Genomic DNA, 57,503 nt, shown 5'->3' on the forward strand with positions numbered 1-57,503 from the left:
GCGGCGCGATCCGGGATCGCCCCGCTCCTCCTCCGTGTCCTTCTCGGCATCGGCGCCGGACAGGCCGGCGCCGGACGATGCCGACTACGGATGCCTACAGGTACTGACCGGTGTTGGCGACCGTGTCGATCGAACGGCCGGCCTCGGTGCCCTGCTTGCCCTGCACGAGCGTGCGGATGTAGACGATCCGCTCGCCCTTCTTGCCGGAGATGCGGGCCCAGTCGTCGGGGTTGGTGGTGTTGGGCAGGTCCTCGTTCTCGGAGAACTCGTCCACGCAGGCGGCCAGCAGGTGGGAGATCCGCAGGCCCTTCTGCCCGGTGTCGAGGAACTCCTTGATGGCCATCTTCTTGCCCCGGTCGACGATGTTCTGGATCATCGCGCCGGAGTTGAAGTCCTTGAAGTAGAGGACTTCCTTGTCGCCGTTGGCGTAGGTCACCTCGAGGAAGCGGTTCTCCTCGCTCTCGGCGTACATCCGCTCGACGGTCCGCTGGATCATCCCGGCGATCGTGCCCTCACGGCTGTCGCCGTGCTCGCTCAGATCCTCCGGGTGCAGCGGCAGCTCGCTGACCAGGTACTTCGAGAAGATGTCCTTGGCCGCCTCGGCGTCCGGCCGCTCGATCTTGATCTTGACGTCCAGGCGGCCGGGCCGCAGGATCGCCGGGTCGATCATGTCCTCGCGGTTGGAGGCGCCGATGACGATGACGTTCTCCAGGCCCTCGACACCGTCGATCTCCGACAGGAGCTGGGGGACGATGGTGTTCTCGACGTCGGAGGAGACGCCGGAGCCGCGGGTCCGGAAGATCGAGTCCATCTCGTCGAAGAACACGATCACCGGGGTGCCCTCGGAGGCCTTCTCCCTGGCCCGCTGGAACACCAGGCGGATGTGCCGCTCGGTCTCACCGACGTACTTGTTGAGGAGCTCGGGGCCCTTGATGTTGAGGAAGAAGCTCTTGCCGGACTGACCGGTCTTCTCCGCGACCTGCTTGGCCAGGGAGTTGGCCACGGCCTTGGCGATCAGCGTCTTGCCGCAGCCGGGCGGGCCGTACAGGAGCACGCCCTTCGGCGGGCGCAGCTGGTGCTCGCGGAACAGGTCGGCGTGCAGGTAGGGCAGCTCGATGGCGTCCCTGATCTGCTCGATCTGCCGGCTGAGGCCGCCGATCTCCTCGTAGGAGATGTCGGGGACCTCCTCCAGGACGAGCTCCTCCACCTCCGACTTGGGGATGCGCTCGTAGACGTAGTTGGATCGGGGTTCGAGAAGCAGGGAGTCGCCGGCGCGCAGCGGCTGGTCCAGCAGCGAGTGGGCGAGCTTGACGACCCGCTCCTCGTCCGCGTGGGAGATGACCAGCGCACGGTCGCCGCTCTCCAGCAACTCCTTGAGCATGACGATCTCGCCGACGTCCTCGTAGCCGAGGGCCTCGACGACGTTGAGCGCCTCGTTCAGCATGACCTCCTGGCCACGCTTGAGCGAGTCGGCGTCGACGGCCGGGCTGACGTTCACCCGGAGCTTGCGCCCGCCGGTGAACACCTCGATCGTGCCGTCGTCCCTGGCCTCCAGGAACACGCCGAAACCGGACGGCGGCTGCGCCAGCCGGTCGACCTCCTCCTTCAGGGCGACGATCTGGTCCCTGGCCTCCTTGAGGGTGGCGACCAGACGCTCGTTCTGGCTCGTCAGAGCGGCCACCTGTGCCTGCGCCTCATGGAGGCGCTCCTCGATGACCCTGGCCTGCCGGGGAGACTCGGCCAGCTTCCGGCGCAACGCGGTGATCTCCTCCTGCAGGAAGGAGACCTGTGTTGTGAGATCGGCGACCTCCCGTTCGCGCTGCGCGGCTCGAGCCTCAGCGTCGTCGCGAGCTGCCACGCCCCGTCACCTCCTTCCCCGTCGAGAACGACTACTCAAGACCCTACCTATCTTGGCGCTGTACGTAACCTGGCCGGGCAGTGTTCGTGTAGTTACGTTGGGTGTTCGGCGTTTGATGCCTTATGGGTGGAATATTCGGATCAGCATTAGCAACGCACCCGAATGCTCCCGTGTCACGGGGCTTTGCCGGGATGTGGCCGAATCGTCACACTTGTTCGGTCCCCTCTCCGTACGCCCCCTTGGCGGGGCGCCTGCGCCGCGGCGGGGGCGTGACGCCGTCCGCCATGCGACGGGCCGTGACGAGGAAACCCGTGTGGCCGACCATCCGATGGTCCGGCCGGACCGCGAGACCCTCGACATGCCAGTCGCGAACCAGGGTCTCCCACGCGTGGGGCTCGGTGAAACTCCCGTGCTCACGCAGAGCCTCCACCGTTCTGGACAACTGGGTCGTTGTCGCAACATAGCAGCAGATAACTCCTCCTGGGGTGAGGGATTTCGCCGCCGCGTCCACGCACTCCCAGGGAGCCAGCATGTCGAGGACGACGCGGTCCACGTCGGCCTCGTCGAGCGCGTCGACGAAGTCGCCGACCACCAGGCGCCACTGCCCCTGCGGGCCCCCGAAGAACTTCTCCACGTTCTTGGTGGCCACCTCGGCGAAGTCCGCGCGCCGCTCGTAGGAGGTGACCTTCCCCTCCGGCCCGGCCGCCCGCAGCAGGAAGCAGGTGAGCGCGCCCGACCCCACACCGGCCTCGACGACCCGCGCGCCGGGGAAGATGTCGGCCATAGCGACGATCTGCGCCGCGTCCTTCGGATAGACCACCGCCGCGCCGCGCGGCATCGAGACCGCGTAGTCGGCCAGCAGGTGCCGGAACGCCAGGTAGGACGTGCCGCCGGAGGACCGCACCACGGACCCCTCGGGCTGCCCGATCAGGTCGTCGTGCGGGATCGACCCCTTGTGCGTGTGGAAGACGCCGCCCTCTTTCAGCGTCACCGTGTGCCGCTTGTTCTTGGGGTCGGTGAGCTGGACCTGATCTCCAGCCCGGAACGGACCGTGCCTGCGAAAACCCATGCGGAAAAGGCTAGTGCCGCGACCGCCGAGGTTTGCCCGTCAGGAGCGGTGTCCAGAGTGGTGCATCGCAAGGCGGAGGAGGAGGCCATAGCGGAGCTATGGGCGACATCCTCGGGCCCCGCGGAAAGTCCGAGCTTGCGAGGAGTTTTCGTGGGTGGGGCGACAACGCGGCGAGGTGCCGCTCTGGGCGACGCGACGGGGCAAAAATCGGCGGGAGGGGCACAAGGTGCCGCGACCGCCGAGGTTTGCCCGTCCCAAGCCGTGGCCGCGAGTGTCCCCGGCCGCCGGAAAACGCCTGGCCGTGGCGGGGAGACCGCTGGTAACAATGGGACATGTTGCCCCAAGAGGCCATCCCCGCCGGTCCGGCCGTTCTGCGCCTGCCGGTCGAGGGGGACGCCGACCAGATCGCCCGCGCCTGCTCCGACCCCGGCATCTCGCGGTACGTCCCGTTCATGCCCTCGCCGTACACGCGGGACGACGCGCTGACGTGGATCACCAAGACCGTGCCCGAGAAGTGGGGGGACGGCGGCGCGTACTTCGTCGTCGCCGATCCCGCGACGGACGAGGTCCTCGGCGCCGCGGGGCTGCAACCGCGCGACCGCTTCGGCGCGTCCGACGTGGGCTACTGGCTCGCGCCGTGGGCGCGGGGGCGCGGCGTCGCCACCGCGGCCGTGCGGGTGCTCGCGGAGCGGGCCTTCGCCCTGAGCGTCACCCGGATCTCACTGCTGGCCGACGTGGACAACATCCCGAGCCAGCGGGTCGCCTTCCGGTCCGGGTTCGCCCACGAAGGCGTGCTGCGCGGGGCGGGCGTCCCCCGGGGCGACACCTCCTCCGACGTCGCCGTGTTCGGGCGGCTGAGCACCGACCCCGGCGATCCGATCACGCCCTTCCTGCCGTTCTTCCCCGGCGGCTCGCTCACCGACGGCGTGGTGCGGCTCACGCCGCTGACCGCCGCCGACGCCGCCGATCACTTCGCCCTGGCGTCCGTGCCCGACGTGACGGAGTCGCATGTGCCGCCCAGGCCACCGGTGTACGCCGCCAACGAGCTCGTCTGCCGGTACGCGCGCCATCGATGGCTGACCGGGCAGCGGATAGACGCCGCGATCAGGGACGAGCGCACCGGGGAGTTCGCCGGGGACATCCAGCTCACCGGCGTCGTCCCGGACCTCGGCCAGGCCATGCTCGGCTACAGCCTGCTCCCCGCCTTCCGCGGGCGCGGCCTGGTGACCCGGGCCGTGACGCTCCTGGTCGACTGGGCGTTCGGGCAGACGCCGCTGCGCAGGATCGTGGCCGGCACCACGACCGGCAACACGGCGTCGCACCGGGTGCTGGAGCGCGCCGGTTTCACCCGTGAGCATCTCGTACGGGGACTGCTGCCGGGCCCCGGCGGCACCCGCGTCGACGACCTCCAATGGGCCCGTACGCGCGACTGAGCCCTTCCCCGGACCTCGTGGAGGATCGCGGAACGGACAACCCGCCCGCGCTCGGGCGCCGCCCGGAACCCGGCACCCGAGCGCGGGCCGTCCGCGGCCCGCCACGCCCGCTGGGGCGTCCCGGCCACACCGATGCCGGCCGGCCCCTCAGTCGGCGCCGTACGCGGCCCGCAGCTTGGCGAAGGCGGCATCCGTCCCCTGGAGCGCCCGGTCGATCTCCTCGTCGGTGTGGGCGGCCGACAGGAACCAGTTGTGCCAGGGGTGCAGGTAGACGCCCTCCTCAAGGCAGGCCCCGGCCCAGTGGATGCCCTTCTCCAGCGTGTCGTCGCCCTCGAAGGACAGCCACGGCACCTGCACCGGGCCGGTCTGCCGCACCACGAAGCCGTGGGCGGCGGCCTGGGCGGCGAGCCCCTCGCGCAGCCGGGTCCCCGCCCGGTGCATGAGCGCGGGCCCGTCGCTCTCCCGCAGGATCTCGATCGTCGCCTTGGCGGCGGCCATCGCGGTCGCGGAGAACCAGAACGAGCCGGTCGAGTACAGCGACTGGGCCGCCCCCCGGAGCGCGTCGGCGCCGGTGAGCGCGGCGATGGGGAATCCGTTGGCCATCGCCTTGCTCCAGGCCGTGAGGTCGGGGCGCACGCCGAGCGGCTCCCACGAGCCGCGCAGGTCCAGCCGCCACCCGGCCCGCACGTCGTCGATCACCAGCGCCGCGCCGAGGCGGTCGGCCAGCGCCCGCACCCCCCGGGCGAACCCGGCGTCCGCGGGCTCCTGGTCCTCGAACGAGTCGTGCTTGAAGGGGGTGACGAGGATCGCGGCGACGTCGCCGTCCGCCTCGGCCGCCGCCGCCTCGGCGCTCGCGAGATCGTTGTAGGTGAACTCGATCGTGTCCGCCCGCTGGTTGGGGGTGACCCCCGAGAGGCCGGGCGTGCACCAGGGGTCGGCGCCGTGGTAGGCGCCGTGGGCGACGAGGACCTTGGTCCGGCCCGTGGCCGCCCTGGCCACCATCAGGGCCTGCGTGGTGGCGTCGGTGCCGTTCTTGGAGAACATCGCCCAGTCCGCCGACGGGATCAGGTCGACCAGCAGCTCGGCGAGCTCGACCATGACCGGCCCCGGGCCGTTGAGACAGTCGCCGGACGCCTGCTGCGCCGCGGCGGCGGCCTCGACCCGGGGCTCGCGGTGGCCGACGATCATCGGTCCCCAGCTGCACATCAGGTCGACGTACTCGCGGCCGTCCGCGTCCCACTGACGGGCGCCCTCGGCCCGGACGAAGAACTGGGGATAGCGGTCTCCGTGCAGGACCGCGTTGAGGTGGCCGTACATGCCACCGGGGATGACCTTCGCGGCACGGGCCCGCAGGGACGCGTCGACGGACATGGGCGGACTCCCGGGGTTTCGGAGGAGGGGGAACCGGAGCGGCGGGGACCGGGACCGGAGGGAGATCAGTCGTCGACGGGGCCGTCCAGGCCGGCGTCGGAGCCGAGCCCGCCGGCGACCCGCGCGGCGACGGCCGTGCCGAGGCGGGCGGCGCCGAGCACGTCCCGGCCGCGCAGCAGGCCGGCGGCGAACCCGGCGCAGTACGCGTCGCCGCAACCGGTGGTGTCGACGACCGGCACGTCCAGGGCGGGCACACGGGTGAACCCCCCGGCGGTGGCCACGAGGCTGCCGGCGGCCCCGAGGGTGACGATCACGCCCTTCGGGCCCTCGCCGAGCAGCGCGGCGGCGGCCTCCTCCGGGGTCGCGGCGCCGGTGAGCATGAGGGCCTGCTCCTCGTTGGGCAGCAGGTAGTCGACGTGCGGCAGGAACGCCCGTACGGCGGGCATCAGGTCCGGCAGGTTGGACAGCAGGTCCAGCGTGACGATCGTGCCACCCTCGCGGGCCTTGCCGAGCAGCGCGTAGAACTCGGGGTCGTGCAGGCCCCAGGTGACGTCCATGCCGCCGAGGTGCACCACCTTCGCGGCGGTCAGGCGGCCGGCGTCGAGGTCGGCGGTCGCCAGGCCCAGGTTGGCCCCGGGCACGTGGAACGAGGGCCGTCCCCCGTCCGGCCGGATCGGCAGGATGGAGGCGGCGGTCTGCTCCCCCGGACGGCGCACGACGCCGCTCACGTCGACGCCGTGCCGCGCCATGATCATCAGGAGGAAGTCGCCCAGCTCGTCGCCGCCGACGGCGCCCATGGTGGCCACCGGCACACCGATCTTCGCGAGGGCCACGGCCGTGCCGGCGGCCGCCCCCGCGGCGGTGATGCGGATCTGCTCCAGCAGGTGGGTGTCCTGGCCGGACGGGATGGACTCGACCGGGCGGGCCAGGACGTCGACGATATGTACGCCGACTGTCACAACCGTCATGTGCGGATAATAGACGGGCGCCCGACTACGATGTCAACCGAGGTGATGGAGCGTGCCGAAGAGCGTCAACCATGAGGAACGCCGGGGGGAGGTCGTCGCGGCGGCCCGCCGGATCATCCTGCGCGACGGCATCGAGGCGGCGACGACCCGGGCCATCGCGAAGGAGGCCGGCTACTCCAACGGCGTGCTCACGCACTATTTCGCGGACAAGGACGAGATCCTGCTGTCGGCGCTGGAGGCCTCGCACCGGCGCATCGCCGACCGGCTGCGGGAGAAGCTGTCCGGCCGCACCGGGCTGGCGGCGCTGCGGGAGCTGCTGCTCGACAACGTCCCCCTCGACGGCGAGCGCGCCGGGGAGACCGGGCTCGAGGTCGGCTTCTGGGGGCGCTGCCTGACCAGTCCCGCGCTGCTGGAGGTGCAGCGGCGGGAGGCCGCCGAGCTTCGCTACGTGGTGACCAGCCTGCTGAGGTCCGCCGCCGAGGCCGGTGAGATCCGTACGGACGAGGACCCGGAGGACGTGGCCGAACGGCTGCTCGCGCTGGTGGACGGCCTCAGCGTGCACCGGCTGCTGTATCCCGCGAACGTCACCGCCGAGCGGCTGGAGCGGCTCCTGCTGCGCGAGATCGACCGACTGCGCGGCGGCTGACCGGCCGCCGGGAGCCCGTATCCGGGTCCCCGGCGGTCCGGCCGCCGTCTCAGGCGGGCGTCAGGCGGGGCGGTGCGCCTCGTAGCGCATGGTGCGGGAGACCCCGATGCGCACGGTCGTGCCGGGCAGGATCGGCACCGGCTCGTTCGGCGGGATGTCGTAGAAGTTGGGGTCGCCCGGCGGCTGGATCTGCGTGCCGTTCACCGACCCCAGGTCGAGCAGGTTGACGTCCCAGTTCTCCAGGAACACCCGCAGGTGCCGGCGGGACACCGAGCCGTCCGGGCTGGTGACCCTGGCCGGCCTGGCCTCGCCCGACTGCACCTCGGGGGCCCGCTCCGGGTCGCGGCCCAGCAGGTAGTCGGCCTCCAGCGGCAGCGCCATGCCGTCGTCGAGCAGCAGCGCGCCGAGCGGCGGGCGCGGGCCCTTGTACGGCACCACCGCCCGCTGGTCGATGGGGACGCCGCAGACCGCGCAGTACGGCGCACGTGGGTCGTTGAAGTGGTCGTTCTTGCAGTCGACGCCGTACACCATGGGCCGCGGCTCCGGGTCGGGCGCCACGTCGAGCTGGGTCGCCTCCCCCGGCTCGTCGTCGGCGGCCTGCGACGCCCCCTCGAAGGGCCCGTCGAAGGGTCCGTCGAACGGGCCGCCCAGCGGTCCGCTTCCCGGCCCGTCCGGGGAGCCGCCCCGGTCCTGTGCTCCCCGGTCCTGGGCGGGCCCGTCCTGGGCGTCCTGGGGCCCGCCGCGGTCGTCGGACGGCTCGGGCAGCCCCGGGGACTGCTGCGGCCCGGAATGGGACGGGGTGTAGGGCGGGGCTGGCTGGGGGCCGGAGTGCTGCGCGGGCGCCGGGTCCGACAGTCCGGACGGCAACGGCGGCAGCGGCTGGGAGACGTGCGGCGGCTGGGCGGGCGGGGGGACCGGCTGGGACGACGGACCGGACGACTGGGGCGCCGCGTGCTCGGCCGACGGCCCAGGGCCGGACAACGGCCCGCCGCCGAACGGCGAGACGGGCGGCGAGAGGGGCGGCTGGGCGGGCGGGGAGACGGGCGGGGGCGGCACCACGGGCCCCCGCGGCCCGATCGGCTCCGGCACCCCCACCGGCGGGGGCTGCGCGCCCGTGTGCTGCCCCTGATGCTGCGGCTGGTGCTGCGGCGGGCGCGGGGGCAGCGGCGGGAAGGCGAGGTCGCCGTGCCGGGTGAGGTCGCACTCCAGCCCGGCTCCCGTGACGACGCCGCCGTCCAGCCGGGCGTACGGGCTCGACGGGCCGGCTCCCGGCAGGCGCAGCAGCACCGTGGACACCGGGCCGTTGACGAGGCGGTCGGTCCAGGTCAGCGCGTCGTGCCCGGCGAGGCGCACCTCGCCCTCCGGGCCGGACACGCTCGCGTACGCGGCCCCGCTGACCAGCACGGCCACGCCTCCCCCGGCGGGACCGGCGACCGCGCAGGCCACCGGCTCCCCGATCGAGCGGTCCATGGCGCGCGCGAGCACCTGGGCCACGCGCCGGGCCAGCGCCCGGCCGTCCCCGCCCGTCGTGGCGGTCTCGTGCAACGCGCTCAGCAGGTCCTCGACCGGCTGGTCGCCGCCGGTGGCGCACACGAGCAGCAAGCCGTTCAGATGGGCGACCACGCCCTCTCCCGGCAGCGGGCGGACCACCCCCACGCCCTGTTCCGTCACAGAAGTTCTCCCTCCGGAAACGCCACCGGATGTCCGGCATCATCGCCGGCACGCCGTGTGCCGGATCGATCACCCCAGAAAGTAGCAAAAAGTATGGTGAACCGGCCTGCCGGAGCGCGCGTACGGGCGACCGAGCGTGCTCGGGCCCCGGTCTCGCTCAGCACCCTAGTCCCCGGCCGTCCCGATGACGAGTGCGCGGGCCCCGCCCCGGGCGCACCGGCCCGCCCGGCCCGGAAGGCCCGGGTGACGCTCAGACCCCGCTGAACATGCGGTTGACGTCGGCGGTGGCGAGCACGCCGTAGATCTCTCCGCCGCGCTCGACGAGCAGGTATTCGGGCGCCGGAGAGCCCCGCATGGCGTCGAGCAGCGACTCCCCCTCCAGGTCGGCGCCGAGCACCAGCGCGGGCTCCAGGGTGCGCGACAGGGCCCCGACGTTCACCCACGGCCTGCGCTGCTCGGGAGTGGCGTTGACCGCCGCCTCGTTCACGATGCCCACAGGGTGCCCGTCGTGGTCCACCACCACCATCGCCCCGGCTCCGGACTCGCGCGCCCGGCGCAGGCCCTCGGAGAGCGGCACCTCGGCGGTGACCGGGATCGCCCTGCGCGCCAGCACCCGGGCCCGCAACTGCGGCAGCCGGGCCCGTACGCGGGCGACCCGCAGCGACTGGGAGGCCCCGAGCCAGATGAACGACGCCAGCACCACCGTCCAGAGCATGCTGCCGATGGCCGGCTCCTGCCCGGCCATCAGGTTCATCAGGAGCGGCACCACGACCACCGCGACCGCCACGCCGCGCCCGACCCACGCGGCGGCCATCGTGCCCGTGCCCGAGTCGCGCTTGACCTTCCACACGGCCGCCCGCAGCATCCGCCCGCCGTCGAGCGGCAGGCCGGGCAGCAGGTTGAACACGCCGACGATCAGGTTGGACAGCCAGAGCTGCCACATCAGCACCTGGGCCAGGCCGCCCGGCGGCACCACGAACGCCTCCACGAGGGCCCCGATCCCGGCCAGCCCCAGCGACAGCAGCGGCCCGGCGAAGGCCACGTTGAACTCCCGGCCCGCCGTCTCGGGCTCGCGCTCGATCTCCGAGACGCCGCCCAGCATGTAGAGGGTGATCCGGCGCACCGGCAGGCCGTAGTGCTTGGCCACCACGCAGTGCGCCAGCTCGTGCAGCAGGACGGAGACATACAGCAGCACGGCGAAGGCCAGCGCGACCAGGTAGGTGGCGGACTCGCCGTAGCCGGGCAGCATGTCGGCGAACCGCGGCTGGAAGCTGACCGTGATGAACGCCGCCACGATGAGCCACGTCGGCGAGACGTAGACGGGAATGCCGAACGGCCGCCCCATCCGCAGTCCGGTGGACTCCTTGGCAGGTGTGCTCATTTGGCCGCCTTCCCTCCCGCGCCCCTCGATGCTACGCGGCGCGACGTGAGATCAGCCTAAGAGCTGCCCGCCCGCCGCGGAGCACGCGATCGTCGCGGCGGTACGGGAGACTGCGGCGGGGAGACGGCGGCGAGGGGACCGCCGGCGCGGACGCGTTCTGTCGGCTCGATGTCCTACAGTTCCGGCATGACCCTCGCCGAAGAGCGCGCCGTTATCGGGGCGCTGTCCCCCTCCCGGGCCGGTGACTTCATGACCTGCCCCCTGCTCTACCGGTTCAGGGTGATCGACCAGCTGCCCGAGCGTCCCTCGGCGGCCGCGGTCCGCGGCACCCTCGTCCACGCCGTGCTGGAGCGGCTGTACGACCTGCCGGCCGAGGCGCGGACGGTCGCCGCGGCGCAGGAGCTGCTGGAGCCGCAGTGGCGGCGGCTGCTGACCGAGGAGCCCGACTACGCGGGGCTGTTCGAGACCGACGAGGAGCGCGACGCCTGGCTGACCCAGGCCCGCGGCATGGTCGAGCGTTACTTCACGCTGGAGGACCCGCAGCGGCTGGAGCCCGCCGAGCGCGAGATGTACGTCGAGGCCGTGCTCGACAGCGGCCTGCTGCTGCGCGGCTACATCGACCGGCTCGACGTGGCCCCGACCGGCGAGACGCGGATCGTGGACTACAAGACGGGCACGGCGCCGGGGCGCGAGTGGGAGGCCAAGGCGCTGTTCCAGATGAAGTTCTACGCGCTGGCGCTGTGGCGGCTGAAGGGGCAGGTCCCCCGGATGCTCCAGCTCATGTACCTCGGCAACGGCGAGATCCTCCGCTACGTCCCCGACGAGGCGGACCTGCGGGCCACCGAGCGCAAGGTCGAGGCGCTGTGGGCGGCGATCGAGCGCGCGGTGCGCACCCGGGAGTGGCGGGCCCGCCGCTCGCGGCTGTGCGACTGGTGCGACCACCAGGCCCTGTGCCCGGAGTTCGGCGGCACGCCGCCGCCCGTGCCGGACCGCGAGCCCGGCCTGTCGGCCCGCGTGAACAGGCGGTCCGCCGCCGACGAGATCTAGCGGCCCCGCCCCCCGGCGCCGTCTCGGCACCGCTCCGCCCGGGCACATCGCCGGGGCCGGTGTGCCGGGGCGTGTCCCACGCTCGCCGGGCCAGTGCGCGCATCCTCCGTACGGAGGATGCGGGATTTCCCTCCCGGGCAGGGTGGACACGCGCGGGGACGGCCTAAGTTTGGTACGTGCGCACCACCCCCGGCAGTACGCGATCCTGGCTTCGGGCTCATCCCCTGGTCTTCGACGCGATCCTCGCGGTGGTGCTGACGACCGCGTCCCTGTGGTGGATCGCCTCGGCCGGCCCCGAGGAGGGGGCCGGCTGGCTGCGGTCCGCGACGCCCCGTCCGGCGGACGCGTTGAACCTGGTCCTGGCGGCGGCCTGCACGCTGCCCGTGGCGCTGCGGCGTAGCCGGCCCCTCGTCCTGCTCGTGGCCACCTGCGTCCCGCAGGCGGCGCTCGACACACTCCACTACGACCCCGGTCTCAGCGAGTTCGGCGGGCTCGTGCTGCTCTACTCCGTGGCCGCCTACCGGGGACTGGCGCTGAGCCTGGCCGCCCTCGTCGTCTCCTTCTCCTCCTACGTCGCCAGCGCCGTCAGCGGGGTCATCACCCCGTCCTGGACCGACCACGTCGTCGTGACCGCCGTCCTGCTGCTGTGCTGGGTGTGCGGCCGGGCGTTGCGGTTGCGCCGCGCCTACCTCGACGAACTGGTCCAGCGGGCGCACCGGCTGGAGCGGGCGCGGGACGCCGACACGCGGGCCGCCCGGGCCGAGGAACGCTCCCGGATCGCCCGCGAGCTGCACGACGTGGTGGCCCACCACGTGAGCGTGATGACCGTGCAGGCCGCCGCGGCGCGCCGGATGCTCGACACCAAGCCGGACGTCGCCCGCGACGCCCTCACCGCCATCGAGGAGATGGGCCGTACGGCGATGGCGGAGATGCGCAACATCGTCGGCGTGCTGCGCACCGACGGCCCGGCCGAGCGCGGGCCGCAGCCGGGCATGCAGGACCTGCCGGCGCTGGTCGAGCAGATGCGCGAGGCGGGCCTGCGCACGCAGTTGCGCATCGAGGGCGACCGGCCCGGCCTGCCGCCCGGGGTCGACCTCGCGGCCTACCGCCTCGTGCAGGAGGCGCTCACCAACAGCCTGCGGCACGCCGGGCCCGCGGCCCGCGCGTGGGTCACCGTACGGCACGAGGGGAACGAGCTGACCCTCCAGGTCGAGGACGACGGGCGGGGTGCGGCCGAGGAATCGGTGCGTATCGGTGGCAAAGGTCACGGGCTCGTCGGCATCCGCGAGCGTGTGGCCCTCTATGGTGGAGTCCTGCGGATCGGACCCCGCGTCGGGGGCGGGTTCGAGGTCCGCGCCCGCTTCCCGTTGAAGGACAGCCCCCTGAAGGACAGGCCCGTCAGGGTCGGCTCCGGCAGGGACGGCTCCGGCAAGGGCGGTCCGGGCAGGGAGCTTCCCCTCAGGCACGTCGCCCCCGGCGACGACACGACCGAGCACGCCCCCGAACACGGCACGACCGGGCACGACGCCCACGAACACGGCACGACCGGGCACGAACGCGCCACGAACCATCCCCTCAAGCACGGCCCCCTCAAGGACACGACATGACGATCAGGGTGTTCTCCCCCGCGCGGCGGCGGGTCGCCGCGACGCCCAGGACGGACGGATCATGACGATCCGGGTGTTGCTGGTCGACGACCAGCCTCTGTTGCGCACCGGATTCCGGTTCATCCTCGAAGCGGAGGCCGACGTCACCGTCGTGGGCGAGGCCGGCGACGGCGCGACGGCGATGGAGCAGTCCCGCGCCCTGCTGCCCGACGTGGTGCTCATGGACGTCCGCATGCCCGGCACCGACGGCATCGAGGCCACCCGCCGCATCGTGCGCGAGGCCGCGCCAACCGCCCACGTGCCGAAGGTGCTCGTGCTGACCACGTTCGACCTGGACGAGTACATCGTCGAGGCGCTGCGCGCGGGCGCGAGCGGGTTCCTGCTCAAGGACGTGCCCCCGGACGACCTGGTGCAGGCGATCCGGGTGGTGGCGGCCGGCGACGCCATCGTGGCGCCGAGCGTCACCCGGCGGCTGCTGGACCGGTTCGCCGCCCGGCTGCCCTCCGCGCACCAGCAGGCCACCCCCGCGCGGCTCGACCGGCTCACCGAACGCGAGCTGGAGGTCCTGCGCCTCATCGCCAAGGGCATGTCGAACGCGGAGATCGCCGCCACGCTGGTGGTCAGCGAGACGACCGTCAAGACCCACGTGGGGAACGTGCTGACCAAGCTCGGCCTGCGTGACCGGGTGCAGGCGGTCGTGCTCGCCTACGAGACCGGGCTGATCATCCCCGGCGCCTTCTCCTGAGCCTCACCGCGGGCGGGCGCACGCTCCTCCTCGGGGAGTAGCGAAGCCCGCCGGATCCTCCTGTGGGCGCAGGCGCGGGCCGTACGCGCGGCCGATGCCCGGCCGGGCCCGCCCCGGGTACCGTCGGAGACAGGGCGTGGCCGTGGGGGCGCGGAACACGCCCCGCCGGTACGGCTCCCGGGGACCGTCTGGGGGGAAGGACGGAGGGAGCCGTACCGGCGGAGGACGCCGCGCGCCGGTCACTCAGGCGAGGGCGCCGCCCTCGGGGGCGGGGGCGGCCTCGGCCGGGACCGCGCCCGTGGAGACCGTGCCTCCCAGGACGCCCTCCGAGACGCCTCCCGGGGACCCGGCGACGTTCTCGGGGAAGTGGCAGGCCACCTGGTGGCCGGGGGCGAGCGTCTCCAGCGGCGGCTCGACCGTCCGGCAGACCTCCTGCGCCTTCCAGCAGCGGGTGTGGAACCGGCAGGCGGGCGGCGGGTTCAGCGGCGAGGGCACGTCGCCCTGCAGCCGGATCCGCTCCCGGCCCGCGCGCCGCTTCGGGTCCGGGATCGGGACCGCCGACAGCAGCGCGTTGGTGTACGGATGCATGGGCGATTCGTACAGGCCCTTGCGGTCGGCGATCTCGACGATCTTGCCGAGGTACATCACCGCGACGCGGTCGCTGATGTGCCGCACCACCGACAGGTCGTGCGCGATCACGACGTAGGTCAGGTCGAGCTCCCCCTGCAGGTCTTCCAGCAGGTTGACGACCTGGGCCTGGATCGACACGTCGAGCGCGGAGACCGGCTCGTCCGCGATGATCAGCTTGGGCTTCAGCGCGAGCGTCCTGGCGATCCCGATGCGCTGCCGCTGACCGCCGGAGAACTCGTGCGGATAGCGGTTGTAGTGCTCGGGGTTCAGGCCGACGAGCTCCAGGATCTCCTGGACCGCCTTCTTCGTGCCCTGCTCGGTCTTGATCCCCTGGATCCGGAACGGCGCGCCGACGATGGCGCCGACCGTGTGGCGGGGGTTGAGCGAGCTGTAGGGGTCCTGGAAGATCATCTGCACGTCCCGGCGGAGCGGGCGCAGCCGCCCCTGGGACATGTGCGTGACGTCGTGCCCCTCGAAGACGATCTTCCCGCCGGTGGGCTCGATCAGCCTCGTGATGAGGCGTCCGGTGGTGGTCTTGCCGCATCCCGACTCGCCGACCAGGCCGAGGGTCTCCCCCTTCCTGACGTCGAAGCTGATGCCGTCGACGGCCCTGACCGCGCCGACCTGCCGCTGGAGCAGGCCCTTGGTGACCGGGAAGTGCTTCTCCAGCCCCTGTACGGACAGCAAGGGCTCCTCGTTCACGAAGCCTCCAGGTTGGGCTTGACTTCTTTCTGCCAGATGGCGCGCCTGCGCTCGGCCGGCAGGTGGCAGCGCACCAGGTGGCCGCCCTCGCTCTCCAGCAGCTCGGGGACCTCCACCTTGGCCAGGCCGCCCGTACGCTCCTCGAACACGCAGCGCGGGTGGAACGCGCAACCGGACGGCACGTTGATCAGCGACGGCGGCGAGCCCTTGATCGGCAGCAGCCGCTCGGTCGGCTCGCGGTCCAGCCGCGGCATCGAGCCGAGCAGGCCCCACGTGTAGGGGTGCTCGGGCCGCTCGAAGATGTCCTCGGAGGTGCCGTACTCCACGCACTTGCCGCCGTACATCACGAGGATGTCGTCGGACAGCTCGGCGACCACGCCGAGGTCGTGGGTGATGATGATCAGCGCGGCGTCGAAGTCGCGCTGCAGGTCGCGCATGAGGTCGAGGATCTGCGCCTGCACGGTCACGTCGAGCGCGGTCGTCGGCTCGTCGGCGATCAGCAGCTCGGGGTCGCAGCTGAGCGCCATCGCGATCATCGCGCGCTGCCGCATCCCGCCGGAGAACTCGTGGGGGTAGCTGTCCACCCGCCGGTCCGGCTGCGGGATGCCGACCCGGCCCAGCATGTCGACCGCGTGCTTGCGCGCGACCTTCTTGCTGACGTCGTTGTGGATGCGGTAGGCCTCGATGATCTGGCTACCGACCGTGTAGAACGGGTGCATCGCCGACAGCGGGTCCTGGAAGATCATCGCCATCTTCTTGCCGCGGAGCCTCCGCACGTGCTCCTGGCTCGCGCCGACGAGCTCCTCGCCGTCCAGCCAGATCTCGCCCGAGATGCGGGCCCGGCCGCCCTTGTGCAGGCCGAGGATGCCGAGGCTGGTGACGCTCTTGCCCGACCCGGACTCTCCGACGATGCCGAGGGTCCTGCCCCGCTCCAGCGAGAACGACAGCCCGTCGACCGACTTGACCAGGCCGTCGTCGGTCGGGAAGTGGATCCGCAGGTCCTTCAGTTCCAGGAAGCTCATCCCAGCCTCACCCTCGGGTCCACGACGGCGTACAGGAGGTCGACGATCAGGTTGGCGAGCACCACGAACAGGGTGACCAGCAGCACGACGCCCATGATCTTGGGCAGGTCGTTGGACTGGATCGCCTGGACGGCGTACTTGCCGAGCCCGGGGAGGGAGAACGTGCTCTCGGTCAGCACCGCGCCGCCGAGCAGCAGCCCGAGGTCCAGGCCGAAGATCGTCAGGATGGGGGTGAGCGCGCCGCGCAGGCCGTGCTTCACGATGACCTTCGACTCCGGCAGGCCCTTCGCGCGGGCCGTCCGGATGTAGTCCTCCCCCATCGTCTCCAGCATGCCCGCCCGGGTCAGCCGGGCGTAGCTCGCCGCGTAGAGGAAGGCCAGCGTGATCCACGGCAGGATGAGGTCGTACGCCCACTCACCGGGGTTCTCGGTGATGGCCGTGTAGCTGCCGCCCGGCGCCGTGATGCCGAACCGGTAGCTGAAGAACACCAGGCAGATGATGCCGGTGAAGAAGATCGGCAGGGAGACCCCGGCCAGGGCCACGCCCATCGCGGCCCGGTCGAAGAAGCTGCCCCTGCGCAGCGCGGACACCACGCCCGTGGCGACGCCCGCGATCAGCCAGATGATCGACGCTCCGATGGCGAGCGACACGGTGACGGGCAGCCGGTCCAGCAGTTCGGGCCACACGGGCGTCTTGGTGATGAACGAGTAGCCGAGGCAGGGAGCCGGGCAGTGCTCGACGCTCGCCCCGGTGTCGTATTCGGCGCCCAGGACGATTCCCTTGACCCATCTGCCGTACTGCACCACCAGCGGATCGTTGAAACCGAGCTTGTCCGCGATGGCCGCCACCGTCTCCGCCGAGGCGCCCTTGCTGCCGACGTAGCGGCTCGCGAAGTCGATCGTCGTGACGCCCGCCAGACGCGGGATCACGAAGAAGATGGAGAAGGTGACGATGCTCACCACGACGAGCATCAGCACCGCGGCGATGAGCCGCCGGATGATATATGAGACCACTGTTCCCCCGGCTCCGGGAGGCCGGCCGGTCGCCCGGCCGGACCCCCTTGCGCCTTGCCTCGTCGCCTAACGGTTACTCGACACCCATGTTGAGGTAGTCGTACATGTCCCAGGCGCCCGAGACGAACACGTTCGTCAGGCCCTTGCCCCGCAGAAGCAGGCCCTTCGACCACACCTCCGGCAGGACGTAGGCGCCCTCCATGACCTTCTGGTCGATCTGGCCCCAGATCGCGTCGCTCTTGGTCTTGTCCTGCTCGCTGTTGGCCTGGTCGATGAGGCCGTCGATCTCGTCGCTGCGCACGCTCAGGTTGTAGTTGCCCGCCGCGCGGACGACCCGGCTGTCGACGATCTGCGACATGAAGCCGAAGCCCGTGTTCCAGTCGGCCGACCAGCCGTTGGTGGCGAGGCCGATGTTGTTGGCCTTGGTGTAGGCCGGCTTGCCGGCGTAGCTGGAGAAGTACTCGCTGGTGGGGAAGCCCTTCAGGGTCAGCTTGATGCCGACCTTGGCGAGCGCCTGCTGCAGCGACTCGGCCGCCGCCTGCTCCTTCGGACGGTCCGAGCGGAACGTCATCACGGTCTCGAAGCCGTCGGGCTTGCCGCAGGCCTGCAGCGCCGCCTTGGCCTTCTCGACGTCGCCCGTGGCGGTCGGGTACAGGTCGAGCTTCTTCCAGCCGCCGATCGACGGCGGCATCAGGCCGGTCGCGATCTCGCCGGCGAGCTGGCCGCCGTAGGCGTTCTGCAGGCCGACCCGGTCGGCGCCGTAGATGATCGCCTTGCGGCAGTCGACGTTGTCCAGCGGCGGGTTGTCGCCGAGGATCGAGATGTACCAGGTCCGGGAGCCGGTCGGGTTGTCGGTCCGGTTCTTGAGCTGCGGGTCGGCCTGGATCGTGCCGACCGCCGCGGCCTGGACGCCGGTGCCGGCCAGGTCGACGTGCAGGTCGCCGGCGACGATCCGGTTGTCCAGGTCGTTCGCCTCGACGCCGAGCGAGACCTCGTAGCGATCCGGCAGCGCCTTGCGGATCGGGTCGGTGGCCTGGTCCCAGTTCGGGTTGCGGACGAGGGTGTACTGCTTGCCCTCCTCGACCTTCTCGAACATGTACGGACCCGACGCGACCGGGTGCTGGCGGTACTTGATGCCGGTGTCCTTGTCCTTGGGCACCGGCACGGTGGCGGGCAGCGCGGCGAAGTTGTCGAAGCCGGAGAAGGCCTTCTTGAGGTGGAAGACGATCGTCTGGTCGTCCGGCGTCTCGATGGCGGAGTCGGTGTTGACGTCCGGCGTCTTGTAGACGCTCTTGAAGTCCTTCGGCAGGTCCAGCCAGTCGTTGAAGTACGTCGGGCCGTTGACGAAGGTGTCCTTGTCGAGCTGGCGCAGCACGGCGTACTTCACGTCCTTGGACGTGATGGGGGTGCCGTCCTCGAACTTGACGCCCTGCCGGAGCTTGTAGGTCCAGGTCTTGCCGTCGTCGGACGACTTGCCGAGGCTCTCCGCCAGGTCGGGGACCAGCTCGCGGCCGCCCTGCCCGGGGGCCGGCTTGTACGTCACCAGCGGGCGGCCGTAGATGCGCGAGAAGTTCCACGACAGACCGTAGTAGGTGTCACCGGGGTCGATGGAGTCCCACGCCTCGGTGATGGCCATCTTGAGCGTCCCCCCCTTCTTGTCGGAGGGGTTCACCACGCTTTCCAGACCGGCGTTGGCCTGCGCCTCCTGGCTGCCCGCCGCCGAACCGGAGTCGTTCTTGGTCTCTCCGCCGCCGCCACCGCCGCACGCGGAAAGGCCCAGGGAGAGAGCGACACCCGCGGCCAGGAAGGCCGGTGTGGCGTATCTCTTCTTCATGTGTATTGCACCCCTTGTAGGTAGGAGCCGGGGAACCGGAGGGATCAGCGGGACGACTTGGGATCGAGCGCGTCGCGGAGACCGTCGCCGAAGAGGTTGAAGGCGAGCACCGTGATGAAGATCGCCATGCCGGGGAAGAACATGAAGTGCGGGACCGTGTAGTACTTCACGGCCGCCGACAGCATGCCGCCCCAGGTCGCGGTGGGCGGCTGGATGCCCACGCCGAGGAACGACAGCGCCGCCTCGAACAGCACGTTCGTCGGGATCAGCAGCGTCGCGTAGATGAGGATCGGCGCGATCAGATTCGGAAGAACCTCGCGGAAGAGGATATAGGGCCCACGCGCCCCCAGGCTTCGCGCGGCGTCCACGAACTCGCGCTCGCGCAGCGACAGCGTCTGGCCCCGGATGATCCGCCCGATGTACGGCCAGTTGAAGAAGCCGATGACGAAGATCAGCAGCAGGATGCGGAGCGTGTCGCCCTTCACCGCGAGCTGGGTCTCGAACTGGCCGAGCACGCCGACCAGCGAGAGCGCGAAGACCAGGAGGGGGAAGGCGAGGAAGATGTCCATCGCCCGGCTGATCAGGGTGTCCACCCAGCCGCCGAAGTAGCCGGCCACGATCCCCATGACCGTCCCGATCACGACCGACAGGAGCGTGGCGAAGAAGGCCACGAGCAGCGAGATCCGGGCGCCGTAGACGACCCGGCTGAACAGGTCGCGCCCGTTGACCGGCTCGACGCCGAACAGGAAGTCCTTGCCGATGCCGCTGCCGCCCTTGGGCTGCATGGTCAGGGTGTCGATCATCTCCTGGTGGAACTCGTTCGGCGGATGGCCGAACCAGCCCACGAGCAGCGGCGCGAAGATCGCGACCAGGATCAGGAGGACCACGACGAGGCCGCCGGAGATGGCCACCTTGTCGCGCTTGAGCCGCATCCAGGCGATCTGGCCGAGCGAGCGGCCCTGGATGGGGGCGCCGCCGGCCTTGGCGACGGCCTCCGGCTCCGCGCGCATCTCCTCACCGGAGACGTCGAGAGGGGCGCTCACCGGGCCCCTCCGGTGGCCGCTGTACTGCGGGCGGCGCACTCAGAAGAGCCGGAGTACGGCACTGAGGCGGAGGAGCGAAGTTCGCTCATGACCTTGCTTCGCGCGGCCATTTGGTGTACGGCCCCCTGGGTCCCAGACGACATTGTCCAGCGGGGCCCGCTGTCGACGGCGCCCCGCAAACGGACAATGTATGCGTTGAGCTGGGATGACCAGTCCCCAGAGCAGGCCTGTGGCCCAACTGTGATTTACCAGAAACTTATTCGTGTTGATCTTGAAAGGATTGTCGGAGTCCCGTTTCGATTGTGTCGTGGAACTGTAACATTGCACCCACGGGTAACTTGGTCCCACGATGTGGGATGTTCAGCCGATCCCGCGCCGCTTCAGGATGTCCTCGATGTCGGAAAAATCGTCCGCCGCGGACTGTTCGACCTGACGTGGTGCCGCCTTCGTGGTTTGCGCCTTCTTGGGCGTTTCAGCCTTCGGTGCGGCCGGTGTCGTCTCGGCGGGGCCGGGGCGGGCCGTACGGGCCCGGGAGAGCGAGCGGCCGCGCATCGCGCCGGACACGACGAACAGCACCGCCGACAGGCCCGCCACGGCCACACCGGCCCACGCGAGCGGCGACAGCACCAGACCGGTCACAAAGCTCACGGCGGCCGTGCCGATGTTCCACAGCGTGGCCTGCGCCCCGGTGAGATAGGCGGCCAGCGGCAGCAGGGACCACGCGGCGGCCCGCAGACCCGCGGCCGCTCCCCTGCGGCGGAAGGCCAGATAGGTGAGCACGAGGCCCACCGCGGTCAGGCCGCCGCACACCGGCAGCCAGGCGATGTCGTTGTAAGTCATGGCGGGGCCCCTTCGTCACGTACCTCCATCCTGGCATCCGCGACGCGATCATGTGGGGCCCGCGCCACCCCGATTCAGCGGACGAGTGCCCGGAGAAAATCCACGTCCACGTCGAGCAGCGACGGCATGACGACCCGCCCGGGCGCCTGCGCGATCGGCAGCACGCCCGGCACGGCGACGACCCGGCAGCCCGCCGCCGTCGCCGACGCCACGCCGTTCGGCGAGTCCTCCAGCGCGACGCACCGCCCCGGGTCGACCGACAGCAGGCCCGCCGCCGTGAGGTACGGCTCCGGGTGGGGCTTGGTGCAGGTGACGTCGTCGGCCGTCACGATCACTTCGAAGTGCTCCCGGCCCACGGCCTTCAGCACGGCGTCGGCGATGATCCGCAGCGACGACGTGACGAGCGCGGTGCGCACCCCGTGGTCGGCGAGCCCGCGCAGCAGGTCGAGGGCGCCCGGCATCGGCGTCACGTCGGCCGACAGCCTGCTCTCCATACCGTCGATCAGCCACTGCCCCACCAGCATGGGATCGACGTCCGCCCGCGTCAGCTCCAGCATGTATCTGACGGTGCGGTCCCAGGAGCCGCCCACGAGCTGCTCCTGGTGCTCCGGGCCCCAGGTGCCGCCGAGGCGGGTGACCACCTCGGTCTCGACCTCGAACCACACCCCTTCGGTGTCGACGAGCAGCCCGTCCATGTCGAACAGCACGGCGTCCACGTGGCCCCTTTCCCCCGGGTCACCCCCGATGAGGGGGGACTGACATGGTACGGGGGCCGCGTGGGCGCGACGACGGCCGGTCGGACGTTGCGGCGCCCGTCCGGGTGCCCGGTCAGACGTTGAAGTACTTCGCCTCGGGGTGGTGGACGACCAGGGCGGAGGTGGCCTGCTCCGGGTGGAGCTGGAACTCCTCCGACAGCGTCACGCCGATACGCGCGGGGTCGAGCAGCTCCATGACCTGCACCTGGTCCTCCAGGTTGGGGCAGGCCGGGTAGCCGAAGGAGTAGCGGCAGCCGGTGATGTTCACCTTGAGCATGTCGGCCAGCGACTCGTCGCCGCCGATGCCCAGCTCCGACCGCACCCGCGCGTGCCAGTATTCGGCCAGCGCCTCGGTGAGCTGCACCGACAGGCCGTGGAGCTCCAGGTATTCGCGGTAGGCGTCCTTCGCGAACAGCTCGGCCGCGGCCGCGCTGACGCGGTTGCCCATCGTGACGACCTGGAGGCCGACGACGTCCACCTCCCCCGACTCGCGGGAGCGGAAGAAGTCGGCCAGGCACAGGTGGCGGTCGCGGCGCTGACGCGGGAAGGTGAAGCGGGTGCGCTCCTTGCCGTCCTCGTCGAGGATGATCAGGTTGTCGCCCTCGCTCACGCAGGGGAAGTAGCCGTAGGCGACCGCCGCCTCCAGCAGGTTCTCCGTCTGCAGGCGCTCCAGCCACATCCGCAGCCGGGGCCGTCCCTCCGTCTCGACCAGTTCCTCGTACGACGGGCCGTCGCCGCCCCTGGCGGCCTTCAGGCCCCACTGGCCCATGAACGTCGCCCGCTCGTCGAGGAACGCGGCGTAGTCGGCCAGCGGGATGCCCTTCACCACCCGGTCGCCGAGGAACGGCGGGACAGGCACGGGAACGTCCGCCGCGACGTCGGAGCGGGCCGGGACGTCCTCCTCCGCGGTCCGCGTCAGCACCGCCCCGGTCTTCACCCGGCGCGCGCGCAGCGGCGGCAGCGACGCGCCGTCCTCCCCGCGCTTGACCGCCATGAAGGCGTCCATCAGGCGCAGGCCCTCGAACGCGTCACGGGCGTAGCGGACCTCGCCCCGGTACACGTCGGCCAGGTCCTGCTCGACGTACGCCCTGGTCAGCGCGGCGCCGCCGAGGAGCACCGGGAACTTTCCGGCAAGACCCCGGGAGTTCAGCTCCTCGAGGTTCTCCTTCATCACGACGGTGGACTTCACCAGCAGCCCGGACATGCCGATCACGTCGGCCCGGTGCTCCTCGGCGGCCTCCAGGATCGCCGACACCGGCTGCTTGATGCCGAGGTTCACCACGTCGTAGCCGTTGTTGGACAGGATGATGTCGACGAGGTTCTTGCCGATGTCGTGCACGTCGCCCTTCACCGTGGCGAGCACGATGCGGCCCTTGGTGCTGCCCTCGACCTTCTCCATGTGCGGTTCGAGGTAGGCCACGGCCGTCTTCATCACCTCGGCCGACTGGAGCACGAACGGCAGCTGCATCTCGCCGGAGCCGAACAGCTCGCCGACGACCTTCATGCCGTCGAGCAGCACGTCGTTGATGATCTCCAGTGCGGGCCGCTGGGCGAGGGCCTCGTCGAGGTCGGCCTCCAGGCCCTTGCGCTCGCCGTCGATGATGCGCCGCTTGAGCCGCTCCCAGAGCGGCAGCCCGGCCAGCTCGGCCGCCTTCCCGGCCTTCATCGACGCCGCGTCCACGCCCTCGTACAGCTCCATGAACCGCTGCAGCGGGTCGTAGCCCTCGCGCCTGCGGTCGTACACCAGGTCGAGCGCGACCTGGCGCTGCTCGTCCGGGATCCGGTTCATGGGCAGGATCTTGGAGGCGTGCACGATCGCGGAGTCCAGCCCCGCGTTGACGCACTCGTTCAGGAACACCGAGTTCAGCACGATGCGCGCGGCCGGGTTGAGACCGAACGACACGTTGGAGACGCCGAGCGTGGTCTGCACGGTCGGATAACGGCGCTTGAGCTCGCGGATCGCCTCGATCGTCTCGATACCGTCGCGCCGGGTCTCCTCCTGGCCGGTGGCGATCGGGAACGTCAGGCAGTCGACGATGATGTCCTCGACCCGCATGCCCCAGTTGTGCACCAGGTCCTCGATGAGCCGGGCGGCGATCCGCACCTTCCACTCGGCGGTGCGGGCCTGGCCCTCCTCGTCGATGGTCAGCGCGACCACGGCCGCGCCGTGCTCCCGCACCAGGCGCATGACCTTCTGGAACCGCGAGTCGGGGCCGTCGCCGTCCTCGTAGTTCACCGAGTTGATCACGGCCCGGCCGCCGAGCATCTCCAGGCCCGCCTCCAGCACGGCCGGCTCGGTCGAGTCGAGCACGATCGGCAGCGTCGAGGCGGTGGCGAAGCGGAACGCCAGTTCCTTCATGTCGGCCACGCCGTCGCGGCCGACGTAGTCGACGCACAGGTCCAGCAGGTGCGCGCCGTCGCGGGCCTGCGCCCGGGCGATCTCGACGCACTCCTCGTAGTTGCCCGCCAGCATCGCCTCGCGGAACGCCTTGGAGCCGTTGGCGTTGGTCCGCTCGCCGATGGCCAGATACGACGTGTCCTGCCGGAACGGCACGTGCTGGTACAGCGAGGCCGCGCCGGCCTCGGGACGGGGGCGCCGCTCGCCGCGGGCGCGCCCGCCGACCCGCTCGACCACCTGGCGCAGGTGCTCGGGGGTCGTGCCACAGCAGCCGCCCACGAGGGCGAGCCCGTAGTCGCGGGTGAAGTTCTCGTGCGCGTCCGCCAGCTCGCCCGGGCTCAGCGGGTAGTAGGCGCCGTCGGACGTGAGCTGCGGCAGCCCGGCGTTGGGCATGCACGAGAGCGGCACGCGGGCGTGCCTGGCCAGGTAGCGCAGGTGTTCGCTCATCTCGGCGGGGCCGGTGGCGCAGTTGAGCCCGATCAGGTCGACGCCGAGCGGCTCGATCGCGGTCAGCGCGGCGCCGATCTCGGAGCCGAGCAGCATCGCGCCGTTGGTCTCGATGGTGACCTGGGTGATGATCGGAACGTCCCGCCCGGCGGCCTCGACGGCCCGCTTCGCGCCGACGACGGCCGCCCGGACCTGGAGCAGGTCCTGGCAGGTCTCGATGATCAGGGCGTCGGCCCCGCCGGCGATCAGGCCGGCGGCGTTGTCCCGGTAGGCGTCGCGCAGCGTCTCGTACGGCAGGTGGCCGAGCGTGGGGAGCTTCGTGCCGGGACCCATCGAGCCGAGGACGAACCGGGGCCGGTCCGGCGTCGACCAGTGGTCGGCCCGCTCCCTGGCGAGGCGCGCGCCGGCCTCGGACAGTTCGAAGATGCGGTCTTCGATGCCGTACTCGCCGAGGGCCGCACGGTTGGCGTTGAAGGTGTTGGTCTCGACGCAGTCGACCCCCACCTCCAGGTAGGCGTCGTGGACGGCCCGCACGATGTCGGGACGGCTCACGTTGAGCACGTCGTTGCAGCCCTCGTGGCCCTGGAAGTCGTCAAGGGTGGGGTCGTAGGACTGCAGCATCGTCCCCATGGCCCCGTCAGCGATCAGAACTCGCTCGGACAGCACGGTACGGAAGGACGGTCTGCTGGTCATGGAGAAAGACTATCGGCCCGCCGGGCGGATCACCGATTCCGCGCACCGAAAGGGGAGGACCGGTGGAGAAGGGGCGGGCCTTTCCGCACCCTCTGACATCGCCGCAGGTCGGGGCCGCGCCACGGGCGGGTGTGCCCGGCGAAGGTGACGGGCGGGGCCCCTCACCGAATAGTCTTGGAGTGAGCCATACTGCATAGGGCCAGTGAGGGAGGCGGCGCGTGATCGAGTTCGAAGGGCTCCCCGAGCTCGTCGACCCGGTGCTGATCGCCGCGTTCGAGGGGTGGAACGACGCCGGCGAGGCGTCCAGCGGCGTGCTCGCGCACCTCGAGGCCGAGTGGAAGGCCACGCCACTCGTGGAGCTGGACCCCGAGGACTACTACGACTTCCAGGTGACGCGGCCGGTGATCGAGCTCGGCGACGGCCTCACCCGCTCCGTCGTCTGGCCGACCACCCGGCTGCTGCTGGCCCGCCCGCCGGGCGCCAAGCGCGACGTGGTGCTGCTGCGCGGCATCGAGCCCAACATGCGGTGGCGCTCGTTCTGCGCGGAGCTCGTGGGGCTCTGCCACGACCTCGGGGTCGAGCTGGCGATCCTGCTCGGCGCGCTGCTCAACGACTCGCCGCACACCCGCCCGGTGCCGATCACCGGCTCCGTGAGCGACCTCGGCCTGGCCCGCGCGCTCAACCTGGAGCTGAACAAGTACGAGGGCCCGACCGGCATCGTCGGCGTGCTCCAGCACACCCTGGGCACGGCCGGGCTGGAGACCGTGTCCCTGTGGGCGTCGGTCCCCCACTACGTCGCCCAGCCGCCCAACCCCAAGGCGACGCTGGCGCTGCTGCGCCGCATCGAGGACATGCTCGACATCCCCATGCCGTACGGCGACCTGGCCGAGGAGGCGCGGGCCTGGGAGCACGGCGTGGACGAGCTCGCCGCGCAGGACACCGAGGTCGCCGAGTACGTCAAGGAGCTGGAGGAGCGCAAGGACGCCGCCGAGCTCCCCGAGGCCAGTGGGGACGCGATCGCCGCCGAGTTCGAGCGCTACCTGCGCCGCCGCGACCGCGGCACCGACCGCTGATCCGGCGGCGTCAGGCGCCCGCGTCGAGAGCGGCCGGGGCCGTTCTCCGCCGTCAGGGGACGTCCGGCCCGGCGCCCCGCCAGAACGGGTCCCGGCCGATGAATCCCAGCAGCCTGGTCTGCGCGTCCGCGTCGCCCGGCACCTCGACCCGCGCGCCGAACTGGCCGGAGGAGCGCATGACCTCCTCCATCCCCTCCATCCCGGCGAGGAGCAGGGCGCAGAAGCCGGGGTCCAGCCGGTCGTCCTGGCCCGTGGCCCTGGAGAGATCCCAGGTGTGCATGAACACGTCAGCGGTGTAGAACCGGTCGATCGCGGCGCCGAGAGGCAGGCTGCCGACGTGGGGGTTGGCGAGTTCCCGGTGCGCCGTCTCCGGATCGTCCAGCACGGCCTGCACGCCGTCGCAGTGCACCTGCCACGCGGCGACCGGGTCCTCGTCCACGGACGGCCCGTGGGGCAGTTCGACACCGGCGCCCGAGGCGAGAAACCCGGGGAGCCATCCGGTCAGGTGCCGCACGACGTCGCGGGCGGCCCAGCCGGCGACCGGGGACGGCGCGTCCCAGGACCGGGCGCCGCGGACCCGGTCGGTGAACAGCCCGGCGATCTGGCGGTGCCGCTCGGCGGGGCGGTCAGACAGCGTCATCGGCGAGCATCCTGTCCAGCTTCGCGTACCCGTCGTCGACACCGACCTCCATGCCGCTGCGCAGCCACGCGTCGCGGCTCTCGAAGCTTTCGGTCAGCGACTGCGTCCGCAGCCGCGTGCGGCCGTCGCCCAGGTCCTCGAACCACAGCGTCTCCAGCGCGACCCCGTCGGGATCGCCCTCGAACGTGAAGGTCTGCACGATACGGTCCGGCCGTACCTCGTGGAAGCAGCCGCGGAAGGCGTACTCCGTGCCGTCGTGCACCGAGACGTACCGCCAGCTCCCGCCGGTACGCGCGTCCCAGTGCTCGATCCGGGTGACGGTGGTGTCGGGACCCACCCACCGGGCGAACAACACGGGATCGGTGTGCGCGCGGAACAGCCGCTCGGGCGTCGCCGCGAAGTCACGAGCCATCCGGATCACCGGCACGCTCGCGTCGGCCTCGATGATCGTCTCCGTGATCCTGTCCATTCTCGTCTCCGTCCATCTCCGCCAGAACCGCGTCGAGGCGGCGGTAGCGCCGCTCGACGCGCTCCCGGTGGCGCTCGATCCAGGTGCCCATGAGTTCGAAGGCGTGGGCCTCAAGGCGTACCGGCCGGGGTTGCGGCCCGCGCGGACGGCTGACGAGCCCGGCGTCCTCCAGCACCCGCAGGTGCTTGTAGACGGCCTGCAGCGTCATCCCGTACGGCTCGGCCAGGCGGCTCACGGTCGCGTCGCCCTCCGAGAGCCGGGCGACCATGTCGCGCCGGGTCGGATCCGCGAGGGCCGCGAAGACCCGGGACAGCGCGTCCGTAGCCATCACCCTCTTTCAACCCGCTGGTTGAAAGAACCCTAGGCCGCGCAGGAGGCGTCCGTCAACCGCTCGGTTGAAAGACCAGCTCATACCGCACACCAGCCAAGCCGCCCACGATCGGGAAGTACTCCTGATCCCACGGCCACTCCGACCGCGATCGCGACGTACAAAACCGAGGCGGACCGCCCCGGGTGGTGCCGCCGCCCCGTGCCGGTCTGGACGAGCAGTGGCACTGGGCCGGGCCGGACGACCGCGGACCGGAACTGGAGGTGATCGCCGTGCTGACCGAGAAGCACCTGCTGGTCATCCATGCGATGCCGGCCGCACTGAGGAGAAAGCCGTGACCGAGTACACCGGCCCCTGGCCCCCGGACGACATCGAGCTCGGTCTGGACGACGAGTCGGACGTCGACCTCCAGGCCGAGGAGGTCTACGACCGGCGAGGCAACCGGATCGACCAGGCGTACGTGGACGCCGCGGTGGAGCATGTGCGGCGCACGGTGGGCCGCCCCTCTCTCACGGCCCCTGGAACGCGCTCGCCGCAGGTGACGTTCCGTCTCAGTCCCGAGGAGAAGGCCGCCGCCAAAGAGCTGGCAGAACGGGAGGGAAAGACCGTGTCACAACTGGCCCGGGAGGCCTTCGCCCGCTACCTCCGTGACCACGCCGCCTGACGCACGCCCGGACCCTAGCCCGCGAGGGCGGGCAGGCCGGTGGGGTGGCGGCGGGCGAGGGCCTCGTCGAAGCGGGTCCAGACCAGGGCGGCGAGGTCGTCGTCCACGCCGAGGGGCGCGCTGACGAGGTCGGCCCCGGCGCCGGTCAGGCGGTCGTGGAAGAAGCCGGGCGCGAGCAGGTAGGACGCGACGGCGACCCGGGGCGCGAGGCCCGACCTGGCCCGTTCCATCGCCTCTGCGACCGTGGGGGTGCCGGACGAGGCGAAGGCGGCGGTGACGGGACGCGACAGCCGTACGGACAGCAGGCGCGCGGCGGCGCGGACGTCGTCCAGGGCGGCGGGGTCGGACGACCCGGCCGCGCCCAGGATGACGGCGTCGCAGGGCCGCAGGCCGGCGGCGGCCAGACGGCGCGCCAGCACCGAGGTCAGCAGCGGGTGCGGGCCGAGCTGCCCGGCGACGACCGCGTCGGGCCGGGTGCGGGCGACGACGGCCGGCAGGTCGATGTGGGCGTGGTATCCCCCGGCGAGGAGCATCGGGACCACGACGACCGGTCCCGGCGTCCCCGCCAGCACGTCGGCGAGCAGCGGCGAGCTGATCTCCAGGAACGCCAGCTCCACCCCCGCGCCGGGCCGGGCCCGGCGCACCCGCGCAGCGAGCGACTCCATCACCGACTCCCAGTGCCCGCTGCGCGCCCCGTGCGCCGCCATCACCAGGGTTGGGGTCTCCATCTCGCTCTCCTCCGCCCCGAGGCTTCGAGAGCCTCCGTCGTCGTTCCCGCCACCGAGCCGCCTCACCTCGCGAGCCGCCTCACACGGGCCGTCTCACCGCATCGGCGGCGTCACCGGTCGTCGCGGCCGCAGGCGAGGCGGTAGCCGCGCTTGACGACGGTCTCGACGATGCCGGAAGGGCCGAGCGCCCGGCGCAGCCGGGTGATCGCCATCTCGACTGCGTGCTCGGCCGAGTCGCGGGAGGGCCCGCCGGGCAGCACCACCCGCAGGTCGGCCCGGCCCACCACGTGCCCGGGGCGCTCGGCGAGCCGCTTGAGCACGGCCATCGGGGCGGGCGGCAGCGGCTTGAGGGTGCCGTCGACCACCACGGCGTGGCCGCGGATCTCCAGCTCGTGGCCGCCCGCGACGAGCCGGGTGACCCCGCTCTCCGGCAGGTGCCGGGCGAGGGTCCGGGCGAGCGCGCCCAGGCGGGCCCGATCGGGCTGGACGACCCGTACGCCCCGCTGGGTCAGCGGCCCGGCCGTGACCGGCCCGACGCAGGCCGCGACCACCCGGGTGTCGAACGCGGCGAGCAGGGCGTCCTCCAGCCCGTCGGCGCGGGCGGCGCCCAGCATGGCCAGCACGGCGGGCGCGCTGGTGAAGGCGACCGCGTCCACCGAGCCGGTGATGGCCTGGCTGATCAGGCGGCGCAGCGGCGAGGTGTCGCGGTAGGGCAGCCAGCGATAGACGGGCACCTCGATGACGTCCGCCCCCGCCTCGCGCAGCGCGGCGACGAAGCCGTCCAGCGGCTCGCCGTGCAACTGCACGGCGATGCGGCGGCCCTGCAGGTCCTGCGCGAGCAGGTACTCCTTGACCTCCTCGCACGACTCGGTGCCCGGCGTCCAGTAGTCCGCCAGCCCGGCCGCCCGCACCGCTCCCCTCGCCTTGGGGCCGCGGGCCAGCAGCCGGGCGCCGGCCAGGTGGGCGTTGAGGTCGGTGGACAGGCCCCAGCCCTCCGCCGCCGCCATCCAGCCGCGGAACCCCACACCCGTGGTGACAACCACGTCGTCGACCGGCGCCTCCAGGCAGGCCCTGGTCGCGGCGAGCAGCCCGGTGTCCTCCGCCAGCGGCACGATGCGGATCGCGGGCGCCCGCACCACCCGGGCGCCCCGCCGTTCCAGGAGCGCCGAGAGCTCCTCGCTGCGGCGGGTCGCCGTCACCCCGATCGTGAACCCGGCCAGCGCGTCCGGCGCCGTCTCCAGGGTCATCGGGGCCTCCTCAAGCAGCGTGGTCATACCACGCTCACCTCCACGGTTCCGTCCGTCACACGAATGGGATAGGTCGGCACGGCGACGCCCGGGTCGTCCACGCACACGCCGGTGACCAGTGAGAACACCTGCTTGTGCATGGGCGAGGCCACGGTCGGCTCGCCGCCCCTGGTGCCGACGATGCCCCGGCTCAGCACGTAGGCCCCGCTGAAGGGGTCGAAGTTGCCCAGGGCGTACAGGGCTCCGTCGAACGTGCGGAACACCGCGACCTGCCGGGTGCCGACCAGCACGGCCGCGCCGCGCTCGGGGAGCAGGTCGGTGTAGGAGCAGACCGGGGTCCAGCGGTCGGTACGGGTCGCCGTCTCGTTGAGGATGGTCATGAGCGCACTGCCTCCAGAGGAATCAGCACCGGCTTGATCTGGTCGCGTTCGGTCTCGAAGGAGATCGAGGGGTCGGGGATGCCCGGGGCGTTCACGAAGCTGACGAAGCGCCGCAGCTTGTCGGGGTCCTCGATGGCGGCGCGCCACTCGTCGACGTACGTGGCCACGTGCCGCTCCATCTGCGCGTCGAGGTCGGCGCAGATGCCGAGCGAGTCCTCCATGATCACCTCACGGAGGTAGCCGAGACCGCCGTCCAGGCCCTCCAGCCACGCGGCGGTGCGCTGCAGCCGGTCGGCGGTGCGGATGTAGAACATCAGGAACCGGTCGATGGTCTTGACCAGGTCGTCGGTCGACAGGTCGGCGGCCAGCAGGTCGGCGTGGCGGGGCTTGAAGCCGCCGTTGCCGCCGACGTACAGGTTCCAGCCCTGCTCGGTGGCGATGATGCCGAAGTCCTTCGACCTGGCCTCGGCGCACTCGCGGGCGCATCCGGAGACGGCCGACTTGAGCTTGTGCGGCGAGCGCAGCCCGCGGTAGCGCAGCTCCAGCGCGATGGCCAGGCCGACCGAGTCCTGCACGCCGTACCGGCACCAGGTGGACCCGACGCACGACTTCACCGTGCGCAGGGCCTTGCCGTACGCGTGCCCGGACTCGAAGCCGGCTTCCACGAGACGGCGCCAGATGGCGGGCAGCTGCTCGACCCGGGCCCCGAGCAGGTCGATGCGCTGCCCGCCGGTGATCTTCGTGTAGAGCCCGAAGTCGCGGGCCACCTCGCCGATCACGATGAGCTTGTCCGGAGTGATCTCGCCGCCCGGGATGCGCGGGACCACCGAGTAGGTCCCGTTCTTCTGGATGTTGGCGAGGAAGTGGTCGTTGGTGTCCTGCAGCGTGGCCTGCTCGCCGTCGAGGATGTGGCCGCGGCCGAGGGACGCGAGGATCGAGGCGACCACCGGCTTGCAGATGTCGCAGCCGCGGCCCGTCCCGTGTTCGGCGATGAGCTGGGAGAACGTGGTGATCCCCCGCACGCTCACGATGTCGAACAGCTCGGCCCGGCTGTGGGCGAAGTGCTCGCACAGCGCCTTGCCGACGTCGACGCCCGACTTCACCAGGATCTGCTTGAGCATCGGCACGCAGCTGCCGCAGGTGGTGCCGGCCCGGGTGCAGTCCTTGATGCCCTGCACGTCGGTCAGGCCCTTGTCGGCGATGGCCGCGCAGATCTTCCCCTTGGTGACGTTGTTGCAGGAGCAGACCTGGGCGTCGTCCGGCAGGTCCGTCGACGTGGTGCCCGCGCCCGCGAACAGCAGGTCGCTCGGCGCGCCGGGCAGTGGCCTGCCGACGAAGGGCCGCAGCGCGTTGTACGGCCCGGCGTCGCCGACGCAGATGCCGCCGAGCAGGGTCGTGGCGTCGTCGCTGACGAACAGGCGCTTGTAGACGCCGGCGACCGGGTCCATGTAGGTGACGTCGAGCGCGCCCGACATGGCCCCGAACTGCGCCACCTCGACGCCGAGCAGCTTGAGCTTGGTGGACATGTCGGCGCCGGTGAAGGCGGCCGAGCCGAGCAGGATCCGGTCGGCGGCCACCTCGGCCTGGGCGAAGCACGGCGCGACCAGGCCGTAGACCATCCCGGCGGCCAGCGCGCACTCGCCGATCGCGTAGATGTGCTCGTCGGAGGTGCGCATGCCCTCGTCCACCACGATGCCGCCGCGCTCGCCGACCTCCAGGCCGCAGTCCCGCGCGAGCTCGTCGCGCGGCCGCACCCCGGCGGAGAAGACGACGACCTGGGCGTCGACGGCCTCGCCGTCCGGCCTGACCAGCGCGGCCACCCGGCCGTCCGGCCCGGCCTCGATCGACCGGACCCCGGCGCCGGTGTGGACGGTGAGCCCGAGCGCCTCGATGTGGTTACGCAGCACCGAGCCACCGCCCTCGTCCACCTGGCGGGGCATCAGCCAGCCGCTCATCTCGACGACGTGCGTCTCCAGCCCGAGCCCGCGCAGGGCGTCGGCCGCCTCCAGGCCGAGCAGGCCGCCGCCGATGACCACGCCGGCGCGGGCGTCCTGCGACGCCTCCCTGATGGCGTCCAGGTCGTCGATCGTGCGGTAGACGAAGCAGCCCGGCAGGTCCCTGCCCGGCACCGGCGGCACGAACGGCGCCGACCCGGTGGCCAGCACCAGCACGTCGTACGGCTCGGAGTAGCCGGCGTCGGTGGCGACGGTGCGGGCGGCGCGGTCGACGCCGACGACCTTCACGCCGGTCCGCAGGCTCACGCCGTCCGGCACCCGGTAGGTGAGGTCGTCCACGCTCTTGCCGCTGAGATAGGAGGTGAGCGCGACCCGGTCGTAGGCCGGGCGGGGCTCCTCCCCGAATACCGTGATCGTCCCGTCGAAGCCCCGCTCCACGAGCGTCTCGATCAGACGGTGCGCGGTCGGTCCGTGTCCCGCCACGACGAGTCTCATGCGCTGACGTACCTTCATGCGCTCACGCCTTCCTGCTCACACAACCAGCCGACGATGCCCTCGACCGCGTCGCGGCAGCCGCCGCACCCGGTGGTGGCCCTCGTGGCGGCGGCTACGGCCTCCACGTCACGCGCGCCGGACTCCCAGCACGCCCTGATCTGGCCCTTCGTCACGTTGTTGCACTGGCAGACCCGGGCCGAGTCCGGCATCCGGGTCGGGTTGTCGGCCGTCGCCGCGGCGCCCACGCCGGGGAACAGCAGGCCGGTCCGGTCGCCCGGGAGCGGCCCGCCTCGGTCGAACAGCTGGGTGAGCGTGCCCACGGCGGAGGTCTCGCCCAGCAGGATCGCGCCGACCAGCCGGCCGTCGCGGATGACGAGCTTGCGGTAGGTGCCCTTGTGCCGGTGGGAGAAGCGGACGATCTCCGCCTCCTCGTCCGTCAGGTGGGTCTCCCCCATCGCCGCGAGCTCGACGCTCTTGGCCTTCAGGCGGGTGACCAGCCGCGAGCCCCGGTAGCGGGCGCCCTTGTCAGCCCCGGTCAGCAGGTCGGCGAGCACCGACGCCTGCTCCCAGGCCGGCGCCACCAGGCCGTAGACCCGGCCCGCGTGCTGCGCGCACTCGCCGATCGCGAAGATCGACGGGTCGTCCGTGCGCAGCTCGTCGTCGACGACGACGCCGCGCTCGACCTCCAGCCCCGCGTCGCGGGCGAGGCCGACGACCGGGCGCACGCCGCAGGCGACCACCACCAGGTCGGCGTCGACCAGTTCCTCTCCCGCCAGCTCCACGTGCCGCTCCCGCACAGCGGTCACGGTGACGCCGGTGCGGATGGCGACGCCGAGCGAGCCGAGCGTCTCGCGGAGGATGAGCCCGGCCTCCGCGTCGAGCTGGCGCTCCATCAGGTGGTCGCGCACGTGCAGCAGCGTCACCGGGACACCCCGGCCGGCCAGCCCGCGCGCGGCCTCGATGCCGAGCAGCCCGCCGCCGATCACGACCGCGCTGCGCGCGCTCGCGGCGGCCTCCCTGATGCGGTCGCAGTCGTCCAGCGTGCGGAACGCGGTCGCCCGCTCCACGCCGGGGATCGCCGGGATCACCGGCTCGCTGCCCGTGGCCAGCACGAGCACGTCGTACGGCTCGCGCGTCCCGTCGGCCGCGACGACGGTCCGGGCGTCCCGGTCGATCGCGGTGACCTCGACGCCGAGGTGCGCGGTGACGTTGTGCTCGGCGTGCCAGCGGGGGCCGAGCAGCCGGACCTGGTCCGGCCGCGACGTGCCCGCCACCACGTTCGACAGCAGCACCCGGTTGTACGGCTGCCAGGCCTCGGCGCCGAACACGGTGATCTTGACGTGCCGGTCCCGGGCGCGCACCTCGCTCACGAGACGCGCGCCGGCCATGCCGTTCCCCACCACGACGAGCCTCACGCGTCACACTCCATGTCCTCGCCGGTGCACCGTTCGAGAGTCGCGGCGCAGACCTTGAACTCCGGCATCCGCGACATCGGGTCGAGCGCCGGGTTGGTGAGCAGGTTGACGCCCTCCCAGTGGAACGGCATGAACACCGTGTCGGGCCGGATCGAGGCGTTGACGCGGGCCACCGCCTCGGCGGCGCCCCGGCGGCTGCGCACCCGCACGCGGTCGCCGGGCGCGACGTTCAGCCGTTCGGCGAGGTCGGGGTGCACCTCCACGAAGACCTCCGGCGCGACCTGGTTGAGCGACCGGATGCGGCGCGTCTGCGCCCCCGACTGGTAGTGGGCCAGCACCCGCCCGGAGGTCAGGTAGAGGGGGAACTCCTCGTCCACGTCCTCGGCGGGCGGGCGGTGGTCCACCGGCACCATGCGGGCCCGTCCGTCCGGGGTGGCGAAGCGGTCCAGGAAGGGCCGCGGCGTCCCCGGGTGGGGCCCGGCCTCGGTCCCTGTCCCTGTCTCGGCCCCTGTCTCGGGCGCGGTCTCGGGCGCGGTCTCGGTGGCGGGGCAGGGCCAGAACACGCCGGTCTCGGCCGCGATCCGCTCGTAGGTGATGCCGGAGTAGTCGGCGATACCTCCGGCGGAGGCCCGGCGCAGCTCGTCGAAGACCGTGCGCGGGTCGGCGGGGAACTTCTCGCCGCAGCCGAGCCGCTCGGCGAGCCCGCCGAGGATCCGCAGGTCGCTGCGCGCGCCCGGCGGCGGCGCCGCGGCCTGGCGGCGCAGCAGCACCCGGCCCTCCAGGTTGGTCATCGTGCCCGACTCCTCGGCCCACTGGGTCGTGGGGAGCACGACGTCGGCCATCGCCGCGGTCTCCGACAGCACGAAGTCGGCGACGACGAGCAGGTCCAGCGCGGCCAGCCGCTCCGTCACGTGCCCGGCGCGCGGCGCGGAGACGACGGGGTTGGAACCGAACAGCAGCAGCGCCCTCGGCCCCTCCGGAGTGCCGAGCGCGTCGAGCAGTTCGTACGCCGACCTGCCAGGTCCGGGCAGGTCGGCGGGGTCGACCCCCCAGACGGCCGCGACGTGCGCCCGCGCCGCCGGGTCGTCGATCTTCCGGTAGCCGGGGAGCTGGTCGGCCTTCTGGCCGTGCTCCCGGCCGCCCTGGCCGTTGCCCTGACCGGTCACGCAGCCGTACCCGGAGCCCTCCCGGCCCGGCAGGCCGAGGGTGAGCGCCAGGTTGACGAAGGCGGTGACGGTGTCGGTGCCCTTGGCGTGCTGTTCCGCGCCCCGGCCGGTCAGGATCATCGCGCGCCCGGCCTCGCCGAGGATGCGTACGGCCTCGCGCATCTGGGCGACGGGGACGCCGGTGACGCGCTCCACCCGCTCGGGCCACCAGGCCGACACGGAGGCGCGCACGGCCTCGAAGCCGGTGGTGCGCGCGGCGAGGTAGCCGAGGTCGGCGTGGCCCTCGGCGACCGCGATGTGCAGCAGGCCCAGCGCCAGCGCGAGGTCGGTGCCGGGGGTGGCCTGCAGGTGCAGGTCGGCCAGCCGGGCGGTCTGCGTGAGGCGGGGGTCGATCACGACGAGCCGGCCGCCCCTCGACCGCATCGCGGTCAGGTGCCGCACGAAGGGGGGCATGGTCTCGGCGACGTTCCCCCCGGCGAGCAGCACCGCGTCCGCCCGGCCGATGTCGGTGATGGGGAACGGCAGGCCGCGGTCCATCCCGAAGGCGCGGTTGACGGCGGCCGCCGCCGAGGACATGCAGAACCTGCCGTTGTAGTCGATCTGGCTGGTTCGCAGCGCCACCCGGGCGAACTTGCCGAGCTGGTAGGCCTTCTCGTTGGTCAGCCCGCCGCCGCCGAAGACCGCCACGGCGTCCGGCCCGTGCTCGGCCCGGATGGCCCGGAGGCGGCCGGCGGTGTAGTCGAGCGCCTCCTCCCAGGTCACCGGCTTCCCGTGGAGCAGCGGGGTGGTGATCCGTTCGGGTGAGGTCAGCAGTTCGGCCGCCGTCCAGCCCTTCTGGCACAGGCCGCCGGAGTTGGCCGGGATGTCCTCTCTTGGAGTGATCTCGCCGTTGGCGACGTACATGCCGCACTGCAGGGCGCAGTAGGGGCAGTGCGTGGCCGAGCCCACTGTGGTGTCCCCGTGGACCTGTGACATCACAGGACCTGGAGCGTGCAGTGAGATCGGCATGGATCCGATGGTGGGTACAGGCGGTTTCACCGCTGGGTCCCTTCTGTTACCGCTGTGCTACAAGGCGCCAACCGCGCTAACTTCGGCGATCGCGGCGTGGTGAGAGACCTCGTCGTCTCCGGAGCTCACTTGTGCTTTCGCCGCCGGTGAGACGTACGGCGGAAAAGAGCGGGCGCCGCACGGGCGCCCGCGGGGGGGGTGGGGTCCGGACCCTGCTCAGACGGGCCCGCTCGGACCGGCCGGCTCGGACCGGCCGGCTCAGACGCGGGCCGCCGCCAGACTGGGGGCCGCCTTCGCGCCGAGGGTCCGCATGTAGCAGAACCAGGTGACGGCGAAGCACAGGGCGTAGAAGCCGGCGAAGGCCGCCAGCGCCGCTCCCGCACCGCCGGTGGCGGCGATGGAGCTGCCGAACCCGCGGTTGATGAAGAAGCCGCCGAACGCGCCGATCGCGGAGATGAAGCCGATGGCCGCCGACGCGTCGCGCTTGCCGGTGCGCAGCGCCTCCTCGAACTCCGGCGTGCCGGGCTCGACGCCCGCGACGGCCTTGGCGCGGAAGATGGCCGGGATCATCCGGTACGTGGAGCCGTTGCCGACGCCGGCGGTGCCGATCAGCAGCATGAAGGCCACGAAGAACAGCGCGAAGTTGTGGGCGGACATGGCCTGCCACACGAGGAGCACCGCGCCGGTCATCGCGGCGAAGTTCCAGAACGTGACGGCGGCCCCGCCGAGGCGGTCCGACAGCCATCCGCCGACGGGCCGGATGACCGAGCCGACCAGCGGGCCGAGGAACGCCAGCGAGACCATCGAGGCGTGGTCGGCGAACTGCGACTTGATCAGCAGCGGGAAGGCCGTCGAGTAGCCGATGAACGAGCCGAACGTGCCGATGTAGAGGAGCGACATGATCCACGTCTGGGCCCGGCCGGCCGCCTTGGCCATCTCCCTCGGTTCGGCCTTGGCGGAGGTGAGGTTGTTCATGAAGAAGTACGCGCCGGCGGCGGCGAGCAGGATGAACGGCACCCAGAACAGTCCGGCCGCGGCGAGCCCGAAGCCCCCGATGACCAGCGGCATCAGCAGCTGCACCGAGCTGACGCCGATGTTGCCGCCCGCGGCGTTCAGGCCGAGGGCCGCGCCCTGCCTGCTCTGCGGGTAGAAGTAGGTGATGTTGGCCATGCTGGAGGCGAAGTTGCCACCGCCGAGCCCGGCCGTCGCCGCGATGGCGAGGAACGCCCAGTAGGGCGTGCCCGGGTCGTTCACCGCGACCGCCAGCAGCACCGCCGGCACCAGCAGCAGCAGCGCGCTGACCACCGTCCAGTTGCGCCCGCCGAACCGCGCGGGGGCGAAGGTGTACGGGATGCGCAGCGCGGAGCCGATGAGGTTGGGCAGGGAGACGATCCAGAACAGCTGGTCGGTGGAGAACTTGTAGGCGCCGAGCTTGACGGCGACGATGCTCCAGACGGTCCACAGCGTGAAGCCCAGGTGCTCGGCCAGGATCGAGAACACCAGATTGCGCCGGGCCGTCTTCTTCCCGGTGCCCTCCCAGAACGCGGGATCGTCCGGTCGCCAGTCACCGATCCACCGGCCCTTCCCGGGTTCGCCGGTAGCCGTGTTCGCCGCCTGCGTCACGGTCATCGTTCCTCCTGCGTCTCGTGTCAGCTGGGGGCGTCTTTCTCAGCTGGGAACCGGTACCGACGCTAGGAAGGGGTCGTTACGCACCTTGACGATGTGTGATCGTGCGGTCGTTACATGTGCCGCACCCCGGAAACATGCAATCCACAGGCATAACGGACGCAACACCGCGTTAACGACCGGTCGCCCGCGCGGGAGTCCGCGTTAAGGCCGCGTGTCGCCGCCCGCACCCGTGCCGCCCGGCTCCGCGCGCGGGCCGGTCGCACGCCGTCACGAAGGTCAGCGCTCCCGCGACCGAGCACCTCGTGTGGTCATTTCACGACATTCCCGTGATCACGGGACTGCCGTTTCGTGACCGGGGTGCGCCGTTTCCGCCACCGGGATGGCACAGACATTTCGGTTGACATGTGACCGGTTTCCCGGCGGCAGGAATATCCGCGGTGGCGGACGGGGATACCGAAGCCGCCTCCCGCCTGATGCGGGCCCGCGTGGGCCCGCGCCCACCCGGGAGGACGTTTGCCAGCGATCTCGCGTCGCGCGTTCCTGTCGTCGGCGTACCTGTCCGTGGCGCTGCTGTCCGCCCAGGGCGGGATCACCTCACTGGCCGGGCCCGCCCTGGCGGCCCGCAGCCCCCGGCGCCCGCGCGTGTACACCCGCTCGGAGTGGCGGGCCGACCCGCCCGCGAGCAAGGCCGAGGTGCTCGACCGGGTCCCCGACCGGCTCGTCGTCCACCACACGGCGACGGCGAACACCGGCGCGACAGACCTGGAGGCGGCCTTCCGGCTGTCCCGGGCGATCCAGCGCTACCACATGCGGCGCAACGGCTGGGAGGACATCGGCGAGCAGTTCACGGTCAGCCGGGGCGGCTACGTCATGGAGGGCCGCAACCGCTCGCTGCCGGCCGTCGAGGCGGGCAGGCACGTGCTGGGGGCGCAGGCGGCCGACCACAACGACCACACGCTGGGCGTCGAGACGGAGGGAACCTACACCTCCTGCCTGCCGCCCGCCCGGCAGCTGGCCGCGCTGACCTCGCTGCTGGCCTGGCTGTGCGACGCGTACGAGCTCGACCCGCGCGTGGCGATCGTCGGCCACCGCGATCTCAACCGGACCGCCTGCCCGGGGGACCGCCTCTACGCGTACCTGCCGCAGCTGCGGGCCGACGTGGCGCGCCGTCTGGGCGGCCGGGCGCCCCGCCGCATCGCTGCCGCGCCGCCGTGGCCGACGCTGCCGGACGGCTCCCCCGACGCCCACGGCGAGGGTGTGGCGCTCGTCGGCGACCTGTCGTTCGAGCACGGCCCGGCAGTCGGCCCGCACGACCTGACCCGGCACCCCCGCGTCCTCTGACCGGCGCCGCCGCCCCGGCCTCCCGGCCCGCTCTCGTGGCGCGGGCCGGGAGCGGAGGCGCCGCGTCAGAGCCGCTCGACGTTGGGTCCCCGGCAGCGGTTGCGGGTGTCGAGGACGAAGGCGCTCTCGCGCCGGATCATCTCGTAGTCGAAGCAGTCGTGGTCGGTGAGGATCACGACGGCGTCGGCCGCGGCCGCCTCCCGCGCCGACGGCTCGGCGATCGCCACCCCCTCGGCCACGAACGCGAGGTCGACGTGCGGATCCGCCGCGTACACCCGCGCGCCCAGCCTGCGCAGGAGCCTCGCCACCTCCAGCGCGGGAGACTCGCGGCAGTCGCCGGTGTTCTTCTTGTACGACAGGCCGAGCAGGAGGACGCGGCTGCCGTTCACGGCCTTGCGCCGGTCGTTCAGCGCCAGCACCAGCCGGTCGACGACGTGCGCGGGCATGTGGTCGTTGACGTCGTTGGCCAGCTCCACGAACCGGAAGTTGTGCCCCAGACTGCGCTTGACCTTCCAGGACAGGTACGACGGGTCGATCGGCAGGCAGTGGCCGCCGACCCCCGGCCCCGGGGTGAAGCGCATGTAGCCGAACGGCTTGGACGAGGCGGCGTCGATGGCCTCCCACACGTCGATGCCGAGCTGCCTGGCGAAGACCGACAGCTCGTTGACCAGGGCGATGTTGACGTGCCTGAAGGTGTTCTCCAGGAGCTTGCACAACTCGGCCACCTGCGGCGAGGACACGGGGACGACGCGCTCGACGACGGTCTCGTAGAAGGCGCGGACCCGCGCGAGGGCGGCGTCGTCGAGGCCGGAGACGACCTTCGGCGTGTTCTCCAGGCGCCACCGCGCGTTGCCGGGGTCGATCCGCTCCGGGCTGTAGCCGAGGTGGAAGTCGCCGGGAGCGCGCAGGCCCGACCCCTCCTCCAGGATCGGGCGCAGGTACTCCTCCGTCGTCCCCGGATAGGTGGTCGACTCCAGCACCACGGTCGCGCCCGGCCGCAGATATGGGGCGAGCGACCGGCCGGCCGACGCGATGTGGCTGAGATCGGGCACGCCGTCGGTCAGCGGCGTCGGCACGGTGATCACACAGACGTCGAAGCCGTCGGCGTCGGCGTAGTCCGCGCTGGCCCGGTAGCGGCCCGTCCCGTGGGCGGCGGCGAGCGCGTCGTCGCCGACGTCCTCGACGTACGACTGACCGGCGTTGAGCCGCTTGACCCGCAGCTCGTCAACCTCGACGCCCACCACGTCGAACCCGGCCCGCACCGCGCGGACCGCAAGCGGCAGGCCGACGTACCCCTGCCCCACCACGACCAGTTTCTCCATGAAGGACCCCCGTCCCCTGGCAGTTACGATGTCTCAGCCGCGGCGGTTCACGAGCGGGCGCCACCAGTCCTGGTGGTCCCGATACCAGCGCACGACGTCCGCGAGCCCTTCGTCGAACCCCGTCAGGGGCTCGTAGCCGATGGCCCGGATCTTTCCGCTGTCGAGCGCGTACCGCCGGTCGTGCCCCGGCCGGTCGGGTACGTGCTCGACCATCTCCCATCCGGCGCCGAAGGCGTCGAGGATCCGGCGGGTGAGATCGAGGTTGCTCAGCTCGACGCCGCCGCCGATGTTGTAGACCTCGCCGGGCTCACCCTTGTCCAGCACGAGCTGGACGCCCCGGCAGTGGTCGTCCACGTGCAGCCACTCCCGCACGTTGCCGCCGTCGCCGTACAACGGCACGGGACGCCCGTCGATCAGGTTGGTGACGAACAGCGGGACGACCTTCTCCGGATACTGGTACGGCCCGTAGTTGTTGGAGCACCTGGTCACCCGGACGTCCATCCCGTACGTGCGGTGGTAGGCGCGGCAGAGCAGGTCGGCCCCGGCCTTGGCGGCCGAGTAGGGCGAGTTCGGCAGCAACGGCTCCGCCTCCGTCCACGTCCCCTCGTCGACCGAGCCGTACACCTCGTCGGTGGACACCTGGACGAACGTGCGCACGCCCGCCTCCAGAGCGGCCTGCAGCAGCCGCTGCGTGCCCAGCACGTTGGTCGTCACGAAGTCGCCCGCGCCGCTGATCGACCGGTCGACGTGGGTCTCGGCGGCGAAGTTCACGACCACGTCGTGCCCGGGGACCAGCTCGCGCAGCAGCGCCGCGTCGCAGACGTCGCCGCGCGCGAACGTGAAGGCGGGGCGGGTCTCCACCGGGGCGAGGTTGGCCGGGTTGCCGGCGTAGGTGAGCTTGTCCAGCACCGTGACCCGGGCGTCCTCGTACCCGGGGTAGGCGCCCGACAGCAGCGAGCGGACGTAGTGGGAGCCGATGAAGCCGGCCGCGCCGGCGACGAGGATCTTCACGCGCGCACCTGCACCTTGCTGTGGTCTCCGATCATGAGCTGGTAGGCGTTGGGCACCCCGGTCGCCTTCGTGACCTCCGCGTTGCGGCCGATCAGCGAGTGGGTCATGCCCCGGACGCCCCGGATGGCCGAGTCGGCCAGCACGATGCTGTAGTCCACCTCGGCGTCCTCGATCACGCAGCCCTCGCCGATCGAGGTGTACGGCCCGACGTACGAACCGATGATCTTGGAGTCGGCGCCGATCACCACCGGGCCGCGGATGACCGAGCCCTCCACCACGGCGCCGGGGGCGATCACCACCCGCCCGGTCACCTCCGACAGCCCGTCCACGGTCCCCGCGACGCCGGGCTCGACCGCCTCGAGCACGATGCGGTTGCACTCCAGCATGTCCTGCAGGCGGCCGGTGTCGCGCCAGTAGCCGGTGACGAAGTGGGACCGCACGCGGTGCCCGCCGTCGATGAGCCACTTGATCGCGTCGGTGATCTCCAGCTCGCCGCGCGCGGACGGCCCGATCGCGCGGACGGCCTCGTGGATCGCGGGCGAGAACGTGTAGACCCCGACGATCGCGAGGTCGCTGCGCGGGTGCTCGGGCTTCTCCTCCAGCGCGACGATCTCCCCGTCCGGGCCGAGTTCGGCCACTCCGTAGAACTGCGGCTCGGCCACCCGGGTGAGCAGGATGCGGGCGTCGCACTCCTCGGCGCGGAAGGCGTCGACCAGGCCGCGGATGCCGCCGACCAGGAAGTTGTCGCCCAGGTACATGACGAACGGCTCGCCGGCCAGAAACTCGCGCGCGATGAGGACGCAGTGCGCCAGCCCGAGCGGCGCCTCCTGGGGGATGTAGGTGACGTCGAGCCCGAACGCGGAGCCGTCGCCGACGGCCGCGCGGACCTCCCGGCCCGTGTCGCCGACGATGATCCCCACGTCGGTGATGCCGGCGTCCCTGATCGCCTCCAGCCCGTAGAAGAGCACGGGCTTGTTGGCGACGGGGACGAGCTGCTTGGCGGAGGTGTGGGTCAGCGGGCGCAGCCTCGTGCCCTTGCCGCCCGCCAGGACGAGTGCCTTCACCGCTGTCCGCGTCCTTCCGCGACACCCCGTGGGCGGCTCATCGCGGCTCACCGCGGAGCAGCGAGTAGAGGACCTGGTCGTGCCAGCCGCCGTCGCGCCACTGGGCCCGCCGCAGGACGCCCTCACGGGTGAACCCGATCTTCTCCACCGCGCGCTGCTCGCCGATGTTGGCCACGTCGGCGAAGCACTGGAGGCGCTCGGCCCGGGTGTGCGCGAACAGGTAGTCCGCCAGCAGGCGCTGCGCCTCGGTGCCGATGCCGCGGTTGCGGTAGCCGGTGAAGACGCAGATCCCGATCGTCCAGCACCAGCACGTGGTCTCGGGTCCCCAGGCCGTCTTCCACCAGGCGACCCACCCGGCGGTGTCCCCGCCGGAGTCGACGGCGAGCCGCCCGTAGTCGTCGCCGAGCAGGCCGTCGTCCGCGAACCGCCGGCGCAGCGCGCCGGAGTGGCGGTATCCGTACCACTGGAACTCGCCCCGCGCCTCGGGCGTCGCCCGTTCCGCTTCGAAAACGTCGAGGTCCGCCTCGCGGACCGGCCTCAATGTGACGTCCATGATCTCCCCTCACATACGGGAGCCGCGCGGAAGGAACGGAATGTCCGGCGCCTTTTCTCCCGGGCGGGGCCGCGGGAATCGCATCCGGCCGCCCGCCAGTCGCCAATGCTATGCGCGGACCCACGCGAAGCCGGCGGGCCACATTGCGAACGAGCGTGAAAGGTGCGGATCGGATTTCTCAATATCCCGCAAATTCGGATGTGCGGCACGAGGAGGCCGGTAGCCGCTCATCACAATGACGCCATGACCAACGTATCCGTTGTGATCCCCTGCTACCGATCCGCCCGGACGCTGCCGCCCCTGGTGGAACGCCTTCTCGCCGTTCTGCCCGCCGCCGCGGACCTCTTCGAGGTCGTGCTCGTCGTGGACGGCTCGCCCGACGACACGTGGGAGGTGGCCCAGGGCCTCGCCGAGCGGCACGGCAGCGTCCGCGCCGTGCTGCTGGCCCGCAACTACGGGCAGCACAACGCCCTGGTCGCGGGCATCCGCTGCGCGCGCTACGAGGTCATGGTGACGATGGACGACGACCTGCAGCATCCGCCGGAGGAGATCCCCCGACTCCTGGCGGGCCTGGAGCCCGGCCTCGACATCGTGTACGGCGTGCCGACCGGCGGGACGCACGGACGAATTCGCGATTTCGCCTCCAAATCCCTGAAATGTAGTCTTTCCGGGCGGTTCGGGGCGGAAAACGGCGCGGACATCTCCGCGTTCCGCGCCTTCCGGAGTTTTCTGCGGGAGTCGCTTGACGGCGTCGGGGGCCCGCACACGCAGATCGACATCGCCTTCTCGTGGGCGACCACCCGGGTCGGCACCGTACCGGTGCGGATGGACAGCCGGCACGCCGGCCGCTCCAACTACACGCCCGCGATGCTCGTGCGCCACGCGATCGGCGTGTTCGTCGGCTACAGCACGCTCCCGCTGCGCCTGGTGACCTATTTCGGCCTGCTGACCGGAGCGTTCGGCATCGTCCTGCTGACGGTCTTCCTCTGGACGTACTGGTCGGGCGACAGCACCGTCAAGGGCTTCACCTCGACCGCGTCGATGATCGCGTTGTTCGCGTCCGCCCAGATGATCGCGCTCGGCATCATCGGGGAGTATCTCGGCAGGATCCACGTCGAGAGGATGGGACGCCCCACCTACATCGTCCGCAGCCGGGCCGAGAGCGGCGCGGCGCAGCCGATGACGGTGACGGGCGGCCCGGAGGGGTGGAGCGCGTGAAGCGGGTCGCCGTCGTGCAGTCGAACTACATCCCCTGGAAGGGGTACTTCGACCTGATCGCCCACGTCGACGAGTTCATCCTGTTCGACGACGTGCAGTACACCGACAGGGACTGGCGCAACCGCAACCTGGTCAAGACGGCCGCCGGTCCGAAGTGGCTGTCCGTCCCGGTACGGCGGGGCCCGCGCGGCCGCCTGATCAACGAGGTGGTCGCGAGCGACCCGGACTGGCCCCGCGCGCACTGGCTCCTGCTCGCGCAGACCTACCGCAAGGCCCCCTGCTTCGAGGCGGTCGCGCCGGCGATCGAACGGCTCTACCTCGGCTGCCGCCACGACCGGCTGTCGGACATCAACCGGCACTTCCTCGAAGGGCTGCTGGGCGTGCTCGGCATCCCGGCGCACCTGACCCGCGCCGAGGACTACGCCGCGTCGGGCGCCAGGACCGAGCGGCTCGTGGACCTGTGCCGCAAGGCGGGCGCCGACGAGTACCTCACCGGCCCGGCCGCCCGCGCCTACCTGGACGAGGGCCTCTTCGACCGGGCCGGGATCGGGGTCCGGTGGTTCGACTACTCCGGCTATCCGGAGTATCCGCAGGCGCACCCGCCGTTCGACCACCACGTCAGCGTGCTCGACCTGATCTTCAACACCGGGCCCGCCGCCGCCCGGTATCTCAAGAGCGCCCGGCATCTCAACGATGCTCAGCGCCCAGCGGCCGGGCCGGCGATCTCGTAGACGGCGAAGTCCCCGGAGCGGAACCGCGCGGCGGCGACGTCTCCGAGCCTCGCGCCGGGGACCGTCAGCCGCTCGTCAACGAACAGCCAGCGCACCCCGTGTCGTTCCCGCAGCGATCGGGCCGCCCGCGCCGAGGGCGCGGCGAACAGCGCCTCGTTCGCCCGGAGCCGCTCGCGGTCCCAGAACGGCTGGTACCAGAGCACCCGACCCGGACTCCACCGGTCCAGGTTCGCCGTCGCGTACGCCCATCCCTCGACGAGCACCCGCCGCTCGGTCAGCGCCGACACCCAGGCCGCGCGGCTGTCGCAGGGGCCGTCGACGCCGAGACGGCAGTGCAGGTTCGTCGCGACGAGGTCGCCGGGGCGGGAATGGTCACGCAGCCACCGCGCGGCGGTGACGATGCCCCGCGGCATCGCCTGGGCCCGCACCGCGCGGTCGGCGTCCTCCGCCGCGACCACCGGGGCCTTGTACGTCACCGGAAGGACCCGGGTGAACCAGGCGGCCGGCGCGGCGAACGCCGAGGTCACCACGAGCGTGAGAGCCAACGGGGGCAGCGCGGCGCGCCGCGCGGCGGCCAGCGCGACCGCCGTCAGCGCCACGAAGACCAGCAGGGCGGCGTACGGCAGGGCGAGCACGCCGAGCGGCTCTCCGTCGGGCAGCGGGACCCGTACGTCGCACAGGATCCGGATGCAGTAGGCGGCGACGGCTCCGGCGCCGGCGGCGCACACGACGGACAGCGGCGACGTCCCCGACCCGCGCAGGACGGTGACGAGCCCGTAGACCGAGACGATCGCCAGATAGGGATAGGGCGCCTGGAGGAAGTAGATCTCCGACAGGCCGGGATGCCCGAACCAGAGCGCCACGCCCAGCCCGGCCAGGCTCATGCCGAGGGTCAGCACGACGGCGGGCCGAGCGAGCACCCGGGGCCGGGTGAGCAGGCCGAGCGTCCCGCACCAGGCGACGGCTCCGGACAGGACGCACAGGAGGGTGAGCCCGAGGACCGTGGCCACCGGCCCCGCGAGCGGCTTCCCCTCGCCGGTCACGCCGCCCCACGTCACGCGCATCAGGGACAGCGGGGCGGCCGTCGTTCCCCCGCGCACCCCGCCGTACAGGACGAACTGGGCGAAGAGCAGGCAGGCCGCGCTCATGCCCAGCGCGACCAGGGCCGGGCCGTCCGGGCGGCGGCGCCGCACCGTCCCGGCGACGGCCACCGCCGCCAGGCCCGCCGTGAGCAGGGGCAGGTACGTCGCCTTGGCCCCCATGACGGCGGCCAGGAAGATCCCGAGCAGGAGCCACTCGCGCGGGCTCCGCCGCCCGTTCTCCAGCGGCCGCCAGTTCTCCAGCAGATCGCTCAGCAGGAGGAAGACCGGGACGAACAGCAGCGCGCCGAAGGTCTGCGTGGGGCTCGACCAGGACTGGACCGGTTTCCAGACCAGCGCCCCGCCGACCGGGCCGATGTAGAGGTTCGGCGCCGCGACGAGGAAGACGGCGGCCAGGGCGGCCAGGGCTCCGGCCCGCGACCCGATCACGCGCCGGGCGGCCAGGCCCAGCAGGACCACGAGCGCGGCGATCATCGGCAGCATGCCGAGGCGGAACAGCAGGACCAGCGGCTCCACGCCGGTCACCCAGCTCGCCGCCGCGTAGTGGGCGTACACGAACCAGTGGTACGGCAGGGGCTCCCCGGCGACGATCGGCATCGTCGGGGGCACGTGGTGCCGCAGCTCGCCGATGAACGCCAGGTGGAGGGGCATGTCGGGGTACGACGCCCCGAGCGCCGGCCAGGCGAGGGCCTGCGTGCGGAAGAAGTTGACCGCGCTCCAGACCACCAGGTAGGCGACGACGAGGGCCAGCGACCAGGACCACCAGATCGGCGACCGGGCCGTGGCGGGGTCGCTTCTCCAGTACCGCCGCAGGCGGGGCACGAGGAGGAAGGCCGCGTACGTCGCGACCGGCCAGGCGAGGACGAGCAGCGGCGCCCCCACGGCCCTGGCCGCGACGTAGGCGAACACCTCCAGCGCGTATCCGAGCGCCAGCCCGAGCGCGACCTCCTCGCCCCGGGAGCGGTCACCCCGGTAGAGGGCCCGGACCAGCAGCGTTCCCGGGATCGCGAGACAGACGACGACGTAGCCGCAGAAACGGGCCGTGTCGGAGACGCGGACGCCGTAGCGGCTCAGCGCGGCCGCCGTCAGCGCGAGCACCACGAGGGCCGGCGCCCATCTCACCAGCGTCCGCCGCGCCGCTGCGCCGTTCGCCGGCGCGTCGTCAGGCGGCGCGTCGGCCATGAATTCCTGCGGCGATTTCAGGGGGCTCCGGGTCCGCGGGCCTCCCCCGGCCGCGCCTCCCGCAGCCGAATGGACCAGCGTTCTCTCATCCGAAAGGGACGGGCCTTTCGCGGGGATTTTCCGAGGCGAGGTGTCAGCCATGCGTGCGATTCTCGCGGCGGCGGCATCGCGAATTCGCCCGCGACCTCGCTCCGGGCCGAGTCCTTGACATTCTTTTGCGGCGTCCCGCGCTACGGCCGGAGAACGCGGGAATGGAGAATCGCCTCAGACCGTGACTCGTTCGGCGGTTGATCGTTGGATGGGTCGTGGATGCTTTCATGCAGCGGTTGGTCCCCGACGAGCTGTGGGAGCTATTCCAGCGGGTGGTGCCGCCCCCTCCGACTCGGCCGCAGGGCGGGGGACGGCGGCGGGTCGACGATCGTCTGATTCTCGCGGCGATCGTGTACGTGGCCACCACCGGCTGCGCGTGGCGTCAGCTCCCACCGGTCTTCGGTGCCTCGTGGCAGACCGTGCACCGCCGCTTCACCGACCCATGACAGTCAGGGGTTGGAGCCGCTGGTGCGCGGCATCCCGCCGATCCGCTCCCGCCGCGGGCCACGTCGCCGCCGGCCCGGGAAGCTGCACGGAGACAAGGGCTCCACCGCCGTTACGAGCGCCAGGCCGACCACTTCGCTTCCTTCGTCGCCATCGCCGCCGCCCTCATTTGCTACCGCCGCCTGGCCAAATGAGTCACCTCTTACGCGGCGGGCGACGAAAAGGGGTCGGCATCCAGAGCGCCGGCCCCTGATCACTGAAATCAGATCATTCGAGATTTCGTCGATCATCCGGGGATGATGGCGATGCCGGGGAACGCCGCGGTCGCGTTGCTCCACGGGCTGTAGTACATGCGCCAGGAGCAGATACGGCCGGTGGTCACGTAACCGGTGCACGTCACCGAGGCGCTGGTGTCGATGGCCGTGACCACACCGGCCGCGTACACCTGGGTGGTGTTGCTCGGGTTCACGTATTCAACGGGGCCGCCGCTGTCGCCCTGCCCCACCGCGTTGACCATGTTCTGCTGCTCGGCGCGGACGAGGCCGGTGATGATGTAGCCAACGCTGATGGTGACGTTGACCTGCGTGGTCCGGATGTTGCAGTTGGTGCCGGAGTAGGCGCCGGAGGCGCAGAGGTAGGTGCCGACGACCGAGGTGGCGGTGCCGATCACGGGGTTGCTGAACTCGGTGGTCACGATCGCGAGCCCTTGCGAGTCGATCGGGTTGTTGAAGACCCGGCCGCCAGCGCTGGTGCCGATGAGCAGCACGTCGCGGCTGTTGTCGTCGTGCGTGACGTTGCCGATGACCTGATTGGTCGGGTCGGTCGCGGTCTGGCCGTTCACCGCGCAGTGGCCGGCGGACAGTATCTTCTTCTCGGGGCCGGGTTCGAGAAGGCCCTGGTAAGTCACGGCGAAGCCGGTCGAGCAGGCGCCACCGGTGCTGGCGTTGCGCCAAGCGCCGCCGCCATACCACGGCGGACTGTCGTTCCAGCGGGTGGCCAGTTCGGGCTTGACGCCGTGCTCGATGCTGACCGGCACCGCCGCGTCGGCGATCGCGGTGCGGGCCGCGTCGATGACGGCGCTGGAGGCCGCCAGGCCCGAGCCGTCCTGCAGTGCCGTGATGGAGGTGAGTGTGCTGCTGTTGGCGCGGATGAGGCGGTCCGCCTCCCGCTGCAGCTCACGCGCCGAGTACTTCGCCGGTAGGACGTTGATTCCCACGTCGCGCCGCAACTGGCCCACCAGTTCGTTGACCTGCCTGGGGGGCTTGCCCTTCCAGTACACGCGCAGTTCACGGTTCTCCGGCGCGGCGATGACGCCGGCGTAGCCGCTGCCGCCCAGGGCGGTGATGCGGTCGGCGGCCGTGATCATCTTCTGCTGGTCGAGCAGCAGATCCTTCCAGGAGGCGTAGCCGCCGGGGACCGCTCCGGTGTGCTCGACGGCCCCGGTGGTCCGGGGCTTGATCGGATCGGGCGCGCTGGCGGCCTGGGCGGTGCCCATGCCGGCGGCGGCGAGCACGATTCCCGTCGCCACGGCGAGGTGGCGGAATCGTGAGAGTTTCAAGGTGCTGGGGGGGTTACTCACCGGGTTGATCCTCCTTGGGCGAATTACGGTGACAAACCCCGGTATTTCATGCTAATAAAGACCGATCAATAGCTTGACCCTTACGGTCGGCGATGGTAAATGCTTATTGTTCACCGCCCGAATGCCCGGATCCGACCATCCGATTGTCAGGGGTAGGGGCAGGTGATCTGGCCCACCACCTGGGCACACGAATTCACGGCATCCGGAACCTCGCGAAAAGGACGATTACCGGATAATGTCCGCATCCGGCCATGCCTAAGACCGTGACTCGCTTGCCCATCAAGGAACTCATTTCATCCTCGCGCGGCCTGAGCTATGCGGTGGTTCTGTAGGACGGCGATGGCCTTGACCAGGCGGCCGGCCTTGTTCGGACAGCAGCGGAGCTTGCGCAGGATGCGCCAGCTTTTGAGATGGGAGTTTGCGCGTTCGTCAGGGCCGCGGAGCTTGGCGTGGGAGCGGTTGGCGTGCTTCTGGGAGGCAGGCTTGTAGACGCGCCTTCCTGCGCGGCCGTGGCATCGTCCCGCGCATCGCCCGCCAGGGGATCGAATCCAGCCACAGGCGTGGACGGCACCGTCGAGTCGTGGAAAGGACCGTCTCCTGGCTGCCAGCTGCCGACGATTACACCGCCGCTACGAACGCCGGGCCGACCACTTCGCGTCCTTCGTCGCAGCCCTCATTTGCTACCGCCGACTCACCAAATGAGTCGTCGTCTCAGAAAGACGCGGGACGGTGCGCCCGCACGACCAGGGTGACCCCCGGAAGCGATTTGACGGGCAGATATCTCTCCGCCGCGACCACGGCGCCCAGCCCCAGGTTGACCAGGCGCGGCACGTCCGTGACGTCGGAGCCGCCGATGCGCTTCCTGCGCCAGGCCACGATCGGCCGCATCAGCACGTTCCAGCTCCACATGCGGTCGACGACCAGCCCTGCCCCGCGCAGCAGCGCGGCCAGCTCCTCCCGGGCGTACCGGCGGAAGTGGAAGGACGCCACGTCGTGCGCCGACCACAGGGCCATGTCGCACGGGACCGTGATCAGCGCCCGGCCGCCCGGCCGCAGCACCCGCACCAGCTCGCGGGCGGCCGTGTGGTCGTCCTCGATGTGTTCCAGCACGTCGAACGCGAGCACGAGGCCGAAGGACTCGTCAGGCAGCGGCAGGTCGCACGCGTCGGCGTGGATCGCCCGCAGGCCCCGCCGTACGGCCAGCTCGACCGCGGTCTCGGAGTAGTCGGCCGCCAGCGCGTCCCACCCGTGCTCGACCAGCACGCGGGTGTTGCCGCCGCCCGCGGCGCCGATGTCGAGCGCCCTGCCGGGCGGCCCGAGCCGCCGTAGCTCCCGGGCGAGCATGGCGCGCCGCTCCCGATACCACCAGTGCCGGTCCTCCAGCTCGACCGTACGGCGGATGTCAGTGGCCTCCATGAGCAGCCTTTCTAGTGATCGGTTCTTACGCCGGGACGAAACGTCCAGAGTCTGTGCGCCAGATAGCCCAGCGGCACGTTCACGACGATGACCAGCGCCTGCGCCACCATGATCGGAATCCCGGCGAGCTCCACCAGGAGTGGAACGCCGGTGACCGACGCCGCCAGGAAGCCCAGCCCGACGGCGTAGAACCGCAGGTGGCCCAGCACCCAGGACGATCCGGACACGCGGAAGACCATCAGCCGATACCACGGGTAGACGACGACCGAGGCGACGAACTGACTGGTCACGAGCAGGAGGAGGTACGGGACCCGGTGCCCGAGCGCGGCCAGTTGAGCGCCGAGGATCGCGTAGTACACCACGGCCGACAGCGCGCCGCTGCCCAGGTAGAGCAGGCGCCGCCGGTCGAGCGCCGCGGACAGGACCCGCCGCGCGAGGTGACCGCGCCTCGCGGGCCCGCCACTGGAGGACGCGGCCGGCCGGGGAGCGTGGCCCGGACCCGGGCTCCGGGCCGTTTCCGGAGCAGACCCCGGAGCTGATCCCGGCGCGAACCCGGCCGTGTTCCGGCGCACCGTCAGCACGCCTCGTAGCGGCGCACCGCGTCGACGACACGAGCCGCGCCGGCCGCGCCGAGACCCGCGAACAGCGGCAGCCGTACGAGCCGGTCCGCGACGTTCTCGGTGACCGGGCAGCCGCCGGGGGCCGCCCTGCCGTGCCGCGGACCGGCCGGGGAGCTGTGCAGCGGCTGGTAGTGGAACGCCGCCTGCACGCCGTGCGCCGCGAGGTGGGCGATGAACGCCTGCCGATTTCGCAGGTCGGGCAGGAGCAGGTGGTAGAGGTGCGCCGGATGCGCGCGGTCGCCGGGGACCGCCGGCTGCGCCACCCCGTTCTCGGCCGCCCACTCCGCCAGTCCCTCGTGATAGTGGTGCCACACCGCCTGGCGCAGCCGCTGGATCGCGTCGAACGACTCCAGCTGGGCGGTCAGCATGGCGGCGAGGACGTCCGAGGGCAGATAGCTCGACCCGATGTCGACCCACTGGTACTTGTCGACCTGTCCCCGGAAGAACCGGCTGCGGTCGGTGCCCTTCTCGCGGATGATCTCCGCGCGCGCGGCGAGGGCGGCGTCGTTGACGAGCAGGGCGCCTCCCTCCCCGCACTGCACGTTCTTCGTCGCGTGGAAGCTCTGCGTCGCCATGAGCCCGAACGACCCGAGGGGCCGGCCCCGGTAGAGTCCGCCCAGCCCGTGCGCGTTGTCCTCGATCAGGGCCAGGCCGTGGCGTCGCGTCACCGCGCCGATCGCGTCCATCTCGCAGCCCACCCCGGCGTAGTGGACGACCACCACGGCCCTGGTCCGCTCGGTGATCGCGGCCTCGATCAGGCGTTCGTCGATGTTCAGGGTGTCCGGCCTGCAGTCCACGAACACCGGCACCGCCCCGCGCAGGGCGTAGGCGTTGGCGGTCGACACGAACGTGAAGGACGGCATGAGGACCTCGTCGCCGGGCCGCAGGTCCAGCAGCATCGCCGACATCTCCAGGGCGTGCGTACAGGAGGTCGTCAGCAGGGCCCGGCCGGCGCCGGTCAGTTCGCACAGAAGCCGGCCGGCCCGCTCGGTGAACGGCCCGTCCCCGCAGGTGAACCCCTGGCGCACCGCCTCCGAGAGGTAGGCGAGCTCGTTGTCCGCCACGTGGGTCCGGTTGAAGGGGACGGCCTTCGGGCTGGTTGTGCTCACCGCCGTAGTGAACAACGGCCCCGCGTCCCCCCACCGCCGCCGCCGCGCGTGGTTGGCGAATGATGGCGCAACCCTTACGGCGGCGGGGCGGGGCCTGGCCGGGGGTCAGCCGTTCTACCGCGCGTTGACGACCTGCACAACCTCGTTGGAGGTGCTGGGCGCGAAGCGCACCCACGCCTCGGCCTGCGCCGTGAGGCCGCCGAGGTAGACGGCGGTGATGTGGTGCTCCCCCACCGACAGCGCCGAGGTGGTGAACGTGGCGGGCGTGTCGGCGCCGGTCTGCATGCCCGAGCCGATGACGACGCCGTCGTCCTTGAAGAGCACCCTCCCGGCGGGCGCCAGCGTGCCGCTACGGGGGCGGACCCGCGCGGTGAACGTGACCGGGAACTTCGCCTGGGAAGGGTTGGGCGAGGAGGTCAGCTGGGTCGTGGTGGCGGGGTCGAACGGCAGCGTGACGCGGGTCGGCGGCGGGACGATCGCGTCGAGCTCGTTCGCGCGGTCGACCCCGTTGTCCGCCTCGGTGGTGCCCTCGATCGTGACCGTGTTGTCGAGGAGGAGGGTCCGGCCGTCGATCACGGCGCCCTCCGTGACCTTGATCGAGCCGCGGGCCAGGACGGTGCCGCGGAAGGTGGAGTACGTCCCGAGGACGGCGCCCTCGGTGGCCTGCCAGAAGACGTTGTCCGCCTGCGCTCCGCCCGTCAGCACGATGTTGCTGACCCTGGCCGTGGTCAGCGTGGCCGCGCGGAAGACGAAGACCGCGTCCGGGTTTCCTCCGGCGTCGATTACGAGCGTGCCGTCGATGCGGAACGTCCCGTCCGCCGAGTCGTAGACGCCGGGGGTCCTGCGGGTGCCGCCGAGCTCGGCTGGCACGGTGACGGCGGGGCCCCGAGCCGAGATGTCGTCGTACGCGGCGGTCGCGTCGGCCATCACCTGCGCCGCCTCGGCGTCACCGGCGTGGACGTCCCCCTCGATCACGCCCGGCGGGAAACCGGTGACGGCGGTGCCGGGGCTGACGTCGACGTCCCCGGTTATCAGGGTCGCGTTCGCGCTGATGACCGTGCCCGCCGCGAGCACCGCGGTGTGCTCGGCGGCGCCGAGGTCCACCGGGGGCTGGTCCGCGCTCGCGCGGCCGTCCGTCACGACGAGGACGCCCGCTATCAGGGCCGCGACGAGGGCCCCGGCGAGGGCCGCGTACAACCACACCGTGGTGGCGCCGCGTGGGAGAAACCGGCGGTGACCGGCGACTGCCGCCATGAGAGGACTCCTCCTTCTCTCGGGGATCCGGCCCTGCCGCGTGGCCGTCCCGGACGGGACGATCGGCGCGGTGGCCTGCCCGCGCGTAAGCATCGGGTAAGGGACCGGCAGGGACACGGCCGGACACCGGGCCGGGGCGTTTCGTTGCCCGTTCTTTGCCCGGTGCCGGCCGTTCGTTCAGCTCTGCTGGAACACGACGTCGACCCAGTAGTTCGACGCGCGGAAGGTGCTGGACGGGAAGGTGTCGGTCGGACTGTAGGCATACACCCCGTTACCGCCCGACGCGCCGTCGGAGGGCGCGGTCAGCGGCCCGTTGACGCGCGGCGAGGTGAAGTACGGCCTGGTCACCGAGTAGCGCCGCGAGGTGTGGTACGAGGCGACATAGGTGGTGCCCGCGGTGATGGGAACGGGGTCGGGGAAGTCGACCTGCTGCCATCCGGAGGCGGTCTCGTTCGTGAAGGTCGCGGTCGCCAGCTGTGTGCCGCCGGAGGTCCACAGGCTGCCGATGTGGGTCCCGGTGTTCTGCGGGCCCTTGTAGAAGCGGACGCCGGTGACCAGGCCGCCGGTCGCGGAGGTGAACTTCACGCCGAGCACCGCGTCCTGGTCGTCGGGCTGGTTGGCGACCGCGGGGGTCGCGGTGTTGTCCCAGAGCGTCTGCGAGGGGGTGAACATGACGTCGACCCAGTAGTTCGACGCCCGGTAGCTGCTGGTCGGGAAGGTGTCGGTGGCGCTGTAGGTGTAGACCCCGTCACCGCCCGACGCGCTGTCGGAGGGCGCGGTGAGCGGGCCGTTGGTGTACGCCGAGGCGAAGTAGGGCCGGTCCAGCGCGTAGAAACCGGACGTGGTGTGGTACGAGGCGATGTACGTGGTGCCGGAGTCGATCGCGACGGGGCTGGCGAAGTCCATCCGCTGCCATCCGGTCGCGGTCTCGTTCGTGAAGGTGACGGTGGCGAGCTTCTGGCCGTCGGCCGTCCATAAGCTGCCGGTGTGGGTGCCGGTGTTCTGCGGGCCCTTGTAGAACCGGATGCCGGTGACGACGCCGTCCACCGCCGACTGGAACTTCACGCCGACCACCACGGCCTGCGGGTCGTTCCGTGACGCCTGGTCGGGAGTCGTGCTGTCGCTCCACAGGCTGACGCTCGACACGCTCTGCACCAGTTCGGGCGAGGTGCTCGGGGCGAAGTGGATGACCTGCTCGCCGTCGAAGGTGTCGCCGCCGAGGTAGACGGCCGTGATGCGGTGCTGCCCGGCGGTGAGGCTCGACGTGGTGAGCCTGGCGGGATGCCCGTCGTCGTGGTAGTCCGTGCCGATGACCGTCGTCCCGTCCTTGAACGCCACGTAGCCCGCGGGGACGATCGACCCCGACTGCGCCTGGACGTTGGCCGTGAAGGTCACCGCGTTCCCGGTGTTCGACGGGTTGAGCGAGGAGGTCAGGCTCGTGGTCGTGGGCGGGTTGTTCGGCACCGTCACGCGGGTGGCCGGAGGGCTCGTGGTGCCCTGCAGGCCGATCGTGTTGTTCAGCGAGAAGAGCCGTCCGTACACCGCGGCGCCCGAGCTCACCGACACCGCGCCGGAGGCGAGCACGTTCCCGCGGAAGGTGCAGAACGTGCCCAGCGACGCGGTGCCCGTGAGCTGCCAGTACACGTTGTCCTCCTGGGCGCCGTTCACCAGGGCGATGTTGCTCACGCCGCCGGCGGTGAGGGTGGTGCCCCGGAAGACGAAGACGGCGTCGGGGTCGGCCTGCGCGTCGAGCGTGAGCGTGCCGTTGATGGTGAAGGGGCCGCTGTTGGAGTCGTAGACACCCGGGGTCCGGGTCGTTCCGCCGAGGGCGGGTGAGATCGTGGCGTTCGAGGACATGCCCGTGATCGCGTTGTACGCGCCGGTCACGTCGGCCTTCGCGCCGGCGGCGGCGGCGCCGGTCCGGATGGAGCCGCTCACGGTGCCCGGCGGGAAGCCGGTCACCGTGGTCCCCGGGCTCACCCCGAGATCCCCGGTGATCGAGGTGAGGTTGGTGTTCGTCACCGACGTCCCCGCCAGCACCGCGTACGTGTCCGCGTCGCCGAGCGTCAGGGACGGGTCGGCGCTCGCACCGCCGGGGATCGCGACCCCCGGTGCGAGCATGGCGAACAGTGCCGTGAGGACGGCCGAGAGGCGGCGCCGTACGGTTCCGCCCGCGCCGGGACGGCGTCCGCGACCCGTCCTCCGTACGGCGGGCTCCCGCCCGCGTTTCATCGCGTTTGCATTCATTTCCTGACCTTTCTCGCATAATCGGGCGAATGCCACATGACCCTGCGCGTCGCAGTGGGACTTTCTATACGAACCGGCTCACGGAGCCGAGAGATGCGACGCGCAAACGATGACGCGAGGAAGGTCGCCACGGAATGGATGATTGCCGCGCCGATAAACAGGATCTATATGCGGATGAAAAAGATCTACGAAATGCCCGCTCGGGTTGGATGGTACTCCCGGGCCTTCGGAGTTTCCATACGGTCCACTCCTTTTGCTACGCCCGGCTCCGCTTTCATCGCATTTCCCGATACGCGATCGGACTCTTTTGCGCCGGATGTTTCCGGCCACCCTGCTGCCGGCTGTGCGGTAGAGCCGGGCGGTGGGCCGGGCGGGAACGCCGCCCGGCCCCGGACGGTCAGGACAGGACGGTGAACGGACGGCAGTTGCCCGGCCAGGCGGGGACGCCGCCGGTGCCCGGGGCCGGGAAGACCGTGCACCGGGTCTGCGCCACCTGATCGGCGGTGGCCACGGTCACGTACAGGTCGTTGCCCGTGCCCGCGAGTTCGGCGTCGACCGAGGCGGCCAGCACGCCGGCGGGGTAGCCCGCGACGTGGGACAGGTCGTACCAGGTGTTCGTGCGGGGATCCCGGACCAGCGTCCGGCCGTCACCGGGCACCCGGCCGAGGAACGTCAGGAGCGATCCGGGATTGCCGACGAACGAGCTCGAGTCCACGCTCGTCGTGGGGCCGGCGGGCCCGGGCGGCCCCTGCGGACCCGCCTCCCCCTCCGGTCCGGCCGGTCCCCGCGCTCCGGCGGGCCCGGGCGGTCCCTCGGGGCCGGCCTTCCCCTCCGGTCCCTCTGGTCCCGCGG

47 protein-coding genes and 3 pseudogenes are annotated in these 57,503 nt (G+C 71.6%); 13 read left to right on the top strand and 37 right to left on the bottom strand.

The genetic code is table 11. From position 1 onward, the window contains the following. Positions 1–94 precede the first annotated feature (94 nt). Positions 95–1,858 carry a proteasome ATPase gene (gene arc / locus HHX37_RS18015; RefSeq protein ID WP_117408706.1) on the bottom strand — a complete coding sequence of 588 codons (1,764 nt, stop codon included), beginning with the start codon at positions 1,856–1,858 and terminating at the stop codon, positions 95–97. A 205-nt stretch (positions 1,859–2,063) separates the two neighbouring features. Then, positions 2,064–2,927 carry a tRNA (adenine-N1)-methyltransferase gene (locus tag HHX37_RS18020; RefSeq protein ID WP_117408707.1) on the bottom strand — a complete coding sequence of 288 codons (864 nt, stop codon included), beginning with the start codon at positions 2,925–2,927 and terminating at the stop codon, positions 2,064–2,066. 332 nt (positions 2,928–3,259) lie between these two features. Here HHX37_RS18020 and HHX37_RS18025 point away from each other — a divergent pair, with 332 nt between their 5' ends. After that, positions 3,260–4,360 carry a GNAT family N-acetyltransferase gene (locus HHX37_RS18025; protein ID WP_182886149.1) on the top strand — a complete coding sequence of 367 codons (1,101 nt, stop codon included), beginning with the start codon at positions 3,260–3,262 and terminating at the stop codon, positions 4,358–4,360. Positions 4,361–4,507: 147 nt separating this feature from the next. Here the strand turns inward: HHX37_RS18025 and HHX37_RS18030 are convergent, their stop codons facing one another. Then, the gene (locus tag HHX37_RS18030) at positions 4,508–5,731 is read right to left on the bottom strand and encodes an aminotransferase class III-fold pyridoxal phosphate-dependent enzyme (RefSeq protein WP_182880686.1); all 1,224 of its coding nucleotides are present in this window, start codon (positions 5,729–5,731) and stop codon (positions 4,508–4,510) included. A 65-nt stretch (positions 5,732–5,796) separates the two neighbouring features. After that, positions 5,797–6,699 carry a carbohydrate kinase family protein gene (locus HHX37_RS18035; RefSeq protein ID WP_182886150.1) on the bottom strand — a complete coding sequence of 301 codons (903 nt, stop codon included), beginning with the start codon at positions 6,697–6,699 and terminating at the stop codon, positions 5,797–5,799. A gap of 52 nt (positions 6,700–6,751) precedes the next feature. Here HHX37_RS18035 and HHX37_RS37770 point away from each other — a divergent pair, with 52 nt between their 5' ends. Then, complete coding sequence (locus tag HHX37_RS37770; protein WP_182886151.1) at positions 6,752–7,345, top strand: TetR/AcrR family transcriptional regulator; 594 nt, start codon at positions 6,752–6,754, stop codon at positions 7,343–7,345. A gap of 60 nt (positions 7,346–7,405) precedes the next feature. Here HHX37_RS37770 and HHX37_RS37775 read toward each other — a convergent pair whose 3' ends face one another. After that, on the bottom strand, positions 7,406–9,016 hold the full coding sequence (locus HHX37_RS37775) for an FHA domain-containing protein (RefSeq protein WP_182886152.1): 1,611 nt from the start codon (positions 9,014–9,016) through the stop codon (positions 7,406–7,408). A 250-nt stretch (positions 9,017–9,266) separates the two neighbouring features. Next, entirely contained in the window at positions 9,267–10,397 is a 1,131-nt protein-coding gene (locus HHX37_RS18050) for a site-2 protease family protein (protein WP_117410590.1), read from the bottom strand. A 186-nt stretch (positions 10,398–10,583) separates the two neighbouring features. Here HHX37_RS18050 and HHX37_RS18055 point away from each other — a divergent pair, with 186 nt between their 5' ends. From HHX37_RS18055 to HHX37_RS18065, 3 genes are all read left to right on the top strand, one after another. Continuing rightward, on the top strand, positions 10,584–11,444 hold the full coding sequence (locus tag HHX37_RS18055; protein WP_117410591.1) for a PD-(D/E)XK nuclease family protein: 861 nt from the start codon (positions 10,584–10,586) through the stop codon (positions 11,442–11,444). Positions 11,445–11,620: 176 nt separating this feature from the next. Further along, complete coding sequence (locus tag HHX37_RS18060; protein WP_182886153.1) at positions 11,621–13,051, top strand: sensor histidine kinase; 1,431 nt, start codon at positions 11,621–11,623, stop codon at positions 13,049–13,051. A 61-nt stretch (positions 13,052–13,112) separates the two neighbouring features. Next, complete coding sequence (locus HHX37_RS18065) at positions 13,113–13,796, top strand: response regulator (protein ID WP_117410593.1); 684 nt, start codon at positions 13,113–13,115, stop codon at positions 13,794–13,796. 243 nt (positions 13,797–14,039) lie between these two features. Here the strand turns inward: HHX37_RS18065 and HHX37_RS18070 are convergent, their stop codons facing one another. The 8 genes from HHX37_RS18070 to metH form a co-directional block, all read right to left on the bottom strand. After that, positions 14,040–15,128: an ABC transporter ATP-binding protein gene (locus HHX37_RS18070; RefSeq protein ID WP_182880690.1), complete on the bottom strand. Its 1,089-nt coding sequence runs from the start codon at positions 15,126–15,128 to the stop codon at positions 14,040–14,042. Beyond that, complete coding sequence (locus HHX37_RS18075; RefSeq protein ID WP_182874583.1) at positions 15,125–16,150, bottom strand: ABC transporter ATP-binding protein; 1,026 nt, start codon at positions 16,148–16,150, stop codon at positions 15,125–15,127. Before HHX37_RS18075 ends, HHX37_RS18070 begins: the two co-directional genes overlap by 4 nt. Further along, complete coding sequence (locus HHX37_RS18080; protein WP_182874582.1) at positions 16,147–17,163, bottom strand: ABC transporter permease; 1,017 nt, start codon at positions 17,161–17,163, stop codon at positions 16,147–16,149. Before HHX37_RS18080 ends, HHX37_RS18075 begins: the two co-directional genes overlap by 4 nt. A 73-nt stretch (positions 17,164–17,236) precedes the next feature. Further along, positions 17,237–18,997, bottom strand: coding sequence for an ABC transporter substrate-binding protein (locus HHX37_RS18085; protein WP_182880692.1), 1,761 nt, complete (start codon positions 18,995–18,997; stop codon positions 17,237–17,239). 44 nt (positions 18,998–19,041) lie between these two features. Then, the gene (locus HHX37_RS18090) at positions 19,042–20,007 is read right to left on the bottom strand and encodes an ABC transporter permease (protein ID WP_182874669.1); all 966 of its coding nucleotides are present in this window, start codon (positions 20,005–20,007) and stop codon (positions 19,042–19,044) included. A gap of 393 nt (positions 20,008–20,400) precedes the next feature. Next, a complete protein-coding gene (locus HHX37_RS18095) occupies positions 20,401–20,880 on the bottom strand; it encodes a cellulose synthase (RefSeq protein ID WP_182886154.1) in 480 nt (159 codons plus the stop codon). A gap of 74 nt (positions 20,881–20,954) precedes the next feature. After that, positions 20,955–21,596 (bottom strand): HAD family hydrolase, encoded by a 642-nt coding sequence (locus HHX37_RS18100; RefSeq protein ID WP_117410598.1) that lies wholly within the window; start codon positions 21,594–21,596, stop codon positions 20,955–20,957. Between the two features lie 112 nt (positions 21,597–21,708). Continuing rightward, positions 21,709–25,173, bottom strand: coding sequence for a methionine synthase (gene metH, locus HHX37_RS18105; protein WP_182880694.1), 3,465 nt, complete (start codon positions 25,171–25,173; stop codon positions 21,709–21,711). Positions 25,174–25,391: 218 nt separating this feature from the next. On the opposite strand from metH, the gene HHX37_RS18110 reads away from it, so the two are divergent. Next, entirely contained in the window at positions 25,392–26,246 is an 855-nt protein-coding gene (locus HHX37_RS18110) for a PAC2 family protein (RefSeq protein WP_117410600.1), read from the top strand. A 52-nt stretch (positions 26,247–26,298) separates the two neighbouring features. On the opposite strand, the gene HHX37_RS18115 is transcribed toward HHX37_RS18110, so the two are convergent. From HHX37_RS18115 to HHX37_RS18125, 3 genes are read right to left on the bottom strand one after another with little or no spacing between them, the layout of a single operon-like run. Beyond that, positions 26,299–26,886 (bottom strand): TIGR03086 family metal-binding protein, encoded by a 588-nt coding sequence (locus HHX37_RS18115; protein WP_138461135.1) that lies wholly within the window; start codon positions 26,884–26,886, stop codon positions 26,299–26,301. Further along, on the bottom strand, positions 26,873–27,355 hold the full coding sequence (locus tag HHX37_RS18120; protein ID WP_182886155.1) for an SRPBCC family protein: 483 nt from the start codon (positions 27,353–27,355) through the stop codon (positions 26,873–26,875). Before HHX37_RS18120 ends, HHX37_RS18115 begins: the two co-directional genes overlap by 14 nt. Then, positions 27,288–27,683: an ArsR/SmtB family transcription factor gene (locus HHX37_RS18125; RefSeq protein WP_182880697.1), complete on the bottom strand. Its 396-nt coding sequence runs from the start codon at positions 27,681–27,683 to the stop codon at positions 27,288–27,290. Before HHX37_RS18125 ends, HHX37_RS18120 begins: the two co-directional genes overlap by 68 nt. A 185-nt stretch (positions 27,684–27,868) precedes the next feature. On the opposite strand from HHX37_RS18125, the gene HHX37_RS37780 reads away from it, so the two are divergent. Both HHX37_RS37780 and HHX37_RS37785 read left to right on the top strand, forming a co-directional pair. Continuing rightward, positions 27,869–28,021, top strand: coding sequence for a hypothetical protein (locus tag HHX37_RS37780; protein ID WP_182886156.1), 153 nt, complete (start codon positions 27,869–27,871; stop codon positions 28,019–28,021). Next, positions 28,018–28,347 (top strand): plasmid mobilization protein, encoded by a 330-nt coding sequence (locus HHX37_RS37785; protein WP_182886157.1) that lies wholly within the window; start codon positions 28,018–28,020, stop codon positions 28,345–28,347. Before HHX37_RS37780 ends, HHX37_RS37785 begins: the two co-directional genes overlap by 4 nt. Positions 28,348–28,361: 14 nt before the next feature. On the opposite strand, the gene HHX37_RS18140 is transcribed toward HHX37_RS37785, so the two are convergent. From HHX37_RS18140 to HHX37_RS18170, 7 genes are all read right to left on the bottom strand, one after another. Continuing rightward, positions 28,362–29,075 (bottom strand): sirohydrochlorin chelatase, encoded by a 714-nt coding sequence (locus tag HHX37_RS18140; RefSeq protein WP_117410605.1) that lies wholly within the window; start codon positions 29,073–29,075, stop codon positions 28,362–28,364. A gap of 110 nt (positions 29,076–29,185) precedes the next feature. Next, the gene (locus tag HHX37_RS18145; RefSeq protein WP_182880700.1) at positions 29,186–30,349 is read right to left on the bottom strand and encodes a uroporphyrinogen-III synthase; all 1,164 of its coding nucleotides are present in this window, start codon (positions 30,347–30,349) and stop codon (positions 29,186–29,188) included. After that, positions 30,346–30,702 (bottom strand): nitrite reductase small subunit NirD, encoded by a 357-nt coding sequence (gene nirD, locus HHX37_RS18150; protein WP_117410607.1) that lies wholly within the window; start codon positions 30,700–30,702, stop codon positions 30,346–30,348. The genes HHX37_RS18145 and nirD overlap by 4 nt, the downstream gene beginning before the upstream one ends. Continuing rightward, a complete protein-coding gene (nirB, locus tag HHX37_RS18155) occupies positions 30,699–33,152 on the bottom strand; it encodes a nitrite reductase large subunit NirB (protein WP_182886158.1) in 2,454 nt (817 codons plus the stop codon). Before nirB ends, nirD begins: the two co-directional genes overlap by 4 nt. A 14-nt stretch (positions 33,153–33,166) precedes the next feature. Then, complete coding sequence (locus HHX37_RS18160) at positions 33,167–34,567, bottom strand: FAD-dependent oxidoreductase (protein WP_182880702.1); 1,401 nt, start codon at positions 34,565–34,567, stop codon at positions 33,167–33,169. Continuing rightward, positions 34,564–36,708 (bottom strand): molybdopterin oxidoreductase family protein, encoded by a 2,145-nt coding sequence (locus tag HHX37_RS18165; RefSeq protein ID WP_259406579.1) that lies wholly within the window; start codon positions 36,706–36,708, stop codon positions 34,564–34,566. The genes HHX37_RS18160 and HHX37_RS18165 overlap by 4 nt, the downstream gene beginning before the upstream one ends. Positions 36,709–36,999: 291 nt before the next feature. Next, positions 37,000–38,370, bottom strand: coding sequence for an MFS transporter (locus HHX37_RS18170; protein ID WP_182886160.1), 1,371 nt, complete (start codon positions 38,368–38,370; stop codon positions 37,000–37,002). Positions 38,371–38,883: 513 nt separating this feature from the next. Between HHX37_RS18170 and HHX37_RS18175 the strand changes: the two genes are divergently transcribed. Beyond that, positions 38,884–39,711: a peptidoglycan recognition family protein gene (locus HHX37_RS18175; protein WP_259406538.1), complete on the top strand. Its 828-nt coding sequence runs from the start codon at positions 38,884–38,886 to the stop codon at positions 39,709–39,711. A gap of 65 nt (positions 39,712–39,776) precedes the next feature. Here the strand turns inward: HHX37_RS18175 and HHX37_RS18180 are convergent, their stop codons facing one another. From HHX37_RS18180 to HHX37_RS18195, 4 genes are read right to left on the bottom strand one after another with little or no spacing between them, the layout of a single operon-like run. Beyond that, positions 39,777–41,033 (bottom strand): nucleotide sugar dehydrogenase, encoded by a 1,257-nt coding sequence (locus HHX37_RS18180; protein WP_182880705.1) that lies wholly within the window; start codon positions 41,031–41,033, stop codon positions 39,777–39,779. 33 nt (positions 41,034–41,066) lie between these two features. After that, a complete protein-coding gene (gene rfbB / locus HHX37_RS18185) occupies positions 41,067–42,044 on the bottom strand; it encodes a dTDP-glucose 4,6-dehydratase (protein ID WP_182886161.1) in 978 nt (325 codons plus the stop codon). Beyond that, a complete protein-coding gene (locus HHX37_RS18190) occupies positions 42,041–43,108 on the bottom strand; it encodes a glucose-1-phosphate thymidylyltransferase (RefSeq protein WP_182886162.1) in 1,068 nt (355 codons plus the stop codon). Before HHX37_RS18190 ends, rfbB begins: the two co-directional genes overlap by 4 nt. Positions 43,109–43,145: 37 nt before the next feature. Continuing rightward, complete coding sequence (locus HHX37_RS18195) at positions 43,146–43,661, bottom strand: GNAT family N-acetyltransferase (protein ID WP_182880708.1); 516 nt, start codon at positions 43,659–43,661, stop codon at positions 43,146–43,148. 243 nt (positions 43,662–43,904) lie between these two features. On the opposite strand from HHX37_RS18195, the gene HHX37_RS18200 reads away from it, so the two are divergent. Together HHX37_RS18200 and HHX37_RS18205 are read left to right on the top strand one after the other, a co-directional pair. Next, entirely contained in the window at positions 43,905–44,879 is a 975-nt protein-coding gene (locus HHX37_RS18200; protein ID WP_182880709.1) for a glycosyltransferase family 2 protein, read from the top strand. Next, entirely contained in the window at positions 44,876–45,610 is a 735-nt protein-coding gene (locus tag HHX37_RS18205) for a WbqC family protein (RefSeq protein WP_182880710.1), read from the top strand. Before HHX37_RS18200 ends, HHX37_RS18205 begins: the two co-directional genes overlap by 4 nt. On the opposite strand, the gene HHX37_RS18210 is transcribed toward HHX37_RS18205, so the two are convergent. Then, positions 45,577–47,892: a hypothetical protein gene (locus HHX37_RS18210; protein WP_182886163.1), complete on the bottom strand. Its 2,316-nt coding sequence runs from the start codon at positions 47,890–47,892 to the stop codon at positions 45,577–45,579. The two genes, HHX37_RS18205 and HHX37_RS18210, sit on opposite strands and share 34 nt — an antisense overlap. Before the next feature lie 317 nt (positions 47,893–48,209). On the opposite strand from HHX37_RS18210, the pseudogene HHX37_RS18215 reads away from it, so the two are divergent. Continuing rightward, positions 48,210–48,620, top strand: a pseudogene (locus HHX37_RS18215) (transposase). Between the two features lie 92 nt (positions 48,621–48,712). Here HHX37_RS18215 and HHX37_RS18220 read toward each other — a convergent pair. Next, positions 48,713–50,005, bottom strand: coding sequence for a hypothetical protein (locus HHX37_RS18220; protein ID WP_182886164.1), 1,293 nt, complete (start codon positions 50,003–50,005; stop codon positions 48,713–48,715). Between the two features lie 293 nt (positions 50,006–50,298). Beyond that, positions 50,299–50,490 (bottom strand): annotated as a pseudogene (locus tag HHX37_RS18225) (transposase family protein); the annotation flags it as partial. A 5-nt stretch (positions 50,491–50,495) separates the two neighbouring features. On the opposite strand from HHX37_RS18225, the pseudogene HHX37_RS18230 reads away from it, so the two are divergent. Beyond that, positions 50,496–50,707, top strand: a pseudogene (locus tag HHX37_RS18230) (IS5/IS1182 family transposase); the annotation flags it as partial. Positions 50,708–50,716: 9 nt separating this feature from the next. On the opposite strand, the gene HHX37_RS18235 reads toward HHX37_RS18230, so the two are convergent. From HHX37_RS18235 to HHX37_RS35780, 6 genes are all read right to left on the bottom strand, one after another. Beyond that, complete coding sequence (locus tag HHX37_RS18235; protein WP_182886165.1) at positions 50,717–51,421, bottom strand: class I SAM-dependent methyltransferase; 705 nt, start codon at positions 51,419–51,421, stop codon at positions 50,717–50,719. Between the two features lie 11 nt (positions 51,422–51,432). Next, positions 51,433–52,002, bottom strand: a complete 570-nt coding sequence (locus tag HHX37_RS18240; RefSeq protein WP_182886166.1) for a GtrA family protein — start codon at positions 52,000–52,002, stop codon at positions 51,433–51,435. Continuing rightward, the gene (rffA, locus tag HHX37_RS18245; RefSeq protein ID WP_182886167.1) at positions 51,996–53,150 is read right to left on the bottom strand and encodes a dTDP-4-amino-4,6-dideoxygalactose transaminase; all 1,155 of its coding nucleotides are present in this window, start codon (positions 53,148–53,150) and stop codon (positions 51,996–51,998) included. The genes HHX37_RS18240 and rffA overlap by 7 nt, the downstream gene beginning before the upstream one ends. A gap of 114 nt (positions 53,151–53,264) precedes the next feature. Beyond that, on the bottom strand, positions 53,265–54,404 hold the full coding sequence (locus HHX37_RS18250; RefSeq protein WP_182886168.1) for an ice-binding family protein: 1,140 nt from the start codon (positions 54,402–54,404) through the stop codon (positions 53,265–53,267). A gap of 177 nt (positions 54,405–54,581) precedes the next feature. Further along, the gene (locus HHX37_RS18255; protein WP_182886169.1) at positions 54,582–56,651 is read right to left on the bottom strand and encodes a DUF4082 domain-containing protein; all 2,070 of its coding nucleotides are present in this window, start codon (positions 56,649–56,651) and stop codon (positions 54,582–54,584) included. A 397-nt stretch (positions 56,652–57,048) separates the two neighbouring features. Next, entirely contained in the window at positions 57,049–57,366 is a 318-nt protein-coding gene (locus HHX37_RS35780) for a hypothetical protein (protein ID WP_167769269.1), read from the bottom strand. Between the last annotated feature and the right edge of the window lie 137 nt (positions 57,367–57,503).

It is taken from the genome of Microbispora sp. H10885, from assembly GCF_014161415.1.
Classification (GTDB): domain Bacteria; phylum Actinomycetota; class Actinomycetes; order Streptosporangiales; family Streptosporangiaceae; genus Microbispora; species Microbispora triticiradicis.

Bases quoted from the DNA above. Each gene is read 5' to 3' on its own strand.
- HHX37_RS18180 (WP_182880705.1), bottom strand. From the start codon at position 41,033: ATGGAGAAACTGGTCGTGGTGGGGCAGGGGTACGTCGGCCTGCCGCTT.
- HHX37_RS18035 (WP_182886150.1), bottom strand. From the start codon at position 6,699: ATGACGGTTGTGACAGTCGGCGTACATATCGTCGACGTCCTGGCCCGC.
- HHX37_RS18025 (WP_182886149.1), top strand. From the start codon at position 3,260: ATGTTGCCCCAAGAGGCCATCCCCGCCGGTCCGGCCGTTCTGCGCCTG.
- HHX37_RS18210 (WP_182886163.1), bottom strand. From the start codon at position 47,892: ATGGCCGACGCGCCGCCTGACGACGCGCCGGCGAACGGCGCAGCGGCG.
- HHX37_RS18145 (WP_182880700.1), bottom strand. From the start codon at position 30,349: ATGACCACGCTGCTTGAGGAGGCCCCGATGACCCTGGAGACGGCGCCG.
- HHX37_RS18090 (WP_182874669.1), bottom strand. From the start codon at position 20,007: ATGCGCGCGGAGCCGGAGGCCGTCGCCAAGGCCGGCGGCGCCCCCATC.
- metH (WP_182880694.1), bottom strand. From the start codon at position 25,173: ATGACCAGCAGACCGTCCTTCCGTACCGTGCTGTCCGAGCGAGTTCTG.
- HHX37_RS18075 (WP_182874583.1), bottom strand. From the start codon at position 16,150: ATGAGCTTCCTGGAACTGAAGGACCTGCGGATCCACTTCCCGACCGAC.
- HHX37_RS18055 (WP_117410591.1), top strand. From the start codon at position 10,584: ATGACCCTCGCCGAAGAGCGCGCCGTTATCGGGGCGCTGTCCCCCTCC.
- HHX37_RS18050 (WP_117410590.1), bottom strand. From the start codon at position 10,397: ATGAGCACACCTGCCAAGGAGTCCACCGGACTGCGGATGGGGCGGCCG.
- nirB (WP_182886158.1), bottom strand. From the start codon at position 33,152: ATGAGACTCGTCGTGGCGGGACACGGACCGACCGCGCACCGTCTGATC.
- HHX37_RS18125 (WP_182880697.1), bottom strand. From the start codon at position 27,683: ATGGCTACGGACGCGCTGTCCCGGGTCTTCGCGGCCCTCGCGGATCCG.
- HHX37_RS18120 (WP_182886155.1), bottom strand. From the start codon at position 27,355: ATGGACAGGATCACGGAGACGATCATCGAGGCCGACGCGAGCGTGCCG.
- HHX37_RS18195 (WP_182880708.1), bottom strand. From the start codon at position 43,661: ATGGACGTCACATTGAGGCCGGTCCGCGAGGCGGACCTCGACGTTTTC.
- HHX37_RS18170 (WP_182886160.1), bottom strand. From the start codon at position 38,370: ATGACCGTGACGCAGGCGGCGAACACGGCTACCGGCGAACCCGGGAAG.
- HHX37_RS18250 (WP_182886168.1), bottom strand. From the start codon at position 54,404: ATGGCGGCAGTCGCCGGTCACCGCCGGTTTCTCCCACGCGGCGCCACC.
- nirD (WP_117410607.1), bottom strand. From the start codon at position 30,702: ATGACCATCCTCAACGAGACGGCGACCCGTACCGACCGCTGGACCCCG.
- HHX37_RS18030 (WP_182880686.1), bottom strand. From the start codon at position 5,731: ATGTCCGTCGACGCGTCCCTGCGGGCCCGTGCCGCGAAGGTCATCCCC.
- HHX37_RS18065 (WP_117410593.1), top strand. From the start codon at position 13,113: ATGACGATCCGGGTGTTGCTGGTCGACGACCAGCCTCTGTTGCGCACC.
- HHX37_RS18115 (WP_138461135.1), bottom strand. From the start codon at position 26,886: ATGACGCTGTCTGACCGCCCCGCCGAGCGGCACCGCCAGATCGCCGGG.
- HHX37_RS18200 (WP_182880709.1), top strand. From the start codon at position 43,905: ATGACCAACGTATCCGTTGTGATCCCCTGCTACCGATCCGCCCGGACG.
- HHX37_RS18085 (WP_182880692.1), bottom strand. From the start codon at position 18,997: ATGAAGAAGAGATACGCCACACCGGCCTTCCTGGCCGCGGGTGTCGCT.
- HHX37_RS18165 (WP_259406579.1), bottom strand. From the start codon at position 36,708: ATGTCACAGGTCCACGGGGACACCACAGTGGGCTCGGCCACGCACTGC.
- HHX37_RS18095 (WP_182886154.1), bottom strand. From the start codon at position 20,880: ATGACTTACAACGACATCGCCTGGCTGCCGGTGTGCGGCGGCCTGACC.
- HHX37_RS18235 (WP_182886165.1), bottom strand. From the start codon at position 51,421: ATGGAGGCCACTGACATCCGCCGTACGGTCGAGCTGGAGGACCGGCAC.
- HHX37_RS18140 (WP_117410605.1), bottom strand. From the start codon at position 29,075: ATGGAGACCCCAACCCTGGTGATGGCGGCGCACGGGGCGCGCAGCGGG.
- HHX37_RS18255 (WP_182886169.1), bottom strand. From the start codon at position 56,651: ATGAATGCAAACGCGATGAAACGCGGGCGGGAGCCCGCCGTACGGAGG.
- HHX37_RS18020 (WP_117408707.1), bottom strand. From the start codon at position 2,927: ATGGGTTTTCGCAGGCACGGTCCGTTCCGGGCTGGAGATCAGGTCCAG.